This is a genomic window from Cellulomonas xylanilytica (genome assembly GCF_007989805.1).
Classification (GTDB): domain Bacteria; phylum Actinomycetota; class Actinomycetes; order Actinomycetales; family Cellulomonadaceae; genus Cellulomonas; species Cellulomonas xylanilytica.
The window spans coordinates 450617-506310 of record NZ_BJUB01000002.1 but is presented as its reverse complement, the minus strand read 5'-3'; the positions used below and the strand labels follow the sequence as shown (position 1 = coordinate 506310).

The 55694-nt window shown below is 71.9% G+C and carries 56 protein-coding genes and 1 tRNA gene (2 of these 57 running past the window's edge); 30 read left to right on the top strand and 27 right to left on the bottom strand.

The annotated features are described in order from the left end of the window. Together CXY01_RS05245 and CXY01_RS05240 are read right to left on the bottom strand one after the other, a co-directional pair. A protein-coding gene (locus CXY01_RS05245; RefSeq protein ID WP_146925997.1) for a GntP family permease crosses the window boundary here: on the bottom strand, positions 1–726 show its 5' portion. Its footprint begins 654 nt before the window's first position; 726 of the gene's 1380 nt are visible here — the first part of the coding sequence; it begins with the start codon at positions 724–726; the stop codon falls past the left edge of the window. Between the two features lie 194 nt (positions 727–920). Further along, positions 921–1319, bottom strand: a complete 399-nt coding sequence (locus CXY01_RS05240) for an MmcQ/YjbR family DNA-binding protein (protein WP_146925995.1) — start codon at positions 1317–1319, stop codon at positions 921–923. Between the two features lie 760 nt (positions 1320–2079). On the opposite strand from CXY01_RS05240, the gene CXY01_RS05235 reads away from it, so the two are divergent. After that, the gene (locus CXY01_RS05235) at positions 2080–3069 is read left to right on the top strand and encodes a hypothetical protein (protein ID WP_146925994.1); all 990 of its coding nucleotides are present in this window, start codon (positions 2080–2082) and stop codon (positions 3067–3069) included. Positions 3070–3411: 342 nt separating this feature from the next. Here the strand turns inward: CXY01_RS05235 and CXY01_RS05230 are convergent, their stop codons facing one another. Next, positions 3412–3939, bottom strand: coding sequence for a barstar family protein (locus tag CXY01_RS05230; protein WP_146925993.1), 528 nt, complete (start codon positions 3937–3939; stop codon positions 3412–3414). Positions 3940–4678: 739 nt separating this feature from the next. On the opposite strand from CXY01_RS05230, the gene CXY01_RS05225 reads away from it, so the two are divergent. Next, a complete protein-coding gene (locus tag CXY01_RS05225; RefSeq protein ID WP_146925992.1) occupies positions 4679–5161 on the top strand; it encodes a WapI family immunity protein in 483 nt (160 codons plus the stop codon). Between the two features lie 173 nt (positions 5162–5334). Here the strand turns inward: CXY01_RS05225 and CXY01_RS05220 are convergent, their stop codons facing one another. The 3 genes from CXY01_RS05220 to CXY01_RS05210 all read right to left on the bottom strand — a co-directional run bounded on the left by CXY01_RS05220 (position 5335) and on the right by CXY01_RS05210 (position 7900). Continuing rightward, positions 5335–6378, bottom strand: coding sequence for a DUF3644 domain-containing protein (locus CXY01_RS05220; RefSeq protein WP_146925991.1), 1044 nt, complete (start codon positions 6376–6378; stop codon positions 5335–5337). Positions 6379–6754: 376 nt separating this feature from the next. After that, positions 6755–7138: a DUF7674 family protein gene (locus tag CXY01_RS05215; RefSeq protein ID WP_146925989.1), complete on the bottom strand. Its 384-nt coding sequence runs from the start codon at positions 7136–7138 to the stop codon at positions 6755–6757. 150 nt (positions 7139–7288) lie between these two features. After that, positions 7289–7900 (bottom strand): hypothetical protein, encoded by a 612-nt coding sequence (locus CXY01_RS05210; RefSeq protein ID WP_146925988.1) that lies wholly within the window; start codon positions 7898–7900, stop codon positions 7289–7291. Positions 7901–8261: 361 nt separating this feature from the next. Between CXY01_RS05210 and dnaK the strand changes: the two genes are divergently transcribed. The 5 genes from dnaK (at position 8262) to CXY01_RS05185 (ending at position 13632) form a co-directional block, all read left to right on the top strand. Further along, the gene (gene dnaK, locus CXY01_RS05205; protein WP_146925986.1) at positions 8262–10124 is read left to right on the top strand and encodes a molecular chaperone DnaK; all 1863 of its coding nucleotides are present in this window, start codon (positions 8262–8264) and stop codon (positions 10122–10124) included. Beyond that, on the top strand, positions 10121–10690 hold the full coding sequence (grpE, locus tag CXY01_RS05200) for a nucleotide exchange factor GrpE (RefSeq protein WP_146925985.1): 570 nt from the start codon (positions 10121–10123) through the stop codon (positions 10688–10690). Before dnaK ends, grpE begins: the two co-directional genes overlap by 4 nt. 76 nt (positions 10691–10766) lie before the next feature. Beyond that, the gene (locus tag CXY01_RS05195; protein WP_146925984.1) at positions 10767–11732 is read left to right on the top strand and encodes a DnaJ C-terminal domain-containing protein; all 966 of its coding nucleotides are present in this window, start codon (positions 10767–10769) and stop codon (positions 11730–11732) included. Between the two features lie 2 nt (positions 11733–11734). Then, positions 11735–12157 (top strand): heat shock protein transcriptional repressor HspR, encoded by a 423-nt coding sequence (locus CXY01_RS05190; protein ID WP_146925982.1) that lies wholly within the window; start codon positions 11735–11737, stop codon positions 12155–12157. 308 nt (positions 12158–12465) lie between these two features. After that, positions 12466–13632, top strand: a complete 1167-nt coding sequence (locus CXY01_RS05185) for an aminotransferase class V-fold PLP-dependent enzyme (RefSeq protein WP_146925981.1) — start codon at positions 12466–12468, stop codon at positions 13630–13632. Positions 13633–13637: 5 nt separating this feature from the next. On the opposite strand, the gene CXY01_RS05180 is transcribed toward CXY01_RS05185, so the two are convergent. Beyond that, positions 13638–14045, bottom strand: coding sequence for a PPOX class F420-dependent oxidoreductase (locus CXY01_RS05180; RefSeq protein WP_146925980.1), 408 nt, complete (start codon positions 14043–14045; stop codon positions 13638–13640). Between the two features lie 88 nt (positions 14046–14133). Between CXY01_RS05180 and CXY01_RS05175 the strand changes: the two genes are divergently transcribed. Both CXY01_RS05175 and CXY01_RS05170 read left to right on the top strand, forming a co-directional pair. Beyond that, positions 14134–15120 (top strand): ATP-binding cassette domain-containing protein, encoded by a 987-nt coding sequence (locus CXY01_RS05175; protein ID WP_146925978.1) that lies wholly within the window; start codon positions 14134–14136, stop codon positions 15118–15120. After that, positions 15120–15947, top strand: a complete 828-nt coding sequence (locus CXY01_RS05170) for an ABC transporter permease (RefSeq protein WP_146925977.1) — start codon at positions 15120–15122, stop codon at positions 15945–15947. Before CXY01_RS05175 ends, CXY01_RS05170 begins: the two co-directional genes overlap by 1 nt. Positions 15948–15974: 27 nt before the next feature. On the opposite strand, the gene CXY01_RS05165 is transcribed toward CXY01_RS05170, so the two are convergent. Next, positions 15975–19166: an ATP-binding protein gene (locus CXY01_RS05165; RefSeq protein ID WP_146925976.1), complete on the bottom strand. Its 3192-nt coding sequence runs from the start codon at positions 19164–19166 to the stop codon at positions 15975–15977. A 485-nt stretch (positions 19167–19651) separates the two neighbouring features. On the opposite strand from CXY01_RS05165, the gene nrdH reads away from it, so the two are divergent. The 6 genes from nrdH (at position 19652) to CXY01_RS05135 (ending at position 24800) form a co-directional block, all read left to right on the top strand. Further along, the gene (gene nrdH, locus CXY01_RS05160; RefSeq protein WP_146925975.1) at positions 19652–19897 is read left to right on the top strand and encodes a glutaredoxin-like protein NrdH; all 246 of its coding nucleotides are present in this window, start codon (positions 19652–19654) and stop codon (positions 19895–19897) included. A gap of 111 nt (positions 19898–20008) precedes the next feature. Then, positions 20009–20425: a class Ib ribonucleoside-diphosphate reductase assembly flavoprotein NrdI gene (gene nrdI, locus CXY01_RS05155; protein ID WP_146925973.1), complete on the top strand. Its 417-nt coding sequence runs from the start codon at positions 20009–20011 to the stop codon at positions 20423–20425. After that, complete coding sequence (nrdE, locus tag CXY01_RS05150) at positions 20395–22542, top strand: class 1b ribonucleoside-diphosphate reductase subunit alpha (RefSeq protein WP_146925971.1); 2148 nt, start codon at positions 20395–20397, stop codon at positions 22540–22542. The genes nrdI and nrdE overlap by 31 nt, the downstream gene beginning before the upstream one ends. A gap of 43 nt (positions 22543–22585) precedes the next feature. Continuing rightward, positions 22586–23560: a class 1b ribonucleoside-diphosphate reductase subunit beta gene (gene nrdF, locus CXY01_RS05145; protein ID WP_146846702.1), complete on the top strand. Its 975-nt coding sequence runs from the start codon at positions 22586–22588 to the stop codon at positions 23558–23560. 87 nt (positions 23561–23647) lie between these two features. Then, positions 23648–24376 carry a DUF2510 domain-containing protein gene (locus CXY01_RS05140; RefSeq protein ID WP_146925969.1) on the top strand — a complete coding sequence of 243 codons (729 nt, stop codon included), beginning with the start codon at positions 23648–23650 and terminating at the stop codon, positions 24374–24376. 124 nt (positions 24377–24500) lie between these two features. Continuing rightward, positions 24501–24800, top strand: a complete 300-nt coding sequence (locus CXY01_RS05135; RefSeq protein WP_146925968.1) for a DUF1540 domain-containing protein — start codon at positions 24501–24503, stop codon at positions 24798–24800. Positions 24801–24860: 60 nt separating this feature from the next. Here CXY01_RS05135 and CXY01_RS05130 read toward each other — a convergent pair whose 3' ends face one another. Next, the gene (locus CXY01_RS05130; RefSeq protein WP_246125045.1) at positions 24861–25622 is read right to left on the bottom strand and encodes a phosphotransferase; all 762 of its coding nucleotides are present in this window, start codon (positions 25620–25622) and stop codon (positions 24861–24863) included. Between the two features lie 218 nt (positions 25623–25840). Further along, on the bottom strand, positions 25841–26644 hold the full coding sequence (locus CXY01_RS05125; RefSeq protein WP_246125043.1) for a hypothetical protein: 804 nt from the start codon (positions 26642–26644) through the stop codon (positions 25841–25843). Positions 26645–26784: 140 nt separating this feature from the next. On the opposite strand from CXY01_RS05125, the gene CXY01_RS05120 reads away from it, so the two are divergent. Next, positions 26785–30735 carry a sigma-70 family RNA polymerase sigma factor gene (locus CXY01_RS05120; protein WP_186813297.1) on the top strand — a complete coding sequence of 1317 codons (3951 nt, stop codon included), beginning with the start codon at positions 26785–26787 and terminating at the stop codon, positions 30733–30735. 13 nt (positions 30736–30748) lie between these two features. On the opposite strand, the gene CXY01_RS05115 is transcribed toward CXY01_RS05120, so the two are convergent. From CXY01_RS05115 to upp, 3 genes are all read right to left on the bottom strand, one after another. Further along, a complete protein-coding gene (locus CXY01_RS05115; protein WP_146925964.1) occupies positions 30749–31414 on the bottom strand; it encodes an SDR family oxidoreductase in 666 nt (221 codons plus the stop codon). Positions 31415–31459: 45 nt separating this feature from the next. Further along, positions 31460–31723 (bottom strand): hypothetical protein, encoded by a 264-nt coding sequence (locus CXY01_RS05110; protein ID WP_146925963.1) that lies wholly within the window; start codon positions 31721–31723, stop codon positions 31460–31462. A 198-nt stretch (positions 31724–31921) separates the two neighbouring features. After that, complete coding sequence (gene upp / locus CXY01_RS05105) at positions 31922–32557, bottom strand: uracil phosphoribosyltransferase (protein WP_146925962.1); 636 nt, start codon at positions 32555–32557, stop codon at positions 31922–31924. A 56-nt stretch (positions 32558–32613) separates the two neighbouring features. Between upp and tadA the strand changes: the two genes are divergently transcribed. Then, a complete protein-coding gene (gene tadA, locus CXY01_RS05100; protein WP_246125041.1) occupies positions 32614–33087 on the top strand; it encodes a tRNA adenosine(34) deaminase TadA in 474 nt (157 codons plus the stop codon). Here the strand turns inward: tadA and CXY01_RS05095 are convergent. The 3 genes from CXY01_RS05095 to CXY01_RS20770 are packed head-to-tail and all read right to left on the bottom strand — an operon-like array spanning position 33075 to position 34587. Beyond that, a complete protein-coding gene (locus CXY01_RS05095) occupies positions 33075–33926 on the bottom strand; it encodes an NAD-dependent protein deacetylase (RefSeq protein ID WP_186813296.1) in 852 nt (283 codons plus the stop codon). The two genes, tadA and CXY01_RS05095, sit on opposite strands and share 13 nt — an antisense overlap. Positions 33927–33944: 18 nt before the next feature. Next, positions 33945–34328 carry a type II toxin-antitoxin system VapC family toxin gene (locus tag CXY01_RS05090; protein ID WP_146925961.1) on the bottom strand — a complete coding sequence of 128 codons (384 nt, stop codon included), beginning with the start codon at positions 34326–34328 and terminating at the stop codon, positions 33945–33947. Position 34329: 1 nt separating this feature from the next. After that, positions 34330–34587 (bottom strand): FitA-like ribbon-helix-helix domain-containing protein, encoded by a 258-nt coding sequence (locus CXY01_RS20770; protein ID WP_186813295.1) that lies wholly within the window; start codon positions 34585–34587, stop codon positions 34330–34332. A gap of 82 nt (positions 34588–34669) precedes the next feature. Here CXY01_RS20770 and CXY01_RS05080 point away from each other — a divergent pair. Both CXY01_RS05080 and CXY01_RS05075 read left to right on the top strand, forming a co-directional pair. Next, positions 34670–34759: transfer RNA gene (locus CXY01_RS05080), tRNA-Ser, on the top strand. A 173-nt stretch (positions 34760–34932) separates the two neighbouring features. Further along, positions 34933–35286 (top strand): hypothetical protein, encoded by a 354-nt coding sequence (locus tag CXY01_RS05075; protein WP_146925960.1) that lies wholly within the window; start codon positions 34933–34935, stop codon positions 35284–35286. A 47-nt stretch (positions 35287–35333) separates the two neighbouring features. Here CXY01_RS05075 and CXY01_RS05070 read toward each other — a convergent pair whose 3' ends face one another. Next, on the bottom strand, positions 35334–36287 hold the full coding sequence (locus tag CXY01_RS05070) for a DUF4198 domain-containing protein (RefSeq protein ID WP_146925959.1): 954 nt from the start codon (positions 36285–36287) through the stop codon (positions 35334–35336). 153 nt (positions 36288–36440) lie between these two features. Continuing rightward, the gene (locus tag CXY01_RS05065) at positions 36441–37388 is read right to left on the bottom strand and encodes a helix-turn-helix transcriptional regulator (protein ID WP_146925957.1); all 948 of its coding nucleotides are present in this window, start codon (positions 37386–37388) and stop codon (positions 36441–36443) included. Positions 37389–37450: 62 nt separating this feature from the next. On the opposite strand from CXY01_RS05065, the gene CXY01_RS05060 reads away from it, so the two are divergent. Next, positions 37451–38413: an alpha/beta fold hydrolase gene (locus tag CXY01_RS05060; RefSeq protein ID WP_146925956.1), complete on the top strand. Its 963-nt coding sequence runs from the start codon at positions 37451–37453 to the stop codon at positions 38411–38413. Here the strand turns inward: CXY01_RS05060 and CXY01_RS05055 are convergent. Further along, positions 38410–38952, bottom strand: coding sequence for a P-loop nucleotide/nucleoside kinase family protein (locus CXY01_RS05055; protein ID WP_146925955.1), 543 nt, complete (start codon positions 38950–38952; stop codon positions 38410–38412). The genes CXY01_RS05060 and CXY01_RS05055 overlap by 4 nt on opposite strands. A 53-nt stretch (positions 38953–39005) precedes the next feature. Between CXY01_RS05055 and CXY01_RS05050 the strand changes: the two genes are divergently transcribed. Further along, positions 39006–39614 carry a hypothetical protein gene (locus tag CXY01_RS05050; protein WP_146925953.1) on the top strand — a complete coding sequence of 203 codons (609 nt, stop codon included), beginning with the start codon at positions 39006–39008 and terminating at the stop codon, positions 39612–39614. 48 nt (positions 39615–39662) lie between these two features. Here CXY01_RS05050 and CXY01_RS05045 read toward each other — a convergent pair whose 3' ends face one another. The 6 genes from CXY01_RS05045 to CXY01_RS05020 form a co-directional block, all read right to left on the bottom strand. Then, complete coding sequence (locus CXY01_RS05045; RefSeq protein WP_186813294.1) at positions 39663–40304, bottom strand: DUF998 domain-containing protein; 642 nt, start codon at positions 40302–40304, stop codon at positions 39663–39665. Beyond that, positions 40304–41035, bottom strand: coding sequence for a phosphatase PAP2 family protein (locus tag CXY01_RS05040; protein ID WP_146925951.1), 732 nt, complete (start codon positions 41033–41035; stop codon positions 40304–40306). Before CXY01_RS05040 ends, CXY01_RS05045 begins: the two co-directional genes overlap by 1 nt. Continuing rightward, complete coding sequence (locus tag CXY01_RS05035; protein ID WP_146925950.1) at positions 41035–41709, bottom strand: phosphatase PAP2 family protein; 675 nt, start codon at positions 41707–41709, stop codon at positions 41035–41037. Before CXY01_RS05035 ends, CXY01_RS05040 begins: the two co-directional genes overlap by 1 nt. A 17-nt stretch (positions 41710–41726) precedes the next feature. Next, positions 41727–42755 carry a LacI family DNA-binding transcriptional regulator gene (locus CXY01_RS05030; RefSeq protein WP_146925949.1) on the bottom strand — a complete coding sequence of 343 codons (1029 nt, stop codon included), beginning with the start codon at positions 42753–42755 and terminating at the stop codon, positions 41727–41729. Between the two features lie 56 nt (positions 42756–42811). After that, the gene (locus CXY01_RS05025) at positions 42812–44500 is read right to left on the bottom strand and encodes a discoidin domain-containing protein (RefSeq protein ID WP_146925948.1); all 1689 of its coding nucleotides are present in this window, start codon (positions 44498–44500) and stop codon (positions 42812–42814) included. A gap of 139 nt (positions 44501–44639) precedes the next feature. Then, positions 44640–45518 carry a L,D-transpeptidase family protein gene (locus CXY01_RS05020; protein ID WP_146925947.1) on the bottom strand — a complete coding sequence of 293 codons (879 nt, stop codon included), beginning with the start codon at positions 45516–45518 and terminating at the stop codon, positions 44640–44642. Between the two features lie 158 nt (positions 45519–45676). Here CXY01_RS05020 and CXY01_RS05015 point away from each other — a divergent pair, with 158 nt between their 5' ends. From CXY01_RS05015 to CXY01_RS04995, 5 genes are all read left to right on the top strand, one after another. Then, the gene (locus CXY01_RS05015; protein WP_146926103.1) at positions 45677–46063 is read left to right on the top strand and encodes a YciI family protein; all 387 of its coding nucleotides are present in this window, start codon (positions 45677–45679) and stop codon (positions 46061–46063) included. Then, the gene (locus CXY01_RS05010) at positions 46053–47279 is read left to right on the top strand and encodes an RNA polymerase sigma factor (protein WP_146925946.1); all 1227 of its coding nucleotides are present in this window, start codon (positions 46053–46055) and stop codon (positions 47277–47279) included. The genes CXY01_RS05015 and CXY01_RS05010 overlap by 11 nt, the downstream gene beginning before the upstream one ends. Before the next feature lie 5 nt (positions 47280–47284). After that, entirely contained in the window at positions 47285–48079 is a 795-nt protein-coding gene (locus tag CXY01_RS05005; protein WP_246125039.1) for a tyrosine-protein phosphatase, read from the top strand. A gap of 124 nt (positions 48080–48203) precedes the next feature. Then, positions 48204–50096 carry an AAA family ATPase gene (locus CXY01_RS05000; RefSeq protein WP_146925944.1) on the top strand — a complete coding sequence of 631 codons (1893 nt, stop codon included), beginning with the start codon at positions 48204–48206 and terminating at the stop codon, positions 50094–50096. A gap of 10 nt (positions 50097–50106) precedes the next feature. Further along, a complete protein-coding gene (locus CXY01_RS04995) occupies positions 50107–51024 on the top strand; it encodes an Fpg/Nei family DNA glycosylase (RefSeq protein ID WP_146925943.1) in 918 nt (305 codons plus the stop codon). A gap of 81 nt (positions 51025–51105) precedes the next feature. Here the strand turns inward: CXY01_RS04995 and CXY01_RS04990 are convergent, their stop codons facing one another. Both CXY01_RS04990 and CXY01_RS04985 read right to left on the bottom strand, forming a co-directional pair. After that, positions 51106–51924 carry a hypothetical protein gene (locus CXY01_RS04990; protein WP_146925942.1) on the bottom strand — a complete coding sequence of 273 codons (819 nt, stop codon included), beginning with the start codon at positions 51922–51924 and terminating at the stop codon, positions 51106–51108. Next, positions 51921–52565: a DUF1684 domain-containing protein gene (locus CXY01_RS04985; protein ID WP_246125038.1), complete on the bottom strand. Its 645-nt coding sequence runs from the start codon at positions 52563–52565 to the stop codon at positions 51921–51923. Before CXY01_RS04985 ends, CXY01_RS04990 begins: the two co-directional genes overlap by 4 nt. 56 nt (positions 52566–52621) lie before the next feature. Between CXY01_RS04985 and CXY01_RS04980 the strand changes: the two genes are divergently transcribed. The 4 genes in view from CXY01_RS04980 to CXY01_RS04965 are tightly spaced (at most 50 nt apart) and all read left to right on the top strand, a layout consistent with a single transcriptional unit that may run on beyond the window. Then, entirely contained in the window at positions 52622–53545 is a 924-nt protein-coding gene (locus CXY01_RS04980) for an LLM class F420-dependent oxidoreductase (RefSeq protein ID WP_146925941.1), read from the top strand. Positions 53546–53595: 50 nt separating this feature from the next. After that, positions 53596–54180, top strand: coding sequence for a CDP-alcohol phosphatidyltransferase family protein (locus CXY01_RS04975; protein WP_146925940.1), 585 nt, complete (start codon positions 53596–53598; stop codon positions 54178–54180). Beyond that, complete coding sequence (locus CXY01_RS04970; protein WP_146925939.1) at positions 54177–55055, top strand: phosphatidate cytidylyltransferase; 879 nt, start codon at positions 54177–54179, stop codon at positions 55053–55055. The genes CXY01_RS04975 and CXY01_RS04970 overlap by 4 nt, the downstream gene beginning before the upstream one ends. Then, positions 55052–55694 carry the 5' portion of a lysophospholipid acyltransferase family protein gene (locus tag CXY01_RS04965; RefSeq protein ID WP_146925938.1) on the top strand. It continues 578 nt past the right edge of the window, so 643 of the gene's 1221 nt are visible here — the first part of the coding sequence; its start codon is at positions 55052–55054; its stop codon lies off the right edge, out of view. Before CXY01_RS04970 ends, CXY01_RS04965 begins: the two co-directional genes overlap by 4 nt.

Sequence of the window (55694 nt, the reverse complement as noted above, 5' to 3'; positions counted from 1 at the left end):
GAGGACCAGGATCACCGTGCGGACCGACGGAGGATTGCTCGGCTGGTCCTGGTCGACCTCGCCGAACAACGCAGGGACCGGGAGCGGGTACTTCTTCCCCACCCGCTTCCCCCACAGGTAGCCGGACAGGTACCAGACCGGCAGCGCGATGGCGAGGCCGATGAGGAGCACCAGACCGAGGTTGGCGTCGTACAGCTCCGTCGCTGCGACGGGGCCGGGGTGCGGCGGCAGGAACACGTGCATGACGGAGAACGCGGCCGCGGCCGGGATGCCGTACAGCAGCACGTTGTTCCCGCCCAGCCGCCGAGCCACCGCGAAGATGATCGGCAGCATCACGACGAGCCCGGCGTCGAAGAAGATCGGGAACCCGAGCATCAGGGATGCCACGCCGAGCGCGAACGCAGCCCGATCCTCACCGAAGACGGAGACGAGCTTCTCAGCGAGCACCCGCGCGCCGCCGCTGTGCTCGATCAGCTTGCCGAGCATCGCGCCCAGCCCGATGAGCAGCGCAACCGGTCCGAGCGTGTTGCCGAAGCTCGTGACCAGCGTCGGCACGATCTGGTCCAGCGGTATCCCTGTCGCGAGCGCCGTGAGCAGCGACACGATGATCAGGGTCAGGAACGCGTGCAGCTTGAACCTGATGACCAGCACGAGGATCAGGGCGATCGCGGCGGCGGCGATGCCGAGCAGCGGACCGGCGCCCAGCGTCTGGGTGAAGTCTTCCATCGGAGCTCCAAGTCAGATTGAAGCTGGTGCTTCTGACGAGCTGCTGGCCCTGCTCGCCGAGCCTCGCACACTTCTTGTCGCCTGACATTCCGGGCAGGGAGCGTCGGCTGCCCCTGCGCACCGCTGCCGGTGAGGACCCCGTCGGCGGGCAGCCGGCCAACCCGGTGAGTTCCCACTGGGACGGGGCCGGCGGTTCATCCACCTCCCTTCAGCCGGAACGCGAGGCGGCGGGGCGCCTGCACGCGATAGCTGTCCGTCACCAGCTCGGCAACTTCGACCCAGTCCGTCTCGTCGTCCAGCACCATTCCCACGACATTCACACCCCAGTCGGCCCGGAAGAACGGAGGGCCGGCATGCGCCAGCGCGGCCAACTCTCCGGGCGGCGCCCGGAAGGTCATCAGGATGGCCGGATGGTCCAGATCGATGTACGCCGACCGCCTCTCGTCGGTGGTGTAGACGTGCAGGAACGTACGCCGGCGAATCCGCCACCGCAGGCCGATCCACGCCGGCTCCTCGTACGCCTCGGGCAGTTCCCCGCAGATCACCCGGAGCCGGCCCACAACGGCGGGTGGAACGTCCGCAATGTCGCTCATCTGCACCTCCCGCGCCCATCCTGCCCGCCGACTAGGACCAGTAGGACTTCCCGTCGCGCACAGGCAGACACCACCCGTGTAGGAACTCCTCGGAGTTGTCCGAGCGGTCTGGCCCTGACCTGCGAACGGACAAGTACGTGCGACGACCGCGGTCTCACTTAGTTGTCCGAATCCTCAGCCGGGATGAACTTCGCCCACTTGGCGCGCTGGCATGGCCGCGAAGACATCGCGCATCTTCTCGCGAGTCGTACTTGGGTAGCGATTGCCGATGGTCGTGACGCGAAAGCCGAGGAGCATCGGACATCTTGGACTTCCTCTCGCGTGGTTTGTACCGGTGCGGGGAGGTCCGCAGGTGACGGGGGGCGCAGGCGTGCACGGGATGACGGGTGCGGCGGAACGCGTCCAACCTGGGCGATCTCGCCGGGCGCCGTCTGTAGACGCCCCGGCTGTGGGTTTCGTCGACCTAGGGGTTGCAGGGACCCCGTCCCGTCCGACCCCGTTCCGCCCGACGCCCGTTGCCGGTCTGACCGTCGGCAGTGCGAGCGACCCCACAGAGGCCCGCGCGGACCGTCGTGCCGAGACCGCGCTCGCGCGGCTCCAACGCGCCGCGGGCCAACGGGCGGCGCGGGGCGCCGCTGGGGTCGCCGAGTCGATCGTCGGACCTCCGCTCGCGCGTCTTCGCCGGTCGCCGGCGGCGGTGGATCGGCCGGCGGTGGGGCTACCGGTGACGTCGGCCTGCGCGCCCGCGGGGTTCGCCCGCGTGATCCGCCGGACGCCGGAGATCCTCTTCCCCAAGAGCGGCCAGCGGATTCAGCCTCCCGACTACACCGTGCGGACGAGACCCGACCCCGACACGAACAACGTGCGCGTGAACGTGAACACGCTCGGCCCGCAGTTCGAGCAGGCGCGCCAGGCCGACGGGAGCTGGTGGTTCGACTGGTCGGGGTTCGGGCTCGGCCCGCACACGATCCAGGCGGAGGCGTGGAACGCGGCCGGCGCGCGCACGCTGACCAAGCCCGTCAGCGTCGTCGCCGACCCGCACACCCAGATCGATCCGGCAGGGGTCACCGTGGGGGCGCCTGCCTACGTCAACAACCGCCTCGAGGTCGCGGTCACGTACACCCTCCCGGGGGGAATCGTCCGGCCGGCCACGTTCCATGTGAGCCACGGCAGGCACCTGGTCAGCGAGTATTTCGATGCGGCCGACAGCGTCTACCAGCCCGAGCTCACGACGTTGGTCGACTCCGACCGGGCGACGTTCGCCCTCGCCTTCGGACAGTACGCGCAGCTGATGGTCCAGGCGCTGACGAACCAGGGCCTCCCTCTGACTCCGTCGAACCCGGAGTTCGAGCTCGTCACACCGTCGGGTATCGCGTTCCACTCGGATGCGAACGTCTTCGGACAGATCCACTGCTTCCCGACGAGCCGTGCGGGGGGCATCACCCGGACGTACGGGCCGAACGACTACGCGCACTTCAAGAACCTGACGCGACTGTGCGCGTACGTCTACAACCCCGCCGCGGATGACGTGACGCAGACGGCGATCAACCGAGCAACCGCCTCGGTCCTGTTCCTCACCGCGAACGGTTGGCTCCTGGACCGGATCCGGGCGCGGTATCCGGCCGTCGCCATGTATGCCGACGTCCTCGCCGCCGCGACCGCTGCGCTGCAAGCAGACCGGGCGGCCAAGTCGGCCGCCGCAAAGGCAGCAGCAGCCGCCGCCAAGGCGAAGGCGGTCGTGATCGTGTAGGTACGGACCCGCGCACTTCGGCGCCTAGCGTGTCTCCCAAGTTGTGCTGGGTTCGGCGTTGATGCCCTCCGGCGGCAGCCGGACACCTCTCCTCCTGTAGGAACTCATGCCAGTTGTCCGGCTCCCGACGCTGTGACCTGAGGTGGGACAACTAGGGGAAGCACCCGTCGTCTCACCTAGTTGTCCGAATCCTCAGCGCCACACGTCTGCGAGATGCGCACCGCAGCACACAGGGGGAGACGCCGAGTCCGGCCGCCCGTCGTCGAGCGTCAAGGCGAGGTCCTCGGAACCGACTGCTGGTCTGACCCATAGACGTGCCCCAGCACGTCAAGAGACTGACCCTCACCCGCGCGCTGAGTCGCTCCACTCCCGGCCGTTCCAAGGGACGTTGCACCCACCGATTGGTCCGAGCTGGAAGTGGGGCTGATCGACGTGAAGCAGCCAGAGGAGGCGGTGGCCGAAGAGCAGTCCGTATCCGCTCGTGCCTGCGAAGAGGTCCGCGATCACGGTCGCCAGAGTCGGCTGTCGGCGGGCGAACGCCCCAAAGTTGGCGACGGTGACGGCGAGGCCAGTTCGCTCGACGTTCCAGCCGTAGTCGCCGTGGGCCACGTCGCTCAGGCAGTCGGCCATCGCGTCGAGATTGCGGCCGTAGTAGCTGGGAAAGTTGAGTGCGGCCGCGACAGCGTCATGCACGGTCAGCTCGTCCCAGCTCGCCGCGTCGATGCGGGTGCGGTCGTACGCCAGCATGTCCAGTCCTTCCTCGGCTTCCCTGAGCACGGCAGGGTCGAGGTAGAGCGCGACGCCGCCACCACGCACGAGGTTGAAGTCCGCCGGGTGGGTGACGTTGGCGTCGAGATCAAAGATCGGCACCGCTCGAACCTAGTCGGACCTGGCAGCCGCCCTGGTCGGATCGGTCAGCCCCAGAGCGCCGCGGCGCGGACCAGTGCGTACCCGGCCGCCAGAACGCCGAGCGTGACGTACGCCCAGCGGGCGGAGCGGCCACCCTTCGTGGGGGCGATCGACGGAGGTACAGGCTGTCGGCGCCTCGTCCCGGCCACCCTGTGTCCGCGCCGCTGCTGGGCCCCTGCTCCTGCGACTCGACTGCTTCGGACGCTCGATCGCGCTCGTCCCCGCCGGCGGGCGCCGTCGACACCGCCCAGGAGGCTCTCGATGGAGCGTTCCGGGCGCCGCCAGTCACTCGCCATGCCGCCTGTATCGGCGCCCACGCTCCCCCTCTTGACCTCTCACCCCTGTCCTCCGGCCGTGAGAGCCCGTTCAGCCGGGTCACCCGCAGACTGCATCGGGCCCTGGTCGCGAGGCATCTTCGGCTGCGAGCCGAGCCAACGAGACCGTGCCCGTGACTGATCTACCAAGGCGCTGAAACACCAGTCGCAGAAGTCCTGGACGCTCTCACTCACCATGGGCCGAACCTAGTCGCCGCAACATCCCACCCGACTAGGAAGACACGTCCTACGTGTCGCTGCGGTCGTTCTCCATCAGCCACCTGCGGGTCGTGCGGGCGACCCGGCTCTGCCGTCGCACTCCAGGCACCCTCCCGATCGGCTCGTCGTCGCCTGAGCCGGCGTGGCTGGTCAGGCATGCTGTGTGCGTGGAACTGATATCGCGGGACGGTGCCCGCGTGGCGCTACGTCCGACCGGCTACCAGTTCAGTCAGGGCAGTGCGTCCCGAGGCGATTGGGACGCGAACTGGCTCCTGGTCCGCGGTCAGGTCCGCACCCCCACGGGTAGGTCCTGGTCGTTCCACGATCCGTGCCTGACGACGTGGGAGTGCGTCGAGCTCCTCGACTGGCTGACCGCCGCGAGCCGAGGAGACATCTTGCCCTCCGAGGCACCGGCGGAGGGCGAAGGGCTTCTGGCGTTCACCGAGCCCAACCTTGCGTTCAGCGTTGCGGAGATTAGCGCGGGCGACCTGGTGATCCGCGTTCATCTCTCGCTCGAGTCCGCTCCGAGCGGCCCTGACCAGACCTGGGACCTCTACGAGTGCGAAGTGCCGCTCAAGGTGGCTGGGACTGAGCTTCTGGGGGCGGCAGAACAGTGGCGGGCCGACATCTCGCCGTACCCGGCGCGCTGAGGTCTCCGCTTCACGACGCAGCGTGCCGCTACCAGGCCAGGGAAGGGGCATCGGTGTGGGCGCGGAAGACGCAGGTCACCAATACGGGACAGCACAGGGTTCCGTCCCGAGGTGCATCGGATGAGGTGTCGCTGCCTGGGTTCCTCGCGTAGCTGTACCCAGTCGCAGCCGCGTCACGTCTCGGCTGCGGTTCGCTTCGAACCTTTCCTGATCGCGTCGTAGGTGGCGGGGTCGGACAAGTGTCGGATCAGGTAGGTGACCCACTGCGGTGTATAGACGTACTGTCTGAAGGCCGGGTTATACCGGCAAAAGTCCGATTTTGTCGCGGCCGCATTAAGTGCGTCCGCCGCCGGACGCACCTGGAAGTACCGCCATGCCTGCGTGTGCATGTGGAGGGTAAAAGGGCGTTCGATCGCGGTGTCGACCGCATCCACGACGGCCTTCGGCAGGAGGCCGTTGAGGTCCTCTACCGGCACCTTCTTCTCACGGATGATTGTCTGCACTTGCTCAACGATTGCGTTCTGCTCGGGTGTGAGCTGATCGGCGTGGACGAACGTCATCGCGGCGTCCGCATCGGTCTTGGGCCCGGTGTGGGGGATGAGGTAGATCCGAAAGTCGAACTTCTGCTCCGCCGTGATCCCGGGCTCAAGAGCGGCGTCGAAGTCCTGGATCCAGTCCAGCACCCCGCGGGGCACCTGAGCTCGCACGGTCCTGAGGGCCGCTGTCGCATCTTGCGTGATCGAGGAGACGAACAGCGAGAAGCGCAGCTCGGTGCCTAGAGCCTCGTCCGCGCCGAAGAACTCGACGAGCGTCGTCTCGTAGTTCAGAAGGAGCGCCTGTGTCCGGCCGGCGACGACCGACGCGATCTTCGCCTCGTGCCGGTGCTCGATCTGGTTCCTCAGGCCGACAAAGAAGTTGATGTTGGCGACTCGGGGATCAGTCTCGTCCAGCACGTCGCGCAGCAGGGTACGCAGCGGCTTGTAGAGCCAGCCGCCCTCGGGATGCTTCCGCCGCCAGTTCCGGGCGTCGCGCTGGATGAGGTCGCCACCCTGCTCGTCGATGCGGGCCTGGAGCAGCTTCAGCCAGCCGAGTGTCATGTGCACGATGAACGCTTCGAGCTGTCGCTCGTTGCCCGAGCGGTTGTAGAGGTCAACAGCCAGCCGGACCTCATTCTTCGAGGTCTGGAGGATGTGCCACCACCGCGGCCGAGGAGCCATGTGTCGAACGTAGCGGCGGCGGTGGCGGCCGCACGTGACTACGACCACACCTGAGCAACGACTCGCGACGTCGATGCCGGGTCTGTTGCACGGCGGGTTGCCCTTGGCGGGTGTGTCTGTCGGACCCGGGTGTCACTCTGTGAGCGACGCCCACGGCAGGAGGTGATCACCATGGGCAAGCCCTCGAAGGCAGCACTGTCGAAGGCGGGCAGCACTCTCGCGTCCGACTCGACGAGCAAGGCGGCCAAGAGCAAGGCCGGCTCCACTCTCGGCAAGGGCTGACGATCCGTCACCCTTCACGTTGCCCTGCTCTGCTCCCACAGGGCGGGGCAACGCTGCTCGTGAGTTCAGACCAAGGCTTCGGTAGCGAGCGGAATCAGGAGGTGGGCGGCTTCCATCGGCCCTGGCTGTCCGCCACTGCCTGAAGGGCGGCTGGCCATGCGGAGATGAAGCCGGCGAAGGCGGGGTCCCACACCAGCGTGTTCTCCACGAACGAGACCTCGACGGCATTGACGAGGTACTCGTCGCCGGTGCGGAGGCCCGCGTCCACGACCGCGAGCAGCAGGTGCAAGGTGTCGGTGTCGCCGCGGCGGTGCAGATCTTCGGCGAAGCGCTGCATGTCGGCCATGAGCAGGTGGCCGAGAAGCTCACCTTCCATGTCCTTGTAGTGCTCGTCAATGACCGGGCCGGCCCCAGGAACGTCCGCGAGAGCGCGGACAAAGTCTTCCTTCGTCATCGGCGGCTCGCGGTGATCGCTCATGTCGCCATCGTCCCATCGACGCGCCAGGTGGATGGTGGAGGTCGAGTCGACGCAGCTGAGCTAGGCGTAGCGCAGGTTACGAACAAGGGACTACGCCCGGTCTCATGCCGCAGGTGGAGCCGACGACTTGACCCTGCCGACCTCTCTCGCCTAGGTGGTCGCGCGCTGCGCACTCAACCCGTGTCGTGTCCGCCAGGCAGCGATCGCCTCGTCATGCTGGGGCCCGTCGGCGTACTCCTCATCGAGAGCGTCGCGCGTCGCCTTTTCGGCCAGGACGTACTCCACGATCGGATCAGTGCGGTCCGGCAACGCCTCTCCGCGCCGGGCTGCTTCCAGCACCGCACGCGCCTCGCGCACGCACCGGAACCGGATCGTGCCCGCACCGTCTGGGTGGGTACCGCCTTGCACCGCCGACGTGGACTGCTCAGACATCCAGTCGGCGACCTGCATGATCTTGGAAAGTTCTCGAATGCGCACGCGTTCTGGTTCGGCGAGTAGGACCATCGCGGATTCCAGGGCGACCTCGGCCGCATCGATCCTGGCCCGCGCGTCCGCATCGCGAGGGGCGTTGTACGCAGCTCGCAACGCGTCGAGCTGGACACGGCACTGCTCGTTTGCCGTCGCAACTTCTGCGCTGCGCCCGCGCCGCGCGGCTCGCCGCTCCGCCAGCACGTCCTTGAGCCCGTCCAAGAGGACCGGAGTTACCGCGCCCGCGACGAAGAGGCCCACTGCACCTGCAACGCTCAAGAAGGCCGCATCCACGGCCAGCAGCGTAGGGGCTGGTGCGACCGCGGCCAGGTCCACACGCCGGCTTCGAGCGGCCTCGGCACTCGCAGACCGCTGGCGCCTCAACCGTCCAGCTCCGACAGCGGAACGCGAAAGTCGCCAGTCCTCCGACAGTCGAACGCGAAACTCGCCACTTGGGGTGCGAACCGACAACCCGGCAGGCGAGTACGACGACTCGGAGGCGGGAATGCATCCCCGGGCTCCAAGGTTGAGCCATGCAGACTCAAGTTCGACCACCTCGAGTTTGCGCAGAGCCACCAGCCGGCGCAGACTTGAGCCAGCCGGACTCAAGAGCGGGCCACCCTGAACCCAGTACGACACGAAAGAAGGCACACACATGGCACGAGCAGTCGGCATCGACCTCGGTACCACCAACTCGGTGGTCGCTGTCCTCGAGGGCGGCGAGCCCACGGTCATCGCCAACGCCGAGGGGTCGCGCACGACGCCGTCGGTGGTCGCGTTCTCCAAGACGGGTGAGGTGCTGGTCGGCGAGATCGCCAAGCGCCAGGCCGTCACCAACGTCGACCGCACGATCACGTCCGTCAAGCGCCACATGGGCACGGACTGGTCGCAGACGATCGACGACAAGAAGTACACCGCGCAGGAGATCAGCGCGCGGGTGCTCTCCAAGCTGAAGCGCGACGCGGAGGCCTACCTGGGCGAGCCCGTCACCGAGGCCGTCATCACCGTCCCGGCGTACTTCAACGACGCCGAGCGCCAGGCCACCAAGGACGCGGGCGCCATCGCGGGCCTGAACGTCCTGCGCATCATCAACGAGCCCACCGCGGCCGCCCTGGCCTACGGACTGGAGCGCGGCAAGGAGGACGAGCTCATCCTCGTCTTCGACCTCGGCGGCGGCACGTTCGACGTGTCCCTCCTCGAGGTGGGCAAGGACGACGACGGCTTCTCGACGATCGAGGTGCGCGCGACGTCCGGTGACAACCGGCTCGGCGGCGACGACTGGGACAACCGGATCGTCGACTTCCTCGTCTCCGAGGTGAAGAACTCGACCGGCGTGGACCTGGCCAAGGACAAGATCGCCGTGCAGCGTCTGCGTGAGGCGGCGGAGCAGGCCAAGAAGGAGCTGTCGTCCGCGACGAGCACCAACATCTCGCTGCAGTACCTGTCGATGAGCGAGAACGGCCCGGTCCACCTGGACACCAAGCTCTCGCGCGCGCAGTTCCAGCAGATGACGCAGGACCTGCTCGACCGCACCAAGGCGCCGTTCCAGTCGGTCATCCGCGACGCGGGCATCAAGCTGTCGGAGATCGACCACATCGTGCTCGTCGGCGGCTCGACCCGCATGCCTGCGGTCACCGAGGTCGTCAAGGAGCTCACGGGCGGCAAGGAGCCCAACAAGGGCGTCAACCCGGACGAGGTCGTCGCCGTCGGTGCCGCGCTGCAGGCCGGTGTCATGAAGGGCGACCGCAAGGACGTCCTGCTCATCGACGTCACCCCGCTGAGCCTCGGCATCGAGACCAAGGGCGGCGTGATGACCAAGCTCATCGAGCGCAACACCGCCATCCCCACCAAGCGGTCGGAGATCTTCTCGACGGCCGAGGACAACCAGCCGTCGGTGCTGATCCAGGTGTTCCAGGGCGAGCGTGAGTTCGCGCGGGACAACAAGCCGCTCGGCACGTTCGAGCTGACCGGCATCGCGCCGGCGCCGCGTGGCGTGCCGCAGATCGAGGTCACGTTCGACATCGACGCGAACGGCATCGTGCACGTGTCCGCCAAGGACCGCGGCACCAACAAGGAGCAGTCGATGACGATCACCGGTGGCTCGGCCCTCCCCAAGGAGGACATCGAGCGCATGGTGCGCGAGGCCGAGGAGCACGCCGCCGAGGACAAGGCGCGTCGCGAGGAGGCCGAGACCCGCAACTCCGCCGAGCAGCTGGCCTACTCGACGGACAAGCTGCTGGCCGACAACGCGGACAAGCTGCCGGAGGACGTCACGACCGAGGTCAAGACGGCCGTCACCGAGCTGAAGACGGCGCTCGCGGGCACCGACCTCGACGAGGTCAAGGCCAAGCACTCGGCCCTGCTCGCAGTGAGCCAGAAGATCGGCGAGGCGATCTACTCGGCGGACAACATGGCGCAGAACGCGCCGGCCGACGAGCAGCCGGCGGCTGACACGACGGCCGACGAGGACGTCGTGGACGCCGAGATCGTCGACGACGAGGAGGAGAAGGCGAAGTGACCACGGAGCCCGACGACCAGGACCCCCGCAACGAGGAGCTGAGCCCCGAGGAGCAGATCCTTGCCGATGCCGAGTCCATCGCGGCCTCGGCTGAGGAGGAGGTCGTGCTCGAGGGACTCGTCGCGGTCGAGAAGCTGGCGGCCGAGCGGCTCGAGGAGCTGCAGCGGTCGCAGGCGGCCTACTACAACCTCGAGCAGCAGTACTCCGGGTTCGTGAAGCGGTCGAAGGCCGAGTCCCTCGCCGCTCACGAGCGTGGCGTGCACACGATCGTCGAGGCGCTCATCCCAGTGCTGGACGACATCGAGCTGGCCCGCCAGCACGGTGACCTCACCGGACCGTTCGTCTCGATCGCGGAGAAGCTCGAGGGCACCCTCGGCCGGTTCGGCGTGGTCCGCTACGGCGAGGCCGGCGAGGCGTTCGACCCCGCGGTGCACGAGGCGCTCATGCACTCGCACTCCGCGGACGTCACCGAGTCGACCGTGCAGATGGTGCTCCAGCCGGGGTACCGGACGCCGGACCGGGTCATCCGGGCGGCGCGCGTCGCCGTCGTCGACCCCGAGGCGTAGAAACCGCAGTAGCGTCCGAGGTCCCACGGCCCGCCGTGGGACCTCGGACGCACCCGAACATCAAGGAAGGAGCGGCGTGACCGGTCAGGACTGGCTCGAGAAGGACTTCTACTCGGTCCTCGGCGTCCCCAAGGACGCCGACGCCGCCACCATCAAGAAGGCGTACCGCAAGCTCGCGCGCCAGGAGCACCCGGACCACAACCCGGGGGACGCCAAGGCGGAGGCGCGGTTCAAGGACGTCGGCGAGGCCTACGCGGTCCTGTCCGACCCTGAGCAGCGCGGCCAGTACGACCAGCTGCGCGCCATGGCGGGCGGCCCGCGGTTCACGGCCGGCGGTCGTGGCGGCGCCGGGTTCGAGGACGTCTTCGGCGGCATGTTCGGCGGCGCGCAGCCCGGCGGCGGTCGCGTCCGCTACACCAACGCCCCCGGCGGAGCGGCCGGGTTCGAGGACCTGCTCGGCGGGCTGTTCGGCAACGGCGGCGCCGGCGGCTTCGGTCCGCAGCAGGGTGCCGACCTGGCCACCAGCGCGACCCTGCCGTTCCGGCAGGCGGTCGAGGGGTCGACGGTGTCGCTCACCGTGGAGGGCCGCACCGTCAACGCGCGCATCCCCGCGGGGGTCCGCGACGGCCAGAAGATCCGGCTGCGCGGCAAGGGCCGGCCCGGTGCCGGCGGCGGACCCGCGGGCGACCTCGTCATCACCGTCCGCGTCACCCCGCACCCCGTCTTCTCCGTCGACGGCGACAACCTGCGGATCACCGTCCCGGTCGCGTTCGACGAGGCCGCGCTGGGCGCCACGATCGAGGTGCCGACCCTCGACGGGTCCACCGTGCGCGTCCGCGTGCCGGAGGGCACCCCGTCGGGTCGCGTCCTGCGCGTCAAGGGCAAAGGTGTCCCGGGCAGCAAGGGCGACCTGCTGATCACGGTGCAGGTCGTCGTCCCGCAGCGCCTGAGCGCCGCCGCCCGTGAGGCGGTTCAGGCGTTCGGCATCGCGACGTCCGGTGAGGACGTGCGCGCAGACCTGCTCGACGCGGCGAAGAAGTAGCCATGCCCGGCGAGGACGCCAAGGTCTACGTCATCTCGGTGGCCGCCGAGCTCGCCGGCATGCACCCGCAGACCCTGCGGCAGTACGACCGCCTCGGCCTGGTCACGCCGAGCCGGGCCAGCGGCCGCGGCCGGCGGTACTCGCTGCGGGACATCGCGACCCTGCGCGAGGTGCAGCGGCTCTCGCAGGACGAGGGCGTGAACCTGGCCGGCATCAAGCGGATCCTCGAGCTCGAGGGGGAGCTGGAGCAGCTGAAGCGGCAGGTCGAGTACCTGCGCGCGTTCGTCGACCCCGGCCGCCGCATCTTCACGGCCGACCCGCGCGGCGACGTCGTCGCGGTCAACCGCACGGCCAGCCGCAGCCGCCGCCCGACGACGACCGCGGACCGCGCAGCCGTCGTCCTCTGGCGCCCCAGCAGCCGCTGACCCCCCGCGACGTCCGCACTCGTGCGGGCTCGACCCCGCACGAGTGCGGACGTCCCGTGCGGTCCCTGCTGACGTCCGCACTCGATGGGGCTCGACCCCGCAGGAGTGCGGACGTCCGAGGGTGTGGCTGGCGACCGCGTGCTCGGACGCTCCCATCCGCACCCCCGGGACGTCCGAGCATCCGGTCGTCCTGAGGCTCGGATCCGCGGACGTCCCGCGATGGGTGCGGTTGCGTCCGCACATCCGGTCGTCCTGACGCTCTGATCTGCGGACGTCCGCCGGCGGCGCGCTGCCTAAACTCCCTGAGCGTGACGATCGATATCGACCGCGCCCGCCGTGACACGCCCGGCATCGAGCACGTGGCCCACCTGAACAACGCGGGTGGCGCGCTGCGGCCGAGCGTGGTGACCGACACGGTGGTTGCGCACCTGCGTCGTGAGGCGGAGATCGGGCCGTACGAGGCGGAGGCCGAGTCGCACGCTCGGGTGTCGGGGGTGTACGACTCGGTCGCCCGGCTGATCGGCGCCCAGCCCGACGAGATCGCGCTGGTGCAGAGCGCGACCGCCGCGTGGAACGTGGCGTTCTCGTCGATCCCGCTGCAGGCCGGCCAGCGGGTTCTCACCGCGCGCACCGAGTACATCAGCAACGCGATCGCCCTCCTGCAGGCGTGCGAACGCACCGGCGCCACGCTCGAGGTGATCGAGGACGACGAGCACGGCCAGGTCGACCTGGACCAGCTGGAGCGCCGGCTGGACTCCGACGTCGCGCTCGTCGCGCTGACGCACGTCCCGACGGGCGGGGGAGTGGTCAACCCGGCGGAGTCCGTCGGCGCCCTGACCAGGAAGGCCGGCGTCCCGTTCCTGCTGGACGCGTGCCAGTCGGTGGGCCAGCTCGACGTGGACGTCGACGCGCTCGGCTGCGACCTGCTCGCCGCCACGGGCCGCAAGTTCCTGCGCGGCCCCCGCGGCACCGGCTTCCTCTACGCGAGCCGCGCGATCACCGAGAGCCTGGTCCCGCCGGTCCTGGGCCTGGGTGCGGCGACCTGGACGTCGCCGACCACGTACGAGGTGGTCCCCGGTGCCCTGCGGTTCGAGACGTGGGAGCGGTCGGTCGCCGACAACCTCGGCCTCGGCGCGGCCGTCGACTACGCGCTGTCGTTCGGGCTGCCGGCGATCGAGGAGCGCGTCACCGGGCTCGCCGCGCGTCTGCGCGAGGACCTCTCCCAGACGCTCGGCGTCACGGTCCGCGACAAGGGTGTGCGCCGGTCGGGCATCGTCACCTTCACGGTCGACGGGATGCGTGCCGACGAGGTCCGTGCCCGGGTGGCCGCTGCGGGCGTCAACGTGAGCGTCACGCGCATCTCGTCGGCACAGCTGGACTTCGGTGCCCGCGGCCTCACGGAGGTCGTCCGGGCGAGCCCGCACTACTACACGTCCGACGACGAGCTGGACCGGTTGCTGGCGGCGCTCCGCTAGCCGGGTCAGTGCACGGTCCGGGGCATCGGGTACCAGGTGTCGCCGGCGGGCTCGCCGGCCAGGTTCCAGCTCCACGACACGGTCGGCGTGATGCGCAGGTACCAGCCCGGTCCGATCATCCCGGTGCGCTCGACGGGGTCCTCGGCGGTGCCGTAGACGCGGATGCCGCGGGCGGCGAACGGGTCGAGCGAGACCAGGTCGTCGACGACGAGGGCGACCTGGCGGTGTCCCGCCTCGATGTTGCGGACCTTGCGTGTCCGGAGGAACGACTCGGCGCCGCCCACCCACAGGACCGTGCCGTCGACCTCGAACGCCACCGGGACGACGTCCGGCGCACCGTCCTCACCGACGGTGGCCAGCCGTGCGAGCGGCTGGGACGACAGGTACGCGAGCTCCTCGTCGGTGAAGGCCATCCTCGCAGCGTGCCACCGGGACGCCGCTGACAGCACCGTGTCGGTGCCGTGTCGGTGGCCTGTCGGCGTGCCCGCCCACGCTGGAGCCATGACACACGACCTGGTGATCGAGGCCCACGGCCTCGTCAAGCACTTCGGCGAGACGAAGGCCCTGCAGGGCGTCGACCTCGCCGTCGCCCGCGGCACCGTCCTCGGCGTGCTCGGCCCCAACGGGGCCGGCAAGACGACGGCCGTCCGCATCCTGTCCACCCTCCTCGTCCCCGACGCCGGCCACGCCCGCATCAGCGGGTTCGACGTGGTGAAGGACGCCGAGCGCGTCCGCCAGTCGATCGGCCTGACGGGCCAGTACGCGTCGGTCGACGAGGACCTCTCCGGCCGGCAGAACCTGGTGCTGTTCGGCACGCTGCTGGACCTGGGACGCGCGGGTGCCCGCGCCCGTGCCGCCGAGCTGCTCGAGTGGTTCGACCTGACCGCGGCGGCCGACCGCCCCGCCAAGACGTACTCGGGTGGCATGCGCCGCCGGCTCGACCTGGCCGCGAGCCTCGTCGGCCGGCCCGACGTGATCTTCCTCGACGAGCCGACCACAGGCCTGGACCCCGCCAAGCGCGAGGACATGTGGGACGTCGTCCGGTCGCTGGTGACGGACGGCTCGACCGTCCTGCTGACGACGCAGTACCTGGAGGAGGCGGACGCGCTCGCCGACGAGATCACGGTGATCGACCACGGTCGCGTCATCGCGCACGACACCCCGGAGGGCCTCAAGCGCGTGGTCGGCGGCCAGACGCTGGAGGTGCGTCCGGCGGACCTGTCCCGCATGGCGGAGACGGCGACCCTGCTCGGTCAGGTGTCCTCCGGCACGGCTGCCGAGGAGATCCGCAAGGGCGTCCTGGCGGTCCCGGTGCAGGACGACTCGGCGCTCACCGCCACGGTGTCCCGCCTGGCGAGCGCCGGCATCGGCGTCACCGAGCTGTCCCTGCACCTGCCCAGCCTGGACGAGGTGTTCTTCACGCTGACCGGCAGGACCGCGTCCGACGACGACACGGCCGGCACGACCGAGAACAAGGAGGTGGCCTGATGGCCACGCTCACCGAGCACCGTTCGCCCCGCGCCGTGCCCGCGTCGGCCGCCACCGTCGCACGCAAGCCGTTCCCGCTCGTGCGGCACTCGCTGTCGCTGGCGAAGCGGAGCCTGATCAAGACGTGGCGGACTCCCGAGGCGCTCATCGACGTCACGCTGCAGCCCGCGATCTTCCTGGTGATCTTCGTCTACATCTTCGGCGGGGCCGTCGCGGGCAGCACCCACGACTACCTGCAGTTCCTGCTGCCCGGCATCCTGGCGCAGACCATCGCGCAGGGTGCGATCGCCATCGGGGTGAACCTCAACACCGACCTGGGCAAGGGCATCTTCGACCGCTTCAAGTCGTTGCCGATCCCGCGGGCCGCACCCCTGGTGGGCGCGGTGCTCGGTGACGTGGTCCGCTACGTGATCGTGATCCTGTCGACGTTCGTCGTCGGCTACCTGATGGGCTTCCGCATCCTCACCGACCCGCTGAGCGCGGTGGCGGGCTGCCTGCTGGCCGTCCTGTTCGCACTCTGCCTGAGCTGGGTGTCGGTCTTCGTCGGCATGAAGGTCCGGACCTCGGGCGCGGTGCAGGGGATCATGTTCCTGATCATCATGCCGCTGAGCTTCGCGTCGAACGTGTTCGTGCCCGCGGCGACGCTGCCCAGCTGGATGCAGAGCTTCGTCGAGTGGAACCCCCTCACGCACCTGGTCGCCGCGATGCGCGGCCTGTTCCTGGGCACGCCGATGGGGGACAGCGTCTACTGGACGCTGGCGTGGTGCGTCGGGCTGGTCGCGGTGTTCCTGCCGCTGGCCATGCGTGCGTACCGCCGCAAGGTCTGACGGGCTCCCGACGCCGGCTGGGTGTGCTCAGCCGGCGTCGGCCGTGAGCTCACGGACCCGGGCGGCGGCCTGGGCAGGCGGCACCGCGTGCCACGGGTCGAGCAGCGCCTCGCGGGAGGCCTCGTCGCCGAGGACCTCCTCGCTCAGGGTGCCGAGCCCCAGCTGGAAGAACATCACGAGGTTCGCCCCGAGCCGCGTCCCCAGCGCCCACAGCTCCCGTGCGCGGTCGGCATCGCCCCGGAAGGCCGCGAGCTCGGCGAACCCGAGGGCGAACGTGCCCAGCACCGGGATGTCCGTGGAGCCGACGGCGTCGGCGCCGGCCGCCGCGAGCAGCTCGACCGCGCGCGCCTCGGAGGCGGTCGTGCGCCCGCCGGGCAGCGCGGCGACGCGGAGGTGGATCACCGCGACGGCGACGAGGAAGACCACGCGCGGCTGCGGCATCGGGATCCGCGCGGGGGTGACCAGAGCCGCGGCGGACTCCGCGTGGTCGATCGCGTCCTGGCTGCGGCCCTCCTGCGACGCCACCTGCGCCAGCCCGAGATGGGCCTGGGCCACGTCGACGTCGTCCACCTGGGGGGACGTCGTGACCTCGCGCAGCTGCGAGGCGGCGGCGGCGTCACCGGCGAGAGCCCGCTGGAGGTCGAGCTGGACCCGGAGGCTGCGCACGTCCTGCATCGCGCCGACGAGCTCCAGGTGGTCCAGGCTCTCGAGCAGCCACCGCTCGGCGTCCGCCCCGCCGCGCGCGCCCTCCCACTGCCCGATGCCCTGCGCGGCCATCCCCATGCCCCAGTGGTCGCCGATGGCCCGGAACCGGCGGTACGCCTCGCGGGCGTCCGCGCTCGACGTGGACGGGTCACCGGCGTTCTCCCGGACGGCGGCCCGCATGAACAGCCCGAGGCCCTGGAGGAACTCGTCGTCGGCCTCGATCATCCGCTCCGCGGCGCTCAGGCTCTGGTCGACGTCGGGGGAGCCGAGTGCGGGCAGCGTCGCGGCGAGCGCCCGCATCCGTGGCGAGATCTCCGTCGGGCGGTCGCTGAGCACGAGCCGGATGGCGCGCCACGCGAGCGCGACGGGCCGCTGCGAGGTGGCGACGCCGGCGTTGACGGCCGCGAAGACGCCGGCGGTGGCCAGCCGGTCGGCGTCGGGGAGCGGACGCCCGGCCGCGGTGCCCTGGAACAGGGTGGACCGGCGCCGCCGGGCCGGGTCGTCGGCGCACAGGAGGCGCAGCGCCCACTGGACGCACTCGACGTGCATCCCGCGGATGCTCCACAGGTGGAACAGGGCGCTGGCGATGTCGACCGCACCCGCCTCGTCGTCGTGGTCGACGGCCCACCGCAGGGCGGCGACGAGGGTGTCCTGCTCGGCGGCGCAGCGGTCGAAGGCGGCCAGCTGCCGTGCGCCGACGAAGTCCGCGCCGACCGCGACCGCCGTCGCCGCCGCCCACCGGACCAGGCCGTCCATGGCCGCGGCCCGCTCCTCGTCGCCGTCGAGACGCACCTCGCCGTACTCCCGGACCGTCTCGAGCATCCGGTAGCGCGCCGGCCCGGCGTCCTCCTCGTCGAGGGTGAGCAGCGACTGCTCGACGAGCGTCGCCAGCCCTCGCCGCACGGTGGCCGGCTGCTCGCCCGACACCGCGACCGCCGTCTCGGCCGTGAACGGCGCCGGGACCACCGCCAGCCGCTGGACCAGCGCCCGGTCGGTCGGTCCCAGGAGCTCGCGGCTCCAGTCCACCATCGCCCACAGGCTCGCGTGCCGCTCCGGCAACCCGCGCAGGGCGTCGTCGAGCAGCGCGAACCGGTCGCTCAGGCCGTCGAGCACGTCGTCGACCGTCATGGACCGCAGGCGTGCCGCAGCGAGCTCCAGGGCGAGCGGGAGGTTGTCCAGCCGGTGGCACAGCTCGAGGGCGCGGACCGGGTCCCACGCGAGGCCGGCCCGGCCGGCACGTGCGCGCGACTCCAGCAGCTCCAGGGCGTCGGCGTCGGGCAGGGCCCGCAGGCGGTGCACGGACTCGCCGACCAGCCCGAGGGGTGCCCGGCTCGTCGCGAGGACGACCACGTCGGACGAGGCGACGGCCAGCAGGTCGCCGACGACGACCGCCGCGGCGTCGAGCACGTGCTCGCAGTTGTCGAGCACCACGATGCCGTCGAGGTCCTGCGCCGCGAGCCGCAGGCGGTCCTCGGGGGTCAGCAGCCGACGGTCGGCCGCCAGGCCCGCCCGCGCTGCGGTCACGTCGGCCCCGCCGATCGCGGCGAGCACGGCGGGCAGCACCTCCGCGGGGGTGCGCAGGCCGGCCAGCTCGACCACCCGCACCGACCGGCCACCGGCGGCCGCGCGCCGTGCGACCTCACCGGCCAGCCGGGTCTTGCCGGCGCCGCCCGTCGCGACGACCGTGACCAGGCCGGACGTGCCGAGCGCCGCCTCGACCTGCCGCACGTCGTCGTCCCGGCCGACGAGCGCGGTGGCCGGCCGGCGCCACGCGGCAGGCAGCGTCTGCGTGGCGCGACGCGCGGCGACCGGTGGCGGTGCAGCCACCGGGGCGAGCTCGCCGCGCAGCAGCGCCACGTGCACCTGCGACACGACCGGCGACGGGTCGGTGCCGTACCGGTCGGCCAGCTCGCTGCGCAGGTGCTCGACCACCTCGATCGCCTCGGCGTCCCGGCCCTGCGCGGCGAGCACGCGCACGAGGAGCGCGACGAGCGGCTCGTCGGGCGGGGTGCGCAGCGCGCAGCGGCGCAGGTCGTCGGCCAGGTCCTCGACGTGGCCGAGGGCGAGCCCGGCCTCGGCCTGCAGCGTCACGACCCCGGTGAGCAGGTGCGCGGTGGTCGGGTCGTCCAGGTCGGGCACGGCGGGGACGAGGCCGCGCGCGTCACGGGCGAGATCCCGGGCGCGGGCCGCGTCACCCGAGCGCAGGGCTCTGCGGCCCTCGGTGAGCAGCGCCTCGGCGTCGACGACGTCGATCCGCAGCCCGTCCGTGGGCAGCCGGTACCCGCCGGGGGCGGCCTCGATGGCGAACCCCAGGCGGCGCGCCCGCGAGACCAGGGCCTGCACGGCGCCGGGCGCGTCGTCGGGCGGTGAGCCCTCCCAGACGTCCTCGACGAGCCCGGCCGACGAGACGGTGCGGCCGCGGGCGTCCAGGAGCGCGCCGACGAGTGCCACCAGACGGTCGCCACGGACGGGGCGACCGTCGACGGCGAGCGCCCCGAGCGTCGTGATGTGCACAGGGGACAGCATCGCGCACCGCGCCGACGTGAGTGCGGCGGCCGTTCGTGCGCTCGTCGGCGTGTCTGCGGGCATGTCGCAGAACTGCTCCTGGCGTGTCGTGCCGGGCGTTCCGGGCTATTCGGACGGGCCGGGTGTGGACTGCCGTGTGGAGCAGGTTGTGGGTCCGGAGCGGGACCCTGTGGACGCCTGTGCACGGCCGCGCATCGCTGCTGGTGGCGGCCGTGTCAGTGGTCGCCGGTAACCTGGAACTTCTCCACAGGGTGAAGAATGACACGCTTGTCACTACAACCCCTAGTGGTCCATTGCGAGTGGGACCCCTAGGTGTAGTGTCTAGTCACGACGCAGTGCAGAGAGCGTCTGGCAGTGCCAGAGCGGCTCTTCGCACCACGCCAGGCCCGGAAGGCGGGCCCTTCAGCTTCAGAGAACAGCTTCGCGAACGCTCCGGGGGGAGCGTGCCGCAGACAGGACAACGGGGAGCCACCATGACGATCACGGTCTACAGCAAGCCGGCGTGCGTGCAGTGCACAGCGACCTACCGCGCGCTCGACAAGCTCGACGCCGACTACACGGTGGTGGACATCAGCGAGGACGCCGACGCGCGTGACTACGTCATGTCGCTCGGCCACCTGCAGGCCCCCGTCGTGATCGTCGACGGCGAGCACTGGTCGGGCTACCGCCCCGACCGCATCAAGGCACTCGCCGACCGTCTGGCCACGGCAGTCGCCTGACCGAGACTCCCCGGATCGGCGCTGGTCTCGACACCGCGCCGATTCGGCGGGCCTTTCCGCGCCCGTAGGGCGTCTGATGTGAGCACGACCCGAGGTGAGGGGATCCGGCCGATGAGCTCCCTGGTCTACTTCTCCTCCTCCTCGGACAACACCCACCGTTTCGTGCAGAAGCTTGGTCTGCCGGCAGAGCGCATCCCGCTGCTGCCGTCCGACCCGTTCCTGCACGCCTCCGAGCCGTACGTGCTGATCCTGCCGACGTACGGCGGGGGCAACGAGGGTGGGGCAGTACCGAAGCAGGTCATCAAGTTCCTCAACGACGAGGACAACCGTGCTCTGATCCGCGGCGTCATCGCGGCCGGCAACACGAACTTCGGCGAGAAGTACTGCATCGCGGGGGACATCATCGCGGCCAAGTGCCACGTCCCCTACCTGTACGGCTTCGAGCTCATGGGTACGACCGAGGACGTCCACAACGTCCGTGAGGGATTGGGAAGATTTTGGCAACGACAGTCGCAGATACCCGCGTAGAGACGTCGGGACTGGATTACCACGCCCTCAACGCCATGCTGAACCTGTATGGCCCGGACGGCGAGATCCAGTTCGACAAGGACCGTGAGGCGGCGCGCGCGTACTTCCTGCAGCACGTCAACCAGAACACGGTCTTCTTCCACGACCTCAACGAGAAGCTCGACTACCTCGTCGAGAACAAGTACTACGACCCCGAGGTGCTGGGGCAGTACGACCGCGCGTTCATCAAGACGCTCTTCGAGTACGCGTACTCCAAGAAGTTCCGCTTCCAGACGTTCCTCGGCGCGTTCAAGTACTACACGTCGTACACGCTGAAGACGTTCGACGGGAAGCGGTACCTGGAGCGCTTCGAGGACCGCGTCTGCATGGTCGCCCTCGCCCTGGCGGAGGGGAACCAGGACTTCGCGATCTCCCTGGTCGACGAGATCGTCTCCGGCCGCTTCCAGCCGGCCACCCCCACGTTCCTCAACCTCGGCAAGGCGCAGCGCGGTGAGCCCGTCTCCTGCTTCCTGCTGCGCATCGAGGACAACATGGAGTCGATCGCGCGCGGCATCAACTCCGCCCTGCAGCTGTCCAAGCGCGGCGGCGGCGTGGCCCTGCTGCTCAGCAACATCCGCGAGCACGGCGCTCCCATCAAGCACATCGAGAACCAGAGCTCCGGCGTCATTCCCGTGATGAAGCTGCTCGAGGACTCGTTCTCCTACGCCAACCAGCTGGGTGCCCGCCAGGGCGCCGGCGCGGTGTACCTGCACGCGCACCACCCGGACATCTACCGGTTCCTCGACACCAAGCGCGAGAACGCCGACGAGAAGATCCGCATCAAGACCCTCTCGCTGGGCGTCGTCATCCCGGACATCACGTTCGAGCTGGCCAAGAAGAACGAGCCCATGTACCTGTTCTCGCCGTACGACGTCGAGCGTGTGTACGGGATGCCGTTCGCGGACATCAACGTCACCGAGAAGTACTACGAGATGGTCGACGACGCCCGGATCAAGAAGACCAAGATCAGCGCGCGCGAGTTCTTCCAGACGCTCGCGGAGCTGCAGTTCGAGTCCGGCTACCCGTACGTCATGTTCGAGGACACGGTGAACCGGGCCAACCCGATCGCCGGCAAGATCACGCACTCAAACCTGTGCTCGGAGATCCTGCAGGTCTCGACGCCGTCGACGTACAACGAGGACCTCTCCTACCAGGAGGTCGGCCGCGACATCTCCTGCAACCTCGGCTCGATGAACATCGCGCTGGCCATGGACTCGCCCGACTTCGGCAAGTCCGTCGAGACGGCGATCCGTGCGCTCACCGGCGTCTCCGACCAGACCGACATCGAGTCGGTCCCGTCGATCAAGAAGGCGAACGCCGGTGGTCACGCCATCGGCCTCGGCCAGATGAACCTGCACGGTTACCTGGCCCGCGAGCGCATCTTCTACGGGTCCGACGAGGGCCTCGACTTCACCAACATCTACTTCTACACGGTGGCGTACCACGCGATCCGTGCGTCGAACCTGCTCGCGCAGGAGCGCAAGCAGAAGTTCTTCGGTTTCGAGGACTCCAAGTACGCGACGGGCGAGTACTTCGAGAAGTACATCGCCAAGGAGTGGAAGCCGAGGACCGCCCGCATCGAGGCGCTGTTCGCCGAGGCCGGGGTGCACATCCCGACGCAGGAGGACTGGGCGGCGTTGGCTGAGCTGGTCAAGGAGCACGGCATCTACAACCAGAACCTGCAGGCCGTGCCGCCGACGGGCTCGATCAGCTACATCAACCACTCGACGAGCTCGATCCACCCGATCGCGTCGAAGATCGAGATCCGCAAGGAGGGCAAGATCGGGCGCGTCTACTACCCGGCGCCCTTCATGACCAACGACAACCTGGAGTACTACCAGGACGCGTACGAGATCGGCTACGAGAAGGTCATCGACACCTACGCCGAGGCGACGCAGCACGTCGACCAGGGCCTGTCGCTGACCCTGTTCTTCAAGGACACGGCCACCACCCGTGACCTGAACAAGGCGCAGATCTACGCCTGGCGCAAGGGCATCAAGACGATCTACTACATCCGCCTGCGCCAGCTGGCACTCGAGGGCACGGAAGTTGAAGGTTGCGTCTCGTGCATGCTCTGACGGGTTCTCTCGATTCTCTGAACGACACGAAGGAAGCACTCCGATGAGCGAGAAGCTCAAGCTCGTCAGCCGCGTCTCGGCGATCAACTGGAACCGGCTCGACGACGACAAGGACGCGGACGTCTGGGACCGCCTCGTCGGCAACTTCTGGCTGCCCGAGAAGGTGCCGGTCTCCAACGACGTGCAGTCGTGGGCCACGCTGACGGAGCAGGAGAAGACGCTCACGATGCGCGTCTTCACCGGCCTGACGCTGCTGGACACCATCCAGGGCACGGTCGGCGCCGTCTCGCTCATCCCCGACGCGATCACGCCGCACGAGGAGGCCGTCTACACGAACATCGCGTTCATGGAGTCGGTGCACGCCAAGTCGTACAGCTCGATCTTCTCGACGCTGTGCTCCACCAAGGAGATCGACGAGGCGTTCCGCTGGTCGGAGGAGAACCCGAACCTGCAGCGCAAGGCCGAGATCGTCATGGACTACTACCGCGGCGACTCGCCCCTGAAGCGGAAGGTCGCCAGCACCCTGCTGGAGTCGTTCCTCTTCTACTCGGGCTTCTACCTGCCGATGTACTGGTCCAGCCGCGCCAAGCTCACCAACACGGCCGACCTCATCCGCCTGATCATCCGCGACGAGGCCGTGCACGGGTACTACATCGGCTACAAGTACCAGAAAGGCCTGGAGAAGCTGTCGGCGGCGGAGAAGGCGGAGCTCAAGGACTACACGTTCGAGCTCCTCTTCGAGCTGTACGACAACGAGGTCGAGTACACGCAGGACCTCTACGACGGCGTCGGCCTGACCGAGGACGTCAAGAAGTTCCTGCGCTACAACGCCAACAAGGCCCTGATGAACCTCGGCTACGAGTCGCTCTTCCCGCGCGACGAGACCGACGTCAACCCGGCGATCCTGTCGGCCCTGTCCCCGAACGCCGACGAGAACCACGACTTCTTCTCCGGCTCGGGCTCCTCGTACGTGATCGGCAAGGCCGTGAACACCGAGGACGACGACTGGGACTTCTGACCCGACGCTCAACCCTGCTCGACGAACGGCCGATTCCCCTGCGGAACCGGCCGTTCGTCGTCGGAGCCCCCGAGCCCTGGAGCCGTCGTGGACGCCGTCGCACCGAGCTGGTACCCGGACCCGCAGCGGGACGGCATGCTCCGCTGGTGGGACGGCTCACGCTGGACCAAGCACGTGCAGCCGTCGCGGTCGGCCGGCAGGCCGGTCCTCGGCCAGGAGGTCACGCCGGGCGTGGGACCTGTGACCTTCTACGGGCCCGACGAGCCGATCACGCACGCGTTCGCCCCGATCACCGACGAGCGGTACGCCGGCTCCCCGCTGGCGGACGCGCTGGCTCAGCACGTGCGCGCGGACCGCGGCAGCGGTGACGTGCAGATCCCGGTCGAGCACCACGCGGCGGTCGAGGCGGTGTACCAGCTGCGTGCTCGAGGTGGCGTGCTGGGCGCGGTCGCGGGGGTCGGTGAGCAGCTGGTGGCACAGGCGATCGCGGCGGGGCCGTCGACGGAGGCCGCTGCCCCGGGTTGGATGGCCGGACCGGGTGCGACGTCCACGGTGCCGGGCATGAGCTCGCCGGCCGGTCGGGCGGGCTACCGGGCCGTCGGTGGGGCGACGCGAGGCGCCCTCGGCGCGCTGGCCCTCTGGCGGCTGGTGGTCACGGCCGGCCTCAGCGTGCTCTTCGTCGTCGGTGGCCTCGTCCTGGCGATCACGCTCCCGCCGGCGCTGCCGTTCGCGGTGGCGCTCCTCGTCCAGGGTGCGCTGATGGTGTGGCTCACCGTCAGGGAGGTCACCCGTCGGCGCGAACCGGGTCCCGTGTGAGGGCAGCCTCACCTGCATTGTGCCTCTGACCTGCGGGTAAGCCAGGCCTTCCTTTCTAGGCAGGGTGCGCGGACCGGGTCTACCGTCGAGGGAACCACGCACGTCCCGCCCCACGGAGGTCGACATGAGCACCCTGATGGACATGCCCGCAGTCGCCGAGTGTTCGGTCGCCGGCTGCTCCTACAACGACCACTCGCACTGCCACGCCGCCGCGGTGAACATCGGTGGCACCACGGGCGACGCGCAGTGCACCACGTTCTTCCCGCTCGGCACCAAGGGCGGCCTCGACAAGGTCATCACGCACGTCGGTGCCTGCCAGCGCGCCGAGTGCGTGCACAACGCGTCGCTGGAGTGCAGCGCGCCGTCCATCCGCGTCGGCGCCGGCCACGAAGAGGCGGACTGCCTCACGTTCAGCCCCCGCTGACCCCACGCACGCCGACGGCCGCCCCGCTGACCGGGGCGGCCGTCGTCGTGCCGGCGCGCGTCAGGGGTGCGCGGCGACCTGGACGAGGTCCCGGACCAGCACGGCGGCCGCAGGGACCAGCTCGCGCTCGCCGGGCACCAGCGAGGGATCCTGGGCGCGCAGCGAGGCTGCGGCGTCCAGCTCGGTGAGCGGGTCGACGTCCGTCGCGGCCAGGAACGCCGCCAGGAGCGCGCGGGCGGCCTGCGAGTACACGCCGCCGGCGTCGACGGCCACCTCGGCGATGATCAGGGCGGTCAGCGAGACGTCGAGCTCGGCCGTGCCGGTACGGGCGTTGGCCCAGTCCACCAGGGCGGGACCGTGGCTCTCCGTCAGGATGACGTTGCCGGGGTGCAGGTCGAGGTGGACCACCGTCGGGCCCCCCGTGACCAGGGGCCAGGACTCGGGCTGGTCGGGTCCCCAGCCCTCGGGCGCCGGGATCGCGTGCAGACGGGTGTGCAGGTCCTGCAGGATGCCGGCCGCGTCCGGCAGCGAGACCTCGCCCGCCGCGAGCGCCTGCAGGAGGGTCGGTCCGTGCATGCGCTCCATCACGAGATCCGGTCCGCTGGCCTCGAGCACGGCCGGGGCGGGGAACCCGTGCGCGACGACGTGCCGCAGCAGGTGGACCTCGGAGGACGCGTCTGCGCCGGAACGGTACCGGCGCAGGACGTGCGCGTCGTCGAGGGCGAACACGTCCGCGGTCGCGCCGGAGGCGAGGACCGGGCCGGGCTCGGGGGAGGCGGCGAGCGCCTCGTCGACGGGCGGGAGGGGCTGGTCGACGGGCACCGTCGACCGACGGTCGGGCTGCGTGGGGAGGTCGGGCGGGTACGTCTCAGCTACCTCGGCAACCCTTCGTTCTGAGGGTGTCGCGGGGTCGCTCGGAGCTAGTCCAGCGCTGTTCATGGATCGACGGTAGACGCATTCGCCCCCGTTGTCCCCCGCCGGCTACCGACAAGTCCCTGACCTGCGCTTTACCTGCCGGACACCTGTCGGGAACCGCTGGGTCAGGGCCTGGCGACCCGGTCGAGCATCCGCAGCGCCTGCTCGTGCGTGCTCGGCAGCGGCTCGACCCAGACGCGGACGGGCTGCCGGACGGACGCCCGGACGTTGAGCAGCTCGCACCGGCGCGCGATCTCACGGTGCAGGGCCTCGAGCGGCGGGTGCGGGTCCTCGTCGGCGCGCGCGAGGACTGCGAAGACGCCGCCGCCCAGGGTCGCCATCGGGTGGCCGTCGCCGTAGGTCTGGATCATCGCGGCGCCGACCGCGGCAGAGCGGGCAGCCCGCGTGAACGGGTCCACGTCGCCCGTGGCCACGTCGACGACCACGAGGTGGTGCCCGAGCGTGGCCGCGGTGCGGGCGCGCTGGGTGGGCAGCGTCGCGTCGCGGTACGTCTCGGCGAGCCGGAGCGCCAGGTACTGACGGCTCGGCAGCCCCGACTCGGGGTCCATCGCCGCGCCGACGACGACGGCACCGGCCTGGGCGTCGGCCCAGCCCTCGCACAGGGCGCGCAGCACGGGCATGGGGGGCTCCGTGGCGCCGAGGGTCCGGTACAGGCAGGCGAGGTCGTCCAGCGTCTCGCCGATCCCGACACCGTCGTACCCGCGGGCGTGGCCCAGCTCCGTGGCCGCGAGCGCGGCGTCCCCTGCGGTCAGCACCGCGGTCGCCAGCGCGTCGACCGCCGGGTGGTACCAGTCGGACGGGCGCAGCCAGACCGAGCTGACGCTCTCGTCGCGCCAGCGTTCCCGGAGCGCAGCAGGCAGCGCGTCCGTCGGGGAGGCAGCGTTGTTGGACCCTGAATTGATCGTCACGCTGGATGAGAGGCCAACACCTGTCGGGTGTGACGCCACTCCGGCACCTTTTCACCCGGCGAACTTCACCCTGCTTATGTGGAAACGCCGCATATGGCAGGCTGTGCCGTCGAACGACGCAATGCCGACGGGAGCCGTTCGTGTCAGCAAGCACGCAGCTGGACAGCGGCGTCGTAGGAGACGCGGAGCTGATCGCCTCCGCGCGCTCCGGTGACGCTGCTGCCATCGGCGCGCTCTACGAGCGGCACGCGGGCGCCGCGTGGGTGGTCGCCCGGCAGTACTCGGACTCCCCGGAGGATGCCGACGACGTCGTCGCCGACTCGTTCACCGCCGTCTTCGGTGCCATCGAGCGGGGCAACGGGCCCGAGGCGGCGTTCCGCGCGTACCTCTTCACCGTCGTGCGGCGGGTGGCGGGGCTGCGGCGCGAGAAGAACCGACGCGTCCAGCCGACCGACGACATCGCTGTCCTCGAGGCTGGCACCGCCCTGGCCGGGACCGCCGAGGAGCCCGCGCTCGCCGGCTTCGAGCGCGGGGTCGTCGCGCGCGCGTTCCACTCGCTGCCCGAGCGGTGGCAGGCCGTGCTGTGGCACACCGAGGTCGAGGGTCTGACCCCGGCGGAGATCGCCCCCATCCTCGGGCTCACGGCCAACGGCACGGCCGCTCTGGCGTACCGGGCACGCGAGGGTCTGCGGCAGGCGTACCTCCAGCAGCACCTGCAGGACCCCCTCGACGACGGCTGCCGCACGGTCGCCGGCAAGCTCGGCGCCTACGTCCGCGGCGGTCTGGGCTCCCGGGAGACCGGGCAGGTCGAGGCGCACCTCGAGGACTGCGGGACGTGTCGCGGCCTGCTGCTCGAGCTGGGCGACGTGAACCACGGCATGCGCGCCGTCATCGCGCCCCTCGTGCTCGGCCTGGTCGGACTCGGTGCGCTCGGCGTCGCCCTGCCGGTGGGCGGTGGCCTGGCGGCCGGTGCCGCAGCAGCCGCCGCGGCCGGCGCGGGCGCCGGTGGTGCCGGAGCGGGTGGTGCCGGAGCGGGCGGTGTCGCGGCGGGCGGCTCGACGGCGGCGGGCGCCACCACGGCGACCGGGACCGTCACCGCTGTCGGTGCCGGGGCCGCGAGCGGCGCAGCGGCGACCGGTGGGGTGGCGGCCTTCCTCGCGGCGATCCCCCTGGGGGTCGCCGCCGCCGTCGTGGGCGCCGTGGCGATCGCCGCGGTGGCCGCGATCGCCATCGCCAACCTCGTGAACCCGTCGGAAGACCCGACGGCCGCGGCACCCGCGCCCACGTCCAGCGAGTCCACGAGCAGCTCGCCGCAGCCCACGTCGAGCGCCTCCGCGGTCGCGACGCCGCAGCCGACGGACCTCCCGACGCCCGAGCCCACCGACCTGCTGGCCGACGACGACGTCGTCCAGGACGACGACGACGACGTGCTCCAGCCGTCCGACCGCGGCGACGCGACGGCCGACGGTCCGCAGGACGAGGAGACCGCCCCGCCGGCTCCCGTCGTACCGACGCCCGTGGTCCCGACACCCCCCATCGTCCCGGAGGACCCACCCCCGCCGCCGCCCCCCCCGCCCGCACCCGCGTCGGTGTCGATCGACGTGCCGTCCGCGGGGCTCACCCTCGAGGCAGGGCTCGGCGGCCAGGAGCTCGTCGTCGGCCTGCTCAACAGCGGCGGGACGGCGGCGACGGACCTGTCCGCCGACGTGACGCTGCCCGACGGCGTGACGCTCGACGGCATCGCAGCGGCTGCGCTGGAGGGCATCGGCGGTGGCGGCTTCGCGGTGTCCACCGCGGCGGGCTGGCTGTGCGTCGTCGGCGACGGCGCCAACATCGCGTCGTGCACGCTGGACACCCTGCCGGCCCTGTCGACGTCGACCCTCGTGCTGCGCGTCTCGATCGACGAGGCGTTCGACCGGGCCGACGGCGAGATCGGTCTGCACGTCCACGGTGCCGGGATCGACTACGTGGCGCCGCCGATCCCCCTCGCCATCGCACCGTCGCCCGCGCGCCTCGCGCTGCGCAGCGTCCCCGCCACCCTCCCGCTGGTCAACGGCCGGACGCGGCAGCTGGACCTGCCGGTGGCGAACATGGGCGGGACGGCGATCGCCGCCGGTGCGGCAACCGTGACCGCGCACCTGCCGACGGGTGTCACCGGGACCGCTGCGCCGGGCTCGGCCTGGGCCTGCACGGGCGCCGGGACGCTGACCTGCAGCTCGAGCGCGGTGGGTGCGCGCACCGACGCGCCGCTCTCGCTGCTCCTGTCGTCCGCGACGGCAGGCGTCCCGGCGAGCGGCCTGCTGGCCGTCGAGCTGGCGCCGTACGGGCGGCTGGCGTCCCACACCGTCACCGTGCCGTTCACCGTCCAGCGTCCGGCTGCCCTGGGGATCTCCGGCCCGGGGACCGCGACCGTCGCCGTCGGGTCGCCCGCGAGCGTGCCGCTGAGCGTCTCGAACACCGGCGACCTGCCCGCCCAGGGCGTCACCGTCACGCTCAGCAGGCCCGAGGGCGTCGCCTTCGGCTCGCCGGCGGTCGTCCCCGGCGCCTGGACCTGCTCGGACGGCTCGGCGACCACCGTGCAGTGCACCACCGACGCCATCGACCCGGGCGCCGCGCTCGACCTGCCCGTCGGCCTCGATGCCGTCACCGGGCAGTTCGGTGCCATCGGCACCGTGACCGCGTCCGCGCAGGCGCCGGACGCTGACGCGGCTCCCGCGTTCGGCATCGCCGTCGACGCGCTGACCCCGGTGCTGACCCTGGACGAGGACGACCCGCAGGTCTGGCTCGGCCAGGGCGGCACAGGGACCGCGCGGTTCACGGTCGGTGCGAGCGCAGCCGACGCCGAGAGCACGCGGGCGACGCTGCGTCTGCCCCTCAACCTCCGGGCCGACCTCGCCACCACCGCGTCGCCGTCCAACGCGTGCGTCGCGCCGGACCCGCGCACCGTGTCGTGCGACCTGGGGACCGTTCCCGCGGGCGAGACGGTGCAGGTCCTGGTCGGCGTCCGGTCGGCGGGCAGCGCACGGGGCACGGTGACCGTCGCGGTCGAGGCGGTGGGCGCCTCCACACAGAGCTCCAGCTCGGCGCAGACGTCCTCCGGTGGTCTCGACGTGCGGGACAGCTTCACGGGCGCGGACGTGACCGAGATCGGCGCACCGCTCCTGACGTGTCCCCGAACCGTGACCACGTGCGCCTCGGCGATCGAGAAGGGCGACCGGGACAACAACTCGTTCGCCATGGTGCCGCTCGACGAGGCGTCCCCGGCGCCGACGGGCCCGCGCAGCTCGGTCCCGGTGTCGTCCACCGCGAACCTCGTCGTGCCCGACGGCCGCGAGATCCTGTTCGCCGGGCTGTACTGGTCGGCCAACGCCGGCCCCCGGGACACCTGGAGCGGACCCCTCACGTCGGCGCGCCTGCGCGGCCCCGGCGGCTCCTTCACCGAGGTCACCGGCGACGTGGTCTCGGAACCGACCGACAACGCCAACCGGCGGTACTACCAGTCGTTCGCGGACGTGACGGACCTCGTGTCCGACGGCGGCTCGGGGGGCTGGTCGGTCGCCGACATCGCGGTGAGCGCCACGGCCACGGACGCCGAGCGCACCTACTACGCCGGCTGGTCGCTCGTCGTCGTCTTCTCCGACCCGGCGTCGGACGCGTCGGTGACGGTGTACGACGGCGGCCAGTGGATCGGCAGTGCGGCCCTCCCGGTCGCGTTCGAGTTCGCCGCGGACGCGGGAACGACGGCGCGGATCGGCGTGGTGGCGTGGGAGGGCGACCGGACGGGCACCGGTGACAGCCTGTTCCTCGGTGACACCTGCCTCGGCACCCCTGACGCCCCGGTCCAGCGCGCCCTGGTGCCCACGCGACGAGGGGGGTACGACGGCTCCGCGTCGAACGCCTTCGACTCCACCGCGACGGGCTGGCGGGCCACCAACTCGCTCGGCACGGACGCGAAGGCCTTCCGCCCGGTCCGGCTCGCGTGCGACGTGAGCTCGCTGACCGCGGTGACCGCCGGGGACCAGTTCCTCATCGGCGCCATCACGCTCCGGTCCGAGCCGGTCCCCGAGATCCCGTCGGAGCCGCAGGGCTGAGCGCGAGCCGCTCTCAGTCGGCGCGCTCGAGGACGGCGGCGACGGCCGACTCCGTGGGCACGACCCCACCGATCAGCTCGAGGGCCAGCCCTGCCGTGCGCGGCTCGTGCAGCAGCGCTACCAGGACCGCCGCGACGTCCGCGCGGGGCACCGAACCGCGCGGCACGGAGTCGTCGAGCCGGACCGAGCCCGTCGCCTCGTCGTCGGTGAGGCCGCCGGGTCGCAGGATGGTCCAGTCGAGGTCACGGCTCCGCAGGTCCAGCTCCGCGGCACGCTTGGCGACGAGGTAGGCGGCGAACACCTCGTCGGTCCCGGGCGGCGGGGGAGCGCCCGCGCCCATCGACGAGACCAGCACGTACCGCCGCACGCCCGCCTGCTCCGCGCCGTCCGCCAGCAGACCGGCCGCGGCGCGGTCGACCGAGTCCTTGCGCTCGATGCCGCTGCCGGGCCCGGCTCCCGCTGCGAACACGACCGCGTCGGCACCGGCGATCGCCTCGGCCACGTCCCGCGCGTTCGCGCGCTCCAGGTCGAGGACCACCGCCTCGGCGCCGTCCGCGACGACGTCGTCGACGTGCCCCAGCTGACGAACCAGCGCGACCGGGACGTCACCGCGCGCCGACAGGGCGCGGGAGAGGTGTCGCGCAACCTGACCGTGGCCCCCGGCGATCGCGATGCGCATGGCACCCACGGTAAGCACGGCGCCGGGTCCCTGCGAGCGGGGAGGTCAGCCCGCGTCGGTGGGGTCGCCGAGGAGGCGCAGGTGGCTCATCCGGTCGCCGAGGCGGTGCACGTCGTCCGAGCCCGCCGGAGCGAGCGACAGCGCCGTGTACGTCTCGGCGCCGGGCAGCATCTCCGTGGCGAACTCACGCAGCACCTCGGCGACCTCGGCCAGGTCGGCCGGTGCCCGGGCGGTGCCCTCGGGCAGGCTCACGTACAGGAGCAACCCCGGCTGCGAGGCGGGGGCGGGAAGCGGGGCGGGAAGGGCCATGACGTCGTCTCCGGGTGCGCGGTCCGCGGCCCGGTGCGGGCGGCGGGGTGGTCAGGGGCCTGGGTGGATCAGGACCAATGACACGCGCACGGATACGCGGCGACGAGGCGCAGCGCAGACGTGGACATGGGGCGACTGTCGCACGCGCCGCGCTGGGCACCAAGAGAGATACGTCGGCGTCCCACGCCGTGGGACGGGTCAGACGACGCCGTACAGGCGGTCGCCCGCGTCCCCGAGCCCGGGCACGATGTACGCCTTGTCGTTGAGGCGCTCGTCCACGGCGGCGACGACGACGGACACGTCGGCCCGGTCGCCCACCGCCTGCTCGACGACCGCGAGGCCCTCGGGTGCGGCCAGGAGGCAGACGGCGGTGACGTCGCGGGCGCCGCGCGCGAGCAGGAAGTCGATCGCGGCGACCAGCGTGCCACCCGTCGCCAGCATGGGGTCGAGCAGGAAGCACTGCCGGCCCGACAGGTCGTCCGGGAGGCGGTTGGCGTACGTGATCGCCTCGAGCGTCTCCTCGTCGCGCTGCATCCCGAGGAAGCCGACCTCGGCCGTGGGCAGCAGGCGCGTCATCCCGTCGAGCATGCCGAGCCCCGCGCGCAGGATGGGCACGACGAGCGGGCGCGGGTCGGCCAGCTTGACGCCCGTCGTCTCGGTGACCGGGGTGACGATGTCGACGGTCTCGACGTGGACCTGCCGGGTCGCCTCGTAGGCGAGCAGGGTGACCAGCTCGTCGACGAGGAGCCGGAAGGTGGGCGACGCAGTGTTCTGGTCGCGCAGGACGGTGAGCTTGTGGGCGACCAGGGGGTGGTCCGCGACGTGCAGGCGCATGGGCTCAACCTACCGGGCAGTCACCTCGGGGACGCCGCCTGCGCCATGATGCCCCCATGACTCTCCGTCCCGTCCAGGCGGCCGACGCCTGGGCGATGGGGCTCGCCCTCGACGAGGCCCGTCGCGCCGTGCAGACCGCCGACGTCCCGGTGGGCGCCGTCGTCGTCGGCCCGGCCGGTGACGTCGTGGGTCGGGGGCGGAACCGCCGGGAGGCCGACGACGACCCGACCGGCCACGCAGAGATCCTCGCGCTGCGGTCGGCCGCCGACCGGCTCGGGCGGTGGCGGCTGGACGACTGCACCCTCGTCGTGACCCTCGAGCCGTGCCTCATGTGCGCCGGCGCGACGGTCCTGGCCCGCATCCCGCGCCTCGTGCTCGGCGCGTGGGACCCGAAGGCGGGGGCGTGCGGGTCGCAGTGGGACGTCGTGCGGGACCGGCGCCTGAACCATCGCGTCGAGGTCGTCGGGGGAGTGCGGGCCGACGAGTGCGGCCTGCTGCTGCAGCGGTTCTTCGAGGCTCAGCGCGACTGACGCGGGGTCGGCAGGGTCTCGGCCAGGTCCGTCAGGGTCTCCGACGTCCCCGCGTCCAGCGTCATGGCCGCGTACTTGTCCCCGCGCGTGGCACCCCGGTTCACGACGACCACCGGCTTGCCGTTCAGCGCGGCGTGCCGCACGAACCGCAGCCCGGACTGCACGGTCAGCGACGAGCCGGCGACCAGCAGCGCGTCCGCGTCGTCGACCATCGCGTACGCCCGCTCCACCCGCTCGCGCGGCACGTTCTCGCCGAAGTAGACGATGTCCGGCTTCAGCATCCCGCCGCAGACGGCGCAGTCCGCGACGACGAAGTGGCTGGTCTGCTCGATGACGGCGTCCGCGTCCGGGGCGATCTCGATGTCCGCGACCGCCGCCGTGAACCCGGGATTGAGCGCGTCGAGCCGGTCGGCCAGCTCCGCCCGTGAGATGACCGTCCCGCACGACAGGCACCGCACCCGGTCGTAGCGGCCGTGCAGGTCGATGACGTTCCGCGAGCCCGCCGCCTCGTGCAGCAGGTCGACGTTCTGGGTGATCAGCCCGGTCACCACCCCGCGCTGCTCGAGCGCAGCCAGTGCCCGGTGGCCGGCGTTCGGCATCGTCCGGTGCACGTGCCGCCAGCCCACGTGGTTCCGGGCCCAGTAGTGCCGGCGAAACCCCTCGTCGCCCGTGAACTGCTGGAACGTCATCGGCGTGCGCGGCGGCGAGTCCGGACCGCGGTAGTCGGGGATGCCCGAGTCCGTCGACACCCCCGCGCCCGTGAGCACCGCGAGCCGGTGGCCGGCAAGGAGCTCGACCACGTCCGCCAGCGATCCGGCGGTCATCGGGCGGGAGTCCATCGGTCCACGGTACGACGGTCAGACGGCCTCGACCCGTGCGGAGTGCCCGGACGTCCGCGCAAGGCGGTGGTCGCGCGTGAGAAGGGTGGCGTCGAGCGCCTCGGCCAGAGCGACGTACGGAGCGTCGTACGCACTGACCTGCTCCTGCAGCTCCCACGACCGGCGCAGGAGCGGCGTCACCTCGTACCGGGACAGGGGCAGGTCCGCGAGGTCGTCGACGGCGCCACGGGCTCGCCCCTGCGTCAGGAACCCGCGCTGCGCCAGGCGCCGCAGCGCGCTCAGCACCTCGACGTCGAGGTGCGCCGGAGCATGCAGATCGTCCCCGCCCGCACGGAAGCGCTCGCGCAGACCATCAGGATCGAGGAGAAAGTCGACCACGACCGACGCGTCGACCACGAGCACGTCAGCGGTCCGCGGTCAGGTGCGCGTCCCGAGCGTCACGTTCCGCCTCGATCAGCTCGACCACCGGCTGGTCCGCCCGAGGGGGCGCCACGTCACGCGCGCGGATGCGGTCCGCGAGCTGGTCCAGCGTCGGTCGGGACCCGATCCGCACCAGCTCGGCCAGGAGGAACTCCGACAGCGACCGCCCCTCACGAGCCGCCCGCGCCCGCAGCTCGCGGTGGAGCTCGTCGGGTACATGTCGGATCTGCACCATGACCATGCGATCACCGTAGGGTGCATGTGGCGCACATGCAATGGTCGATTCGTAGGACGGGGTCCCGACCAGGTACCCTTCTCGCCGAGGTAGCGTGTCCGAGCGGCCTAAGGAGCACGCCTCGAAAGCGTGTGTGGGTGAAAGTCCACCGTGGGTTCAAATCCCACCGCTACCGCCAGTCGAAGGGCCCCACCCGCAGCGTGCTGCTTACGTGGGGCCCTTCGTCGTTTCCACCACGTTCCGCCACGTCCGACACTCCGCCGCGCAAGATTGGCGACGACGGCGACAGATACCGAGTGGTCCGCGCGCCAGGAAAGTGGCTGAGCGCTCACGGTTCGGCAAGGAGGCGACGTGCGACGTCAGGCGATCGTCCTGTGGTGCGCGCTCGTCGGACTTCTCGCAGGCTGCAGTGGCGTGAACGACTCAGCGGCGCCTGCGGCTGCAGAGTCCCCAGCGGTTCCCTTCGAGCTCTCCACCCACTGCGGTCTGCATGAGCTCAGGACGGACGACGGGCACTTCTTCGAGCGTGTCGGCGGTCCGTTGACGGATGGCAGCGGGAATCCGCCGCACGGGTGGGGGAACCCGATCCAGAGCGGACAACTCGTGGTCACGGAGGAGCTTGCCGTGTTCACGGATGACCTCAGCCACCGCGAGGAGTTCCGGCTACGCGAGGGCGCGACCGACTTCCTGCAGATCTGCTCGTAGCCAGCGAAGAGAGACATGAGAGCTGGGGACGGGCTGCCCGGCCAGCCTTACCGCGTGACGTAGTACGCGATCCCCTCGTAGGCGTATCGGGGGTCGGTGGCGATGAGGTGGTCCTTCTCGGCGGCGCTGGCCGTGTAGAAGTGCTTGCCGAACTGCGACGACCAGAACCGGTAGAGGGGCCTCGTGCCGGGCTCCGCCTTCGGGAACGCGCAGTACGACACGCCCTCGTACGCCCAGCTGGGATCGGTGGCGATGAGGTGATCCTTCTCCGCTGCACTGTTGGTGTAGAAGTGCTCCTCGACCTGCGAGGAGTGGAACCGGAACACCGGGGAGCCCGCGGGGCACTCGCCTCTGCCGTTCACCCGAACTGCACGGAACGCCTCTCCCTCGATCTCCCAGTCGGGACTCTGTCCGAGCCTCTCCTGCTCGACCGGGTCGGTCGTGTAGAGGTGAGCGTTGCCGAACCTCGGGCTGAAGTACCTGGCGACGACCGGGTACTCCACGTCCCGGTTGTCGCACACCACCGTCGAGTGGTCGCCGGCCCAGTTGCCGAACGCGTCGGGGGCCCTGACCCAGGACGATGTCGGCACGGCCTGCACCGAGCACGTCACGGGGTTTCCCGGAGCGGCGCCGAACGCGGTCCAGCCCATGGCGTAGGGCGTGGGGAACGCCTGGGTGGCGTCCCGGTCGGGCCACCATCCAGCATCGGGCTCGACGTCGATCCAGTACCTCGTGGCCTGAGCGAGGTTGAAGGAGAAGGTGCCGTCGGCGCCGACGATCACCCTCTGCTCATCGTCGTCGCGTACCCGTGAGTCGCCGGTCGTGTAGACCATGACCGTGGCACCCGCCGCTGGCTGGTCGGTCCCGGCCACGAGTGCGACGCCGGACACGGTGGTGACGACGACCGGCGCAGAGGAGGCGGCGGTGGCGCCGCCCAGGACGAGCGAACCCAGAGCGACGGCGCCGAGGGCGAGGGCGGTTGCTGACGCGCGGCGTGACATGTCGCTCCGGTGACGAGCTCGGGTGGGGTCCAGGCAGACCTCGCATGCGCAACGTAGGGGTGCGCCCTGGGCCCGACAAGGTTGCATGGACGTCGCGGAGCGCTGCGGACGGTTGTTCACTCGTTCAGCCCAGACGTCGAACCCGGCCGGCGCTCAGCTGTACCGCTCGACGAGAGCGTTGCCGATCGCGGTCAGGTGGTCGCGGACGCCGGGAGGGCCGGCCACCTCCACCCACTCGACCAGCCCGGCGAGCTCGCCGGCGAGGGTGTGCTCGTCGCGACCGCGGATGACGACCTCGATGCGGCCGTCGGCGGTGGGGCCGCCGACTTCGAGCCGACTGCCGAGCCCGATCCGGAGCATGACGATCCCGTCGGGTGTGCAGAGGGCCTGGGCCTCGAGGGGTGTTCGCCTGCGGTCGACCTCGTCGGCGATCTCGCGCCAGCTCGTCGCGAGGTCGAAGTCGTCGGGTCGGTGCACGGGGTCGTCGGTGGGGTCGACGGAGGTCACGCGGTCGATGCGGAAGGTCCTCCGGCCGGCGTCGGTGTGGGCGACGAGGTACCAGGACGGGCCCTTGGCGACGATGCCGAGCGGGTGGACGGTTCGCTGGGTCTCGGCGCCGTGGGGGTCGACGTAGCCGAGGCGCACCTGGACGCCGCGGATCACCGCGTCCTGGAGCTCGTCGAGAAGGGGAGGGCGTCGGGGCTCGATGCGGGAAGACCCCCATCGTCGGGGGTCGGTCACCATCGTCGACGCGGCTGCCTCGGCGTCCACCCGGAAGGGCTCCGGCAGGGCACGGACCAGCTTGCGCAGCGCTGCCTTCACGGCGGGCGTCGCGGCCGAGGCGGGGCCGGCGACGAGGAACAGGGCGCGAGCCTCGCCGGCGGTGAGCCCGGACAGGTCGGTCCGGGCGCCGCCGAGGAGACGCCAGCCGCCGCCTCGGCCCTGGGTGGAGTACAGGGGGACTCCGGACATGGCCAGGGCATCCAGGTCGCGGCGGGCGGTGCGCTCGGAGACCTCCAGCTCGCGGGCGACCTCGGCCGCGGTCACCTGCTCGCGCTGCTGCAGCAGGAAGAGGACGGCCATCAGCCGGTCGGCTCGCATCTCGTCAACCTGTCACGGAAACCGGTCATGAGGTGACCGGTTTGGGTCCGCACGATGGCGGCATGACCTCACAGACGAGTCCCCTCACGGCCACACCCTTCCCCGAGCCCACGCTCATCCCCGTCAACGGGATCGAGCTCGAGGTGTTCGAGGCGGGCCGGCACAACGCAGGAAGGCCCATCGTGCTCTGCCACGGCTGGCCGGAGCACGCCTTCTCCTGGCGCCACCAGGTGCCCGCCCTCGTCGCGGCCGGCTACCACGTCATCGTCCCGAACCAGCGGGGGTACGGCAGGTCGTCCCGGCCGACCGAGGTGACGGACTACGACATCGCGCACCTGTCAGGCGACCTCGTCGCGCTCCTCGACCACTACGGGTACGACGACGCCACGTTCGTCGGGCACGACTGGGGGGCCATGGTCGTCTGGGGGCTGACGCTCTTGCACCCGGACCGCGTGCACCAGCTGGTCAACCTGAGTTTGCCCTACCAGGAGCGCGGCGAGATGCCCTGGGTCCAGCTCATGGAGCTGGTGCTCGGCGGCGACTTCTACTTCGTCCACTTCACGCAGCAGCCCGGCGTCGCGGACGCCGTGTTCGACGAGAACCCTGCCCGGTTCCTACGCAACCTGTTCCGGAAGAACGAGCCGCCCGCCGAGCCCGCGCCGGGCATGGCGCTGATCAACCTCGCCCGGGCGGAGACGCCGCGGGGGGAGCCCGTCATGAGCGACGACGAGCTGGCCGTGCTCGTCTCCGCGTTCGAGTCCTCGGGATTCACCGGCGGCATCAACTGGTACCGGAACCTGGACCGCAACTGGCACCTGCTGGCCGACGTCGACCCGATCATCCGGCAGCCCGCCCTGATGATCTACGGCGACCGGGACCCGGTGATGCGGTCGGAGAACCTCGCGGACTTCGTGCCGAACGTCGACGTGGTCACGCTGGACTGCGGCCACTGGATCCAGGAGGAGCTGCCGGAGGAGACGAACCAGGCGATCCTCGGGTGGTTGGCCCAGCGGGACGCCCGCTAGTCGGGGACCGACGCCGGCCAGCGGTGGCGGCGCCAGTCGTCCCACGTCGCGCAGCCCGCCGGCGGGCTGTCGACGGGCTCGCTGCCGTCGAGCTCGCCGGGCGTCGGGACGGCGAAGGTCGCCGCCCACCCGGCGAGCTCCTCGTCGGTCATGGGCCACGTGGTGTGCGGCTCGTCGGCGTGGCGGCGGTCCAGTCGTCGCCGCTGCTCGGCCGGGGTGAGCGCGAGATAGCGCAGCTCGACGGGCACACCGAGGTCGGCAGCCGCCTGCCGCAGTGCGGACCGCTCGTCGCGGGACCAGAGCCCGAAGTCGAGGACGACGCTGATGCCCAGCCGGAGGGCCCGCAGACCGATCTCGATCAGCCGACCTTCGATCACGTCCGTGGCCGACGGCGGGTTCGCGAGGCCGTAGAGCGCCTTGACCCACTCGTCCTTGGTGAGGCGGAGGGCGTCCTCCTCGACCTCGAGGCGCCGTGCCTCCGTGGTCTTCCCCGTGCCGGGCAGACCGACGGTCAGGTACAGGGTCGGCCGCGTCGTCATCGCGCCATCATCGCCGAGCCGCGCGCCGCGCACCGGCACGCCAAGATGTCCGCGTGATCCTCTACGCACAGACCCCGTGGCGCCGGACCGTCCAGGTGGTCGCCGACCTTCTCGTCATCGGCTGGGTGGTTCTCTGGGTGCGCGCCGGCCAGTGGGTGCACGAGGTCGTCGGACGGCTCGCTGCTCCAGGGCGCACGCTCGAGGCCGCCGGGTCGTCGCTGTCGGACAGCCTGGACTCCGCGGGGGACACCGTCGCGCGTGTGCCGCTCGTCGGCGACGACGTGCGCGCACCGTTCACCGCGGCCGGCGGCGCGGCCGACTCGATCGCCGACGCGGGCGTCGAGGTGCAGGAGGGTGCGCACCAGATCGCGCTGCTGCTGGGCCTCACGATCTCCGCGATCCCCATCCTGCTCGTCGTCGCGGTCTGGCTGATCACCCGGGCCCGGTTCGTCAGCCGTGCGCGCGCCGCCACGCGCATCCTCGACTCCGCGGCGGACCTGGACCTGTTCGCCCTGCGCGCGCTCGCGTCACAGCCGGTCCGTGCGCTCGCGCGCGTGAGCGACGACCCGGCGGACGCATGGCGTCGTCGCGACCCCGAGGTCGTCCGCGCGCTGGCGGCGCTCGAGCTCCACGCGCTCGGCCTGCGTGCGCCCTCGACCTGACGGCGGCCGGCGCAGCAACCCCCGGGGGAGCGCGCGGTCACCGGCGACTCAGGCGGGACCTCGCCGTCGCAGGAGGGCCACCGCGACCACGGGCACCCACAGGTAGCTGGGCCAGAACGCCAGTCGCTCCCACAGCCCGCCCAGGTCCGGGCTCGTCGCGGTGAGGAGGAAGGCGACCGACCCGGCGAGCGAGGCGAGGCCGACGACGGCGGTCGCGGCGCCCAGTCGCGGGACCGCCGGGTGCAGGCTGGCTGCCAGCAGCAGCAGGGCCAGCGGCAGGGCGACGAGCGAGGGCAGTGCGACGAGCGCGTGCAGCTCCAGGTCCTGGTCGACGGGGACCAGCCCGGTGGCGACGCTGCTCAGGCCCGCGACCACCCACGCGACCGTCGAGGCCGTGGCGAGGCGAGGCCGTGGCAGCGACCCCCGCAGCAGGACGGCTCCGAGGGCGAGCAGCACCCCGAAGACCACGAAGCTCGCGTTGACCAGCGGGTGCCACGGCGAGCAGACAGCGACGTCGCCGTAGGGGTAGGCGATGGTCGTGCACTGCGTCGCGCCGAGGTCGCTGATGGTCTGGTCGAGCAGGCTGTAGGGCGCGGTGGAGCCCCGGGCGGCCACCAGCTCGGCGACCAGGTACAGGGGTTGGACGATCCACGCCACCGCTCCGACGATGACGGCGCGCCGTCCGGCCATCAGCGGGTCAGGCTCCGCGCCGTGGAGCGGGTGCGCGCCGTCACGGACGTCGTGTCCCGGCGCAGGTAGTTCCACGCCAGGAACGCGCATACGAGCCCGTTGAGCAGCCCGACCATGACGTCGGAGAGGCTGTGCATGCCGCGGTAGAGGCGGGCGGTGCCGACGGCGAGGGGCACCAGCAGGCAGACGACCGTGACGGCGATGCGCAGCGCACGGTTGCCGATCCGCTGGGCGAGCATGGCCAGGACGACGTAGAACGCGGTCGACGCGCCGGTGTGGCCGCTGGGGAAGCTGGAGGTGGGCGGGGAGTCGTCGAGCTTCTCGACGTCGGGGCGCTCGCGGCCGACGACGAGGGCGGAGGTCATGAACACGATGGCCTGCACGGCGATGGCCTGCGGCGGCACGATCGCGAGCCACCACTGCTTGGTGCGCCACCAGAAGAGCGCGACGAAGAGCACGCACGCGCCGATGATGAACTCGGTGGTGCCGATGGCGGACAGGACCGTCGTCACGGCGTCGAGCGTCTCGGTGCGCTGCTCGACGAACCACTCGTTGACGGCGGCCTCGCCGGGCAGGTTGTCCAGCGGGCCGGTGATGAGGAGCCCGATGCCGACGATCACCACCCACAGGCCGACCGCGGGGAGCAGCACGCGGACGGCGAAGTCGCGCCACGCCTCCTTGCGGGTGGGGGCGGACGAGTCCAGCTCGTAGCGGTGCAGGAAGGTGTGCATCACTTCTCCTGGTCGGGGGGCGTCGCGGACCAGCCGCTGTAGCCCAGGTAGGACGCGCCCGCGAGGGCCGTCCCCAGAGCGATCCCTGCGACGACGTCGGAGGGGTAGTGCACGCCGAGCATGACGCGGTCGACGGCCGTGAGGAGGGTGCAGGTGGCGGCGACGAGCGGGACGACCACCCGGCCGCGGGGTCCGAGCAGCGGCCAGACCAGCAGGGTCAGGGTCACGGCGACGGCGGCGGTGTTCGTCGCGTGCCCGGACGGGAAGCTGGACCCGGGGGCGTGCGCGACGGCGTCCTCGACCACCGGACGGGCCCGCTGGACCAGACCCTTGGCGCCCAGCTGGATGACCCAGGCGGCCATGATCGTGAGGAACGCCCACAGCGCCCGGGTGGTCAGCCCGTGCCGGCGCCAGACCCAGACGCAGACGAGCGTCGCGGCGAGGTTGACCCACTTCGCCTGGAACAGCTCCTGCCACACGAGGAGCGCCTGGCGGACGCCCGGGTGGTCGCGCGTGAACTCGGTGGCGGCCTGGATGGTGCGCTGGTCGAAGGTGACGACGGCATCCACCTCGGCACGCACCAGGTACGCGAGGACGGCGACCGGGATGGTGAACGCGATCCCGAACGCGGCGGCGCGCAGGAGCGCACGGCGGCGGAGCGGGAGCGGGCGCATCCCCGGAGGCTAGGGCGCTACGCGGTCCCCCGCACGACGAGCGACGGCTGGAACAGCACCCCACGGGGCGGCTGCTGCGGGCTGGCGATCCGGTCGAGGAGGAGCCGGGCCATCTCCGCGGCCATGTCCTCGACGGGCTGCCGCACGGTCGTCAGGGGCGGGGTGGTGCCCAGCGCGGTGCTGGTGTCGTCGAAGCCGACGACCACGACGTCCTGCGGGACCCGGCGCCCGGCGTCCTGCAGGTGCCGCACCACCGACTCGGCCATGAGGTCGTTGGCGGCGAAGACGCCGTCGGTGCCGGGCAGCTCGTCGACGATCGTGCGGGCCGCCACCACGCCGCTGCGGGCGGTGAAGTCGCCGGGCAGCACCTGGACGGAAATGCCCTGCGCTGCGGCGGTCGCGAGGAAGCCGTCGAGGCGCTCCCGGGCGGCGGCCAGGTCCTCCGGACCGGCGACGGCCACGCAGGACCGCACGCCGAGCGAGACCAGGTGCTCGGCGGCGAGCCGGCCTCCCGCCGCCTGGTCGGCGTCGACCCAGCTGAGCGGCACGCCGGACGTCGGCCGGTGGGAGAGCACCGACGGGACGTGCAGCTGGTGCAGGGCGAGCGGGAGGTCGGTGTCGTCGGCGCTGGAGATGACGAGCACGCCGTCGACGTGACCCTGCTTCAGGTACGCCAGGACGAAGTCGTGGTCCTCGCGGTCCGCGGGGAGCACGACGAGGTGGATGCCGGACGCCCGCAGCACGCCCTGCGCGCCGGCGGTCACCCGGCCGAAGTACGGGTCGGAGAAGATCCGCTCCAGGAACGCGGCGCCCGACGAGCCGGAGGCCGGCTCCGCGATGACGAGGGCGACCGAGTTGGTCCGGCGGGTGACCAGCGAGCGGGCCGCGTAGTTGGGCACGTACCCGGTCTCCCGGACGGCCTCGTCCACCTTGCGGCGCATCACCGGGTCCACGGCGATGCCGTTGAGGACCCGCGACACGGTGGACCGGGAGACGCCGGCGCGGAGCGCGACCTCCTCGAGCGTGGAGGCGTGTGGCGCGGTCATGGCCCTGTTGTAGCACCGGGGGGCCGACGACGGGCGTCGGCCCCCCGGTGCGCACGTCAGCGGTAGACGCGGACGTAGTCGACGAGCATCCGCGACGGGAACGGCGTCGTCGCGTCGACCGGTCCGGGCCAGTCGCCGCCGACGGCCAGGTTGAGGATCACGTAGAACGGGTGGTCGAACACCCACGGACCCTTGGTCGCCTGGACGGTCGCCTTGCTGGCGGTGAACACGACGACACCGTCGAGGGAGAACCGGATGCCGGTCGCATCCCACTCTGCGGCCCACACGTGGAACGCGTCCGAGAGCTTGGCGCCGCCGGGAGCCGTGTACATCTGCCCGTACCCGCCGCCGCCGTTGTACTGCGGGGCGTGCAGGGTGGAGTAGCCCTCGCGGGTGTTGCGACCGAGGACCTCCATGATGTCGATCTCGCCGTTGTACGGCCACGGGCGGCCGGTGAGGAAGTCGGCGCCCATCATCCAGAACGCCGGCCACAGGCCGTTCCCCTCGGGCACCTTGACCCGCGCCTCGACCCGGCCGTACTCGAACTCGAACTTCCCGCCGGTGTTCATGCGGTGCGAGGTGTAGTCGCGTCCGCCGGCGGTCTCCCGGCGGGCCTCGATCACCAGGTTGCCGGCGCCGTCCATCCGGGCGTTCTGGTTGTTCGTGTAGTACTGGATCTCGTTGTTCTGGCCGGTGCCGGGGTCGATCGTCCACTTGGCCGGGTCGGGCAGGGTGCCGGCCGCGGTGTTGAACTCGTCGCTCCACGCGAGCCGCGAGAAGGTGGGTGCCGGTGCGTGCGCGGGCGGTTGCACGGGGTTGCCGCCGGTGCCGTAGACGTCGAAGTCGTACAGCGAGTAGCCGTACGCGCTGCTGCGCTTGTTCACCGCCAGTCGCACGTACCGGCCGGTGCCGCTGACCGCGAGCTCCTCGTGGAAACCCTTGCCCGTGGTCGTCGAGTAGACCGTGGTCCACGTGGAGCCGTTGGGGGACACCTGGATCTGGTACCCGGTGGCGTAGGCGGGGTCCCACTGCAGGACGACCTTGCTGATGGTCGCGGTGGCGCCGAGGTCGACCTGGATCCAGCCGGCGTCGGTCCAGCCGGTCAGGTTGCTGCTGGCCCAGCGCGAGGCCGGGTCGGCGTCGAACGCCTTGTCCGGGCCGCACTGCCAGCAGCTGCCGTCGTCCTGCGACGAGGAGGCGGTCGCGGGCTTGGCGTAGGACAGCAGACCCGACGTCGGCGGCGTCGTGCTGCCGCCGAAGACCTCGAGCTCCCACAGCGACACGCCCCACTGGGTGGCCCGTGCGGTCGCCAGGACGCGCACGTGGCGGACGGTCGCGTCGACGGCGAGGGACTGCTTGGCCGCGGACGTCGGGGCCTCGGTGCGCAGGGTCGTCCAGGTGGAGCCGTCGGTGGAGCCCTGCAGCTGGTAGCGGGAGGCGTACGCGTTCTCCCAGGTGAGGTCGACGCGGCTGATGCGCTGCGCCGAGCCGAGGTCGACGCTGACCCACTGCGGGTCGGAGAACGCGCTGGACCAGCGCGTCCCGGCGTTGCCGTCGGTCGCGGCCGTGGCCGGGAACGCGACGTTCTCGGCCGACGAGGCGGTGGTCGGCCTGCCCTTCGAGAGCAGCACGTCGGCGGCCTGCGCCCCGACGGGGACGGTGACGAGCGTGACGGCGAGAGCGAGCGCCGCGGCTGCGGCAGCGAGGATCCGCGGCGTACGGGCGCGCGGGAGGACGGGAGCCATGCTTCCCCCAAGGGTCGTCATTGACGGGATGGGTGGTGGGGCTGGGCCAGAGAGCGCTCTCTGCTGCACACCCTGATACCGCCCATGACATCTGTCAAGAGCGCGCACACAAGCGCAGGGAGCGCTCTCTGGCGGTAGTTCAACCGACGGTGGTGACGACCGTCCCGGCAGGCGCCTGCCACACGAGGTCGAGCACGTCGTCGCCCACCCGGACGCAGCCGTTCGAGACCGCGCCCGTGCCGCGCAGGGTCGTCGTGTGGATGGCGGTCACCGCCGTGCCGGTCGGCTTGTCGTAGTGGTCGATCGTCTCGCTCTGCGTCGAGAGGAGCAGCACCCGCGGGGTGGTGGTGCCGGGCTCCAGCCAGCGGGTGCCCAGCAGGAAGGCGGGGACGTGCGGGGTGGGCGTGCCGGGGGCGCCGGTCGCCTTCACGGGCAGGACGTGCGTCGTCGTGCCGTCGTCGACCGTGATCGTCTGCGCGGCGGTGTCCACCTGGATCGACCAGTCGGTGCCGGCGGCCTCGGTGTCGGCGGCGTCGATCCAGACGCTGCGGCCGTTGGTCTGCGCGACGTCCTGGCTCGGCAGGGCACCGCGCGTCGCCACCATCACGCGCAGCCACCGGCCGCGCTGGTCGATGACCGGCAGCGTCGTGCGCACCTCGAGCGTCAGGGCGGGGACCACACCGACCGCTGCACCGGCCGGCGCGACGCGGCCCGCGGTGTCACGCACGACCACGACGGTCTGCCAGCGGCCGAGCGCCGGGTCGGCGTTCTCGCGCTGCGTCAGGCCGTCGATGCCCGGCAGGCCCGGGACGACGTGCAGGAGGTCGATGACCGGCAGCGCGCCCAGGTCCGCGGCGGGAGGGACGGGCACGGCCGGTGCGGCAGCCTTCACGACGGCGACCGGCGCGGCGACGACGACCGGCTCCGCCGAGGGTGCGGCCTCCTGCGCGCACGCGCCCGCCAGGGTCGCCACCAGTGCGGCCGCGACCGTCGCGCGCGTCAGGGATCTCCGGTTCATCCCTGCCATGGTGCGCCCCGACGCGGACACCGGCCAAACGCGGCTGTCGTCGCCGGCGGATTGCCGACAGGATGCGTGTCGAGATCCTGCGCGCGGCTCCGACCACCGGACGAGCGGGCCGACGGAGGCCCGGAGAGGCGGACTGCACCGTGAAGTACATGCTGATGATGAACTACTACGTCGAGGGCGTCCCCCCGATCGACGAGTGGGCGCCCGAGGACGTCCAGCGCCACATCCGCTTCCAGCAGGAGCTGGGCGCGGAGCTCATGGCGAACGGCGAGCTGGTCGACGGGCAGGGTCTCGCGTGGCCCTCCACCGCCAAGTTCGTGACGAGCGACGGGGTGTCCGCGCCCGTCGTCACCGACGGACCGTTCGCGGAGTCGAAGGAGTTCCTCGCGGGCTACTGGATGGTCGACGTCGACGACGAGGCGCGGGCGATCGAGATCGCCGCCCGGGCGTCCGCGGCACCCGGCCCCGACGGTGCGCCGATGCGCCAGGTCTTCGAGGTCCGCGCACTGATGGAGGCGCCCGCTCCTGTCGAGTGACCCGCTCCCCGAGGACCTGCTGCGCGAGCTGGCGCCGCAGGTCCTCGGCGTGCTGGTCCGCCGCTGCGGCGACCTCGCCGACGCGCAGGACGCCCTCCAGGACGCGCTGCTCGCAGCGGCCACCCAGTGGCCCACGGACGGGCTGCCGGACAACCCGCGCGGCTGGCTGGTGGTCGTCGGCCAGCACAAGCTGGTGGACCGCTACCGCAGCGAGGACGCGCGACGACGCCGCGAGGAGCTCGTCGGCACCATGGAGGCGGTCGGGCCGGCGGACACCCCGCACGCCGACGACTCGCTGCTGCTGCTGTTCGGCTGCTGCCACCCGGCGCTCAGCCCGGCGTCCGCGATCGCCCTCACGCTGCGCTCGGTCGGCGGGCTGACCACGGCCGAGATCGCCCGCGCGTTCCTCGTGCCGGAGCCGACGATGGCGCAGCGGCTCAGCCGCGCGCGCCGGACGCTGCGCGACCTGGACGGCCCGTTCCGGATGCCGTCGCCGGACGAGTACGCCGAACGGCTGCGCGCCGCCCTGCGGGTGCTCTACCTGATGTTCAACGAGGGTTACGCCAGCACCACGGGATCGTCCGTCGCCCGCGCCGACCTGGCCGCCGAGGCGCTGCGCCTGACGCGCACCCTGCACACGAGCCTGCCCGACGACCCCGAGGTCACCGGGCTGCTCGCCCTGATCCTGCTGACCGACGCCCGCCGGCCTGCCCGCACCGGTCCGCGTGGCGAGCTGGTCTCGCTCGCCGACCAGGACCGGGGGCTCTGGGACCGCGCGATGGTCGACGAGGGCATCGCGCTCGTCGAGGACGCCCTGGTGCGCGGTGCCGTGGGGGAGTACCAGCTGCAGGCCGCCATCGCCGCGGTGCACGACGAGGCTCCCGGCACCGACGCCACGGACTGGCCGCAGCTGCTCGCCCTCTACGGGCTGCTCGAGCGGATGACCGCCAACCCGATGGTCACGCTCAACCGCGCGGTGGCGCTCGCCATGGTCGACGGACCCGACGCCGGCCTGGCACTGCTGGCCACGCTCGACGACCGGCTGCCCGGCCACCACCGTCTCGCCGCGGTGCGCGGGCACCTGCTGGAGCGTGCCGGCCGACCGCAGGAGGCGGCCGACCAGCTGCTGCTGGCGTCGCAGGGGACCACCAGCCTCGCCGAGCGTGACTACCTGCGGGTGCAGGTGGCGCGGCTGCGGCGCGTCCTGCCACCCTGAGCGACGTGACCGTCGACGCGCACATCCTCCTGTCTCCCGCCGTCACCAACCTCCGGGACATCGGGGGCCGGGCCACCGCCGACGGCGGCACCCTGGCGACCGGTGTCGCGTACCGGTCGGCCGAGCTGGCGGACGCCTCCGTCGTCACCGACGCCGCGCTCGCGGACCTCGGCATCCGGACCGTCGTCGACCTGCGCACGGACGCCGAGCGGACCCCGCGCCCCGATCAGCTGCCCGCGGGGGCGCAGCTCCTGGTGCTCGACGCGCTCGCCGACATGCCGGAGGGCGCGGCCGCACAGCTGCCGGCGCTGCTCTCGGGCGGCGGCACCGACGTCCTGGCGACCCTCGACCTGGCCGGGCAGATGATCACCGTCTACCGGCGGCTCGTCGTCGGGGACGCGGCGCGGACCGCGTACGCGGCGTTCGTGCGGACCGTCCTGGACCCCGAGCGCCGACCGGTGCTGTTCCACTGCACGGCCGGCAAGGACCGCACCGGCTGGGCCGCCACGATCCTGCTCCTGGCCGCCGGGGTGGACGAGGCGGGTGCGCTGGACGAGTTCCTGGCGGTCAACCCCGCGGTCCGGGAGACGTTCGCGCCGCTCCTGCAGCAGCTCGCGGCGGTCGGCGGCGACCCGGAGCTCCTGCGACCGCTGCTCGAGGTCCGCGCCGAGTACCTGGAGGCGGCGCTGGACGCCCTGCGGGAGCGGTTCGGGACGTTCGACGCCTACCTGCGGGACGGTCTCGGGCTGAGCGAGATCGAGGTCGAGGCGCTCCGCAGGACGCTGCGCACCGACGGGTGAGCGTTGGACCGTTCGAGTGGTCCGATATGTCCGATCTTGCCGACGCACCCGGCCGCACCCACGATGGGCTGATCGCACCTCCCGCGACGCAGCGTCGTCTGAACCCAGGCGCCGAGGGAAAGGCATGCCTGTGGCCGACGAGATCACGTCCCCCATCCGACGGGGCGCGCACGACATCGCCGTCGAGCGCGACAGGGTCCGGCGCAGGCGGGTGTACCGCACCGCGGCGTTCGTGATCGCGGTCGAGACCTGGGTCATCGTCAACGCGCTGCTCGGCCGTCCGATCGTGCCGGAGCTGCCGGCGATCGACCCGCTCGTCCTCGTCCCGGTGCTCTTCTTCGGTGCGCTGCTGGTCCTGCTGGCCGGCACGCAGCTGGGGTCGGCGCGCTCGCCGCACGTCGTGGTGCGGCCCGAGCAGGTGGACGTCCGGCTGGACGACGTCATCGGCATCGACCCCGTCAAGGAGGACGTGCGCCGCTCGATCGACCTGTTCCAGACCCACAAGCAGTTCGCCGAGCAGATGGGTGGCACCCCGCGCCGCGGGCTGCTGTTCGAGGGCCTGCCCGGCACCGGCAAGACGATGACGGCCAAGGCGATGGCGGCGGAGGCGGGGGTGCCGTTCCTGTTCGTCTCGGCGACGTCGTTCCAGTCGATGTACTACGGCGCGACCGCCAAGAAGATCCGCTCGTACTTCAAGGCCCTGCGCAAGGCGGCCCGCACCGAGGGCGGTGCGATCGGGTTCATCGAGGAGATCGACGCGATCGCGATGCGCCGCGGCGGCATGGCGTCCGCGACGGTGGCGTCGAGCCCGTTCGACGCGTTCCGCCTCCCGGCGACCGTCACCAACGCGGTGGTCAGCGAGGGGACCGGCGGTGTGGTGAACGAGCTGCTGGTGCAGATGCAGTCGTTCGACCAGCCGACCTCGTCGGACCGGCTGGTCAACTGGTTCATCGCGCGCATCAACCTGCTGCTGCCCGCGTCCCGGCAGCTCCAGCAGCGCAAGCCCGTCAAGGCGCCGATCCTGCTGATCGCCGCCACCAACCGCGCCGACTCCCTGGACCCGGCCCTGCTGCGTCCCGGCCGCTTCGACCGCCGACTGACGTTCGCGACCCCGGACGCGGTGGGCCGGCGCGCGCTCGTCGACCACTTCCTTGCTCGGCGCTCCACCGACTCCGAGCTGGACGACCCGGCCCTGCGCGACCGTCTGGCCGCGGCGACCAACGGCTGGACGCCGGTGATGATCGAGCACCTGCTGGACGAGGCGCTGGTCAACGCCCTGCGCCGCGGCTCGCTGGCCATGACCTACGCGGACGTCGAGCACGCCCGGATCACCGAGATGGTCGGCATCGGCCACCCGGTCCGCTACACCGAGGGCGAGCAGCGCCTCATCGCGACCCACGAGGCCGGCCACGCGGTCACCGCCTGGCTCGCCGCGCCGAACCGGACCCTCGAGGTGCTCACGATCATCCGGCGCGGGGACGCCCTCGGGCTGCTCGCGCACGGGGACTGCGAGGAGGTCTGGACCCACTCGCACTACGACCTGCGGGCCCTGGTGCAGATCGCGATGGGCGGCTGGGTGGCCGAGGAGCTGTTCTTCGGGCAGACCAGCACCGGCCCTGCCGGTGACCTGGCGTCGGCGACACGGACCGCGGCGCAGATGGTCGGCGCGGCCGGGATGACCGGCTCGCTCATCTCGTTCGCCGCCACGCCGCACGACCTGGTGTCCGCGGTGCTCAGCGACGCCCAGGCCCGCGCCCAGCTGGAGGCGGTCCTCGACGACGCCCGGACCACGGTCCGGCGGCTGCTGTCCCGGCACCGCCACCTGGTCGAGGCCCTGCGCGACGCGCTGCTGGAGCGGCACGAGCTCATCGGCCCCGAGATCACCGAGGTCCTCGAGGCGGCGACCCTGGCGCAGGAGCAGCTGGTGGCGCAGGAGGAGAGCGACCGGACCGCGGCGACGGCTGCCGGGGCTGCTGCCGCTCTGGGTGCGGCGGCGGAGCGGCTCCGCGTGGCCTAGCCTTCGGGACGTGCCCGAGGGTCATACCGTCCACCGCATCGCCCGCCAGCTCACCCAGGACCTCGTCGGCCGACGTCTGGCCGTCAGCTCGCCGCAGGGCAGGTTCGCCGCCGGCGCCGCGCGGGTCGACGGCCAGGTCCTCGTCTCGGCCGACGCCGTGGGCAAGCAGCTGTTCTGCACGTTCGAGTCCGGTGACGTGCTGCGCGTGCACCTGGGGCTGTACGGCGCGTGGGACTTCTTCGGGTCGCTGACGCCGCTGGTGCCCGGCGGGTTCGCCGCCGGCAGCATGGGAGCGCCGCGCCTGCGCCGGGCCGTGCGGATGGGCGAGGGCGAGCGGGAGGTCGCGAGCGGCGAGGCGTTCCCGCCCGAGCCCGTCGGTCAGGTGCGGGTGCGGCTCGCCTCGGACGCGACCGTCGCCGACCTGCGTGGCCCGACGGCGTGCGAGGTCCTCGACCCGGCGGGGGCGGCTGCGGCGATCGCGCGGCTGGGCCCGGACCCGGCGTCGACCGACGACCTGGCCGCGGCCGGGGACGTGATGGTGCAGCGCCTGACCTCCCGGAACGTCGCCGTCGGGCAGCTCCTCATGGACCAGACCGTCGTCGCGGGGATCGGCAACATCTACCGCGCCGAGCTGCTGTTCCGCGCGCGCCTGGACCCGCACACCCCCGGGCGCCGCGTCCCGACCGACGTCGCCCGTGCGCTCTGGGACGACTGGGCTGTCCTGCTCGCCGACGGCATCGAGCGCGGGGTCATGATCACGCGCGAGGACCTGACGGACGCCCAGCGCGAGCAGGCGCAGACCGACCCGAGCCTGCGCCACTGGGTCTACCACCGCCAGGGCGAGCCGTGCCTGGTCAGCGGTACCCCGGTCGTGGTGGAGCTCATGGCCACCCGCAAGCTCTACTGGTGCCCCACCTGCCAGGTCTGACCGGCCGCGAGCGCGGCACTTCCCGACGAGCGCGGCAGTCGAGACTGCCGCTCTCGTCGCACACTGCCGCGCTCGCGGCCGTCAGTCGAGGCCCAAGAGCGCCCGCCACGTGCGGTGGTGCTCGACGGTGACGCCCTCGTAGCCGGGGAGGGCGCCGAACGCGTCCGCGACCAGTGCGGTCTCCTGCTCCAGCACCACCGGGCCCTCGTCGATGAACGTGAACTGGGCACCGCCCGCGACCTCGGCGGTGTCCGTCTCGACGCCCACGGTGAACGGCAGCCCCGCCGCCGACGCCGCCACGACGGCCGGACCGGCCAGCGCGACGATCCCGTCGGGACCCTGCGCGTGGTCGCTGAACGCGACGACCCCCACCCGGCCGACGCGCGCGAGGATCGCGTCGAGCAGGCTGCCGCTCTCCCAGGGCTCGTGCGCGAGCCACCAGGGAGTGTCGACCCCGAGCGAGACCCCGGCCGGCAGCGCGGCCAGCACGCCGTCGAGGAGCGTCAGCCACTGGGCGCAGAGCTGGTCCCGGTTCGTCGGCCAGCCCCCGGTCGCCCATGGCTCGACGTCGAGCTGGATGCTGTCGCTCGGGCCCGAGCGCAGCGCGGTCAGGGCCCAGGTGACCGCGAGCGACGGCTCGCCCAGCCATCCCGGGTCACCGCCCAGCGGTCCGACCGCGATCCCGGCGGTCTGCAGCGCGGTGGTCGCGGCGCCGAACCAGTCGCCGACCGGTCCCTCGTCGGCGGCCCACGGCGCCGACAGGAACACCCGCTGCAGCGCCCGGTCCTGGCAGAACGCGACGAGCGCCGCAGGCTCCGCGGGCGCGTAGTCCCGGCCGCGGGCGTCGAGCGTCCTGGCGACGGGGTTGTCCCACGCCCACATCGAGGTCAGGGCGCTCACGGCCGCATCCGTTCGCCCACGGGGACCTCCACGGAGAGCGTGTTGGCGCGGGTGGCCAACGGGCACGTCCATGCCGGGTCGTACGCGCACGACGGGTTGTACGCGAAGTTCAGGTCGATGACGAGCCTGTCCTGTGCCATGCCGAGATCCGCCCCCTTGATGGTGTCCAGCAGGTAGCGCCCGCCGCCGTACGTGCCGCCGGGTGTCCCCGCCAGCGCGTCCTTCAGCGGGACGAAGAGGCCGCCCCCGTAGGCGCGGATGACCCACACGGCGAGCGTGCCCAGGTCTCCCAGCTCGACCGTCCCGATGCGCTCGAACGGCACGACGCCGTCGGCGCCGGTGCCGACGTCGAGCCGCTGGGCCGACGACGGGCGCAGCTCGCACTCGAACCGGTAGGCCGGGTCGTGGTGCGGGATGTCGAGGCCCTCGAACGACGCCTTGGCCGCGGCGTCGAGGGGCGACGCGGGGTGGTCGGCCAGCAGCTCGTCGCGGCGCTGGACCCAGACCGCGTGCGCGGTGGACGGGTCGTCCACGGCGATCCGGCGGACGTCCGCGTACAGCTCGGCGACGCGACGCCGCCAGTCCGCGACCACGAGCGGCTCGTCAGCGGGATGGCGTCCGGTCACGATGGCGGGGATCACGGCCCCACCGTCGCACGGCGCGCTGCCCGGGGTCGACCTGTGTGAGGGTGGTCGGCATGGATCTGCGCATCTTCACAGAGCCCCAGCAGGGGGCCACGTACGACGACCTGCTCGCCGTCGCCAAGGCCACGGAGGACCTCGGCTTCGACGCCTTCTTCCGCTCCGACCACTACCTGAGGATGGGGGACGGCGACGGTCTGCCGGGGCCGACCGACGCCTGGACCACCCTGGCCGGCCTCGCGCGCGAGACCAGCCGGATACGGCTGGGCACCCTGGTCTCGTCGGCCACGTTCCGGCACCCGGGGGTGCTGGCGATCCAGGTGGCGCAGGTGGACCAGATGTCGGGCGGGCGTGTCGAGCTGGGCCTCGGGGCCGGGTGGTTCGCGCAGGAGCACGCGGCGTACGGCATCCCGTTCCCCGAGAAGCGGTTCGGCCTGCTCACGGAGCAGCTCGAGCTGATCACCGGCCTGTGGGGGACGCCGGTGGGGGAGCGCTACGACTTCGCCGGTGAGCACTACCAGCTCAAGCACTCGCCGGCGCTGCCCAAGCCGGTGCAGGCCCAGGTGCCGATCATCGTGGGCGGCAGCGGACCGCGGCGCACGCCCGCGCTGGCCGCGAGGTACGCCGCCGAGTTCAACCAGTCGTTCCCCGCGCCGGTCGACGTCGAGGGCCGCGTGGCCACGGTGCGGGCGGCGTGCGAGGAGGTCGGCCGGGACCCGTCGACCCTCACGTTCTCCGTGGCGCAGGTGCTGTGCGCAGGTCGCGACGACGCCGAGGTGGCCCGCCGCGCCGCCGCGATCGGCCGCGACGTGAGCGAGGTCCGCGCCGTCGGGTTCGCCGGGACGCCGACGGCCGTCGTCGACCGGATCGGCTCCTACCGCGAGCTCGGCATCACGCGGGTGTACCTCCAGGTGCTCGACCTGCACGACCTGGACCACCTGGAGCTCGTCGCGTCGGAGGTCGCGACGCAGCTGGGCTGACCTGGGGGCGCCTGGCACGAGCGCGCACGGGAACTCGCTAGGGTCCCGGCATGCGCGGCCTGTATGCACTGAAACCCTGGTACACGCGACAGCTCGACGGCGTCGTCCGGTGGGCCGTGCGCCGGGACGTGTCGCCGGACGTCTTCACGTGGTCCGGGGTGGCCGCCGCCGCCGCGGCCGGCGTCGCGATCGCGCTCGGCTGGTGGCCGGCCGTGCTCGTGCTTCTGGCAGCCCGCCTGGCGGGGGCCAACCTCGACGGGGCCGTCGCCCGGGCGCGCGCCGTGGAACGGCCGTGGGGCTTCGTCCTCAACGAGGTCGGGGACCGGGCCAGCGACCTGCTGATGTTCGCCGGCCTCGCCGTGCTCCTGAGCCGTGAGCAGGGCACGGCGGGGCTCGTGCTCGTGCTGGTCGCCGCCGTCGCCGCGACGCTGCCCACGGTCGCGTCGCTGGCGGGCGCCGGGGCAGGGGCGCCGCGGCTCAACGGCGGCCCGTTCGGCAAGACCGAACGCTGCCTCGCGGTGGTCCTCCTGGTCGCGGCACCGAGCCTGACCCCGATCCTGCTGCCCGTCGTCATCGGGCTGTCCCTGGTCACCGCGACCACGCGGCTGCGCGAGCTGCGCCGGCTCCTCGCGTGAACCTCGTCCCCGATCTCGAGATCCACGCCACGCTCGCCGGGTGGCACCTCGACCTCGAGGGCCGGGCCGTCTGGCTGCTGGCCGTCAGCGTGACCATCCTGGCGGTCGCGGCCGTCCCGGTGTTCCTCTCCGGCAACCCCGAGCTCCGTCGCCGCTGGACCACGTGGGCGCTGATCCTGCCCGTCATCGGCATCCCCATGTGGCTCGGTCCCGGGCCCACGGCGGCGCTCGCGGCCCTGCTCGCGCTGCAGGCGGTGCGGGAGTTCGCCGCGATGATGCGCCTGCCGCGTGCCGAGACGACGCTCCTGCTGGTGCTCGCGGTCGCCTACCCGCTCGCCGCGTGGCTGGCACCGGACCTGCTCGCCCTGGTGCCGCTCGTCGCGCTGCTCTGCGCCGTCCCCGCCCTGCTCGCGGGTGACTCCGAGCGTGGTCTCGAGCGGGCGACGCTGACGGGGTTCGGCTCCATCTGGTTGTGCTGGTCGCTGGCCAACCTGGTGCTCGTCGGCAGCGACGCGTACCTGCTGTGCTTCGCGGCGGCCGCGACGGACATCGCCGCCTGGTGCGGCGGGACCGGCCTGCGCCGGTTCGCGTGGGCGCGACGACCACTCTCCCGGCTCAGTCCGAACAAGACCGTCGGCGGTATGGTCGGAGCCGCCGTCGGGGCTGCCGTCGTGCTCGTCGTGCTGGACGCCGCCTCGCCGGGGCTGTACGTCGCCGTGCTGCTCGGGAGCGTCGGAGGAGACCTGTTGGAGTCGATGGTGAAGCGTCGCGCCGGGGTCAAGGACGCCGGGGCGTGGCTGCCCGGCTTCGGTGGCCTGCTGGACCGCGTGGACTCCCTGCTGCTGGTGCTCCCGCTCGCGGCGGTGCTGGCATGACGTCCCGACGACGGGTCGGTCTGCCGCCCGGGTTCAACCTGGCCGGCGCCGCTCGGCACACCCTCTGGCGCAACGTCTTCCACCTCGTCGGCGGGTACAAGGTCCGCGGCTCGGCGCCGTACGAGGCGATGGTCATCGTCGCCAACCACAGCTCGCACGCCGACACCCCGGCGCTGATCGCCGCGTTCCCCGCGCCGTACAAGCCGGTGGTCGTCGCGGCCGAGGACTACTGGTTCGAGAAGACGTGGATGCGGGTGGGCCTCAAGCTCGCCATCGGCGCGGTCCCGGTGCACCGCAAGGGCGGGGGCTACTCGGGGCTCGTGGACGGCGCGCAGACGGTGCTGGGTGCCGGGTCTAGCCTGCTCGTGTTCCCCGAGGGCACCCGCAGCCCCGACGGCCGGCTGGGGGAGCTGCGCAGCGGCGCCCTGCGGATCGCCCGCGAGTTCGACGTCCCGGTGCTGCCGGTCGCCATCGTCGGCACCCACGACCTGCTGCCCAAGGGCGGCGGCCTGCACCCCGGTCCTGTCGAGGTCCGCCTCGGCCACCCCATCCAGCCCGAGGACCTCGTCGACGACGACATGTCGCCGGTGGTCCACCAGCTGGAGGCCCTGCTCGCCGAGGGCCCCGCGACCGCGTCGG

Excerpts from the sequence above, each read along its gene's own strand:
- dnaK (WP_146925986.1), top strand. The coding sequence starts at position 8,262 with ATGGCACGAGCAGTCGGCATCGACCTCGGTACCACCAACTCGGTGGTC.
- CXY01_RS05055 (WP_146925955.1), bottom strand. The coding sequence starts at position 38,952 with ATGACGACGCGGCCGACCCTGTACCTGACCGTCGGTCTGCCCGGCACG.
- CXY01_RS05035 (WP_146925950.1), bottom strand. The coding sequence starts at position 41,709 with ATGCGCCCGCTCCCGCTCCGCCGCCGTGCGCTCCTGCGCGCCGCCGCG.
- CXY01_RS05020 (WP_146925947.1), bottom strand. The coding sequence starts at position 45,518 with ATGAACCGGAGATCCCTGACGCGCGCGACGGTCGCGGCCGCACTGGTG.
- CXY01_RS05095 (WP_186813296.1), bottom strand. The coding sequence starts at position 33,926 with ATGGACTCCCGCCCGATGACCGCCGGATCGCTGGCGGACGTGGTCGAG.
- nrdF (WP_146846702.1), top strand. The coding sequence starts at position 22,586 with ATGAGCGAGAAGCTCAAGCTCGTCAGCCGCGTCTCGGCGATCAACTGG.
- upp (WP_146925962.1), bottom strand. The coding sequence starts at position 32,557 with ATGCGCCTGCACGTCGCGGACCACCCCCTGGTCGCCCACAAGCTCACC.
- CXY01_RS05070 (WP_146925959.1), bottom strand. The coding sequence starts at position 36,287 with ATGTCACGCCGCGCGTCAGCAACCGCCCTCGCCCTCGGCGCCGTCGCT.
- CXY01_RS05135 (WP_146925968.1), top strand. The coding sequence starts at position 24,501 with ATGAGCACCCTGATGGACATGCCCGCAGTCGCCGAGTGTTCGGTCGCC.
- CXY01_RS04980 (WP_146925941.1), top strand. The coding sequence starts at position 52,622 with ATGGATCTGCGCATCTTCACAGAGCCCCAGCAGGGGGCCACGTACGAC.
- CXY01_RS05115 (WP_146925964.1), bottom strand. The coding sequence starts at position 31,414 with ATGCGCATCGCGATCGCCGGGGGCCACGGTCAGGTTGCGCGACACCTC.
- CXY01_RS05190 (WP_146925982.1), top strand. The coding sequence starts at position 11,735 with ATGCCCGGCGAGGACGCCAAGGTCTACGTCATCTCGGTGGCCGCCGAG.
- CXY01_RS05065 (WP_146925957.1), bottom strand. The coding sequence starts at position 37,388 with ATGCGAGCCGACCGGCTGATGGCCGTCCTCTTCCTGCTGCAGCAGCGC.
- CXY01_RS05170 (WP_146925977.1), top strand. The coding sequence starts at position 15,120 with ATGGCCACGCTCACCGAGCACCGTTCGCCCCGCGCCGTGCCCGCGTCG.
- CXY01_RS05000 (WP_146925944.1), top strand. The coding sequence starts at position 48,204 with ATGCCTGTGGCCGACGAGATCACGTCCCCCATCCGACGGGGCGCGCAC.
- CXY01_RS04975 (WP_146925940.1), top strand. The coding sequence starts at position 53,596 with ATGCGCGGCCTGTATGCACTGAAACCCTGGTACACGCGACAGCTCGAC.
- CXY01_RS05175 (WP_146925978.1), top strand. The coding sequence starts at position 14,134 with ATGACACACGACCTGGTGATCGAGGCCCACGGCCTCGTCAAGCACTTC.
- CXY01_RS05030 (WP_146925949.1), bottom strand. The coding sequence starts at position 42,755 with ATGACCGCGCCACACGCCTCCACGCTCGAGGAGGTCGCGCTCCGCGCC.
- CXY01_RS05025 (WP_146925948.1), bottom strand. The coding sequence starts at position 44,500 with ATGGCTCCCGTCCTCCCGCGCGCCCGTACGCCGCGGATCCTCGCTGCC.
- CXY01_RS05060 (WP_146925956.1), top strand. The coding sequence starts at position 37,451 with ATGACCTCACAGACGAGTCCCCTCACGGCCACACCCTTCCCCGAGCCC.
- CXY01_RS20770 (WP_186813295.1), bottom strand. The coding sequence starts at position 34,587 with ATGGTCATGGTGCAGATCCGACATGTACCCGACGAGCTCCACCGCGAG.
- CXY01_RS05045 (WP_186813294.1), bottom strand. The coding sequence starts at position 40,304 with ATGGCCGGACGGCGCGCCGTCATCGTCGGAGCGGTGGCGTGGATCGTC.
- CXY01_RS05240 (WP_146925995.1), bottom strand. The coding sequence starts at position 1,319 with ATGAGCGACATTGCGGACGTTCCACCCGCCGTTGTGGGCCGGCTCCGG.
- CXY01_RS05220 (WP_146925991.1), bottom strand. The coding sequence starts at position 6,378 with ATGGCTCCTCGGCCGCGGTGGTGGCACATCCTCCAGACCTCGAAGAAT.
- CXY01_RS05180 (WP_146925980.1), bottom strand. The coding sequence starts at position 14,045 with ATGGCCTTCACCGACGAGGAGCTCGCGTACCTGTCGTCCCAGCCGCTC.
- CXY01_RS05040 (WP_146925951.1), bottom strand. The coding sequence starts at position 41,035 with ATGCACACCTTCCTGCACCGCTACGAGCTGGACTCGTCCGCCCCCACC.
- CXY01_RS05015 (WP_146926103.1), top strand. The coding sequence starts at position 45,677 with ATGCTGATGATGAACTACTACGTCGAGGGCGTCCCCCCGATCGACGAG.
- CXY01_RS05110 (WP_146925963.1), bottom strand. The coding sequence starts at position 31,723 with ATGGCCCTTCCCGCCCCGCTTCCCGCCCCCGCCTCGCAGCCGGGGTTG.
- nrdH (WP_146925975.1), top strand. The coding sequence starts at position 19,652 with ATGACGATCACGGTCTACAGCAAGCCGGCGTGCGTGCAGTGCACAGCG.
- CXY01_RS05215 (WP_146925989.1), bottom strand. The coding sequence starts at position 7,138 with ATGAGCGATCACCGCGAGCCGCCGATGACGAAGGAAGACTTTGTCCGC.
- nrdI (WP_146925973.1), top strand. The coding sequence starts at position 20,009 with ATGAGCTCCCTGGTCTACTTCTCCTCCTCCTCGGACAACACCCACCGT.
- tadA (WP_246125041.1), top strand. The coding sequence starts at position 32,614 with ATGACTCTCCGTCCCGTCCAGGCGGCCGACGCCTGGGCGATGGGGCTC.